The sequence below is a fragment of the Brevibacillus brevis genome (assembly GCF_900637055.1).
Taxonomy (GTDB): Bacteria; Bacillota; Bacilli; order Brevibacillales; family Brevibacillaceae; genus Brevibacillus; species Brevibacillus brevis.
Genome location: NZ_LR134338.1, coordinates 6,381,201 through 6,438,871, shown reverse-complemented (window position 1 = coordinate 6,438,871; position 57,671 = coordinate 6,381,201). Strand labels below are relative to the sequence as shown.

General features: G+C 48.2%; 42 protein-coding genes and 1 pseudogene (2 of these 43 cut by a window edge). 26 read left to right on the top strand and 17 right to left on the bottom strand.

What is annotated here, in order from left to right; translation table 11 throughout:
- The 4 genes from EL268_RS31130 to efeO all read right to left on the bottom strand — a co-directional run.
- Nucleotides 1–18: the 5' portion of a decaprenyl-phosphate phosphoribosyltransferase gene (locus EL268_RS31130; protein WP_069849938.1), read on the bottom strand. It extends 912 nt beyond the left edge of the window; 18 of the gene's 930 nt are visible here — the first part of the coding sequence; its start codon is at nt 16–18; the stop codon falls past the left edge of the window.
- A gap of 220 nt (nt 19–238) precedes the next feature.
- A complete protein-coding gene (locus tag EL268_RS31125; RefSeq protein ID WP_106657226.1) occupies nt 239–2,023 on the bottom strand; it encodes an FTR1 family iron permease in 1,785 nt (594 codons plus the stop codon).
- A 27-nt stretch (nt 2,024–2,050) separates the two neighbouring features.
- Nucleotides 2,051–3,328: an iron uptake transporter deferrochelatase/peroxidase subunit gene (gene efeB / locus EL268_RS31120; RefSeq protein WP_106657225.1), complete on the bottom strand. Its 1,278-nt coding sequence runs from the start codon at nt 3,326–3,328 to the stop codon at nt 2,051–2,053.
- 4 nt (nt 3,329–3,332) lie between these two features.
- A complete protein-coding gene (gene efeO, locus EL268_RS31115; protein ID WP_106657224.1) occupies nt 3,333–4,232 on the bottom strand; it encodes an iron uptake system protein EfeO in 900 nt (299 codons plus the stop codon).
- A 370-nt stretch (nt 4,233–4,602) separates the two neighbouring features.
- Between efeO and EL268_RS31110 the strand changes: the two genes are divergently transcribed.
- The 8 genes from EL268_RS31110 (at nt 4,603) to EL268_RS31075 (ending at nt 13,135) form a co-directional block, all read left to right on the top strand.
- Nucleotides 4,603–5,391: an HAD-IIA family hydrolase gene (locus EL268_RS31110; RefSeq protein WP_106657223.1), complete on the top strand. Its 789-nt coding sequence runs from the start codon at nt 4,603–4,605 to the stop codon at nt 5,389–5,391.
- Nucleotides 5,392–5,412: 21 nt separating this feature from the next.
- Nucleotides 5,413–7,491, top strand: a complete 2,079-nt coding sequence (locus tag EL268_RS31105) for a glycerophosphodiester phosphodiesterase family protein (protein WP_106657222.1) — start codon at nt 5,413–5,415, stop codon at nt 7,489–7,491.
- Nucleotides 7,492–7,552: 61 nt separating this feature from the next.
- Nucleotides 7,553–8,653, top strand: coding sequence for an ABC transporter ATP-binding protein (locus tag EL268_RS31100; protein ID WP_106657221.1), 1,101 nt, complete (start codon nt 7,553–7,555; stop codon nt 8,651–8,653).
- A gap of 25 nt (nt 8,654–8,678) precedes the next feature.
- Nucleotides 8,679–9,995, top strand: coding sequence for an ABC transporter substrate-binding protein (locus EL268_RS31095; protein ID WP_106657220.1), 1,317 nt, complete (start codon nt 8,679–8,681; stop codon nt 9,993–9,995).
- Between the two features lie 27 nt (nt 9,996–10,022).
- The gene (locus EL268_RS31090) at nt 10,023–10,910 is read left to right on the top strand and encodes a carbohydrate ABC transporter permease (RefSeq protein ID WP_007717821.1); all 888 of its coding nucleotides are present in this window, start codon (nt 10,023–10,025) and stop codon (nt 10,908–10,910) included.
- 13 nt (nt 10,911–10,923) lie between these two features.
- Entirely contained in the window at nt 10,924–11,727 is an 804-nt protein-coding gene (locus EL268_RS31085; protein WP_106657219.1) for a carbohydrate ABC transporter permease, read from the top strand.
- An 18-nt stretch (nt 11,728–11,745) separates the two neighbouring features.
- Complete coding sequence (locus tag EL268_RS31080; protein ID WP_106657218.1) at nt 11,746–12,567, top strand: sugar phosphate isomerase/epimerase family protein; 822 nt, start codon at nt 11,746–11,748, stop codon at nt 12,565–12,567.
- Between the two features lies 1 nt (nt 12,568).
- A complete protein-coding gene (locus EL268_RS31075) occupies nt 12,569–13,135 on the top strand; it encodes a glycerol-3-phosphate responsive antiterminator (RefSeq protein WP_106657217.1) in 567 nt (188 codons plus the stop codon).
- Nucleotides 13,136–14,160: 1,025 nt separating this feature from the next.
- Here the strand turns inward: EL268_RS31075 and EL268_RS31070 are convergent.
- The 3 genes and pseudogenes from EL268_RS31070 to EL268_RS31060 form a co-directional block, all read right to left on the bottom strand.
- Entirely contained in the window at nt 14,161–14,421 is a 261-nt protein-coding gene (locus EL268_RS31070; protein ID WP_106657214.1) for a hypothetical protein, read from the bottom strand.
- The gene (locus EL268_RS31065; RefSeq protein ID WP_232030613.1) at nt 14,421–15,011 is read right to left on the bottom strand and encodes a zincin-like metallopeptidase toxin domain-containing protein; all 591 of its coding nucleotides are present in this window, start codon (nt 15,009–15,011) and stop codon (nt 14,421–14,423) included. The genes EL268_RS31070 and EL268_RS31065 overlap by 1 nt, the downstream gene beginning before the upstream one ends.
- Before the next feature lie 258 nt (nt 15,012–15,269).
- A pseudogene (locus tag EL268_RS31060) lies at nt 15,270–15,689 on the bottom strand (DUF4280 domain-containing protein); the annotation flags it as partial.
- A 385-nt stretch (nt 15,690–16,074) separates the two neighbouring features.
- Here EL268_RS31060 and EL268_RS31055 point away from each other — a divergent pair.
- The 4 genes from EL268_RS31055 to EL268_RS31040 all read left to right on the top strand — a co-directional run bounded on the left by EL268_RS31055 (nt 16,075) and on the right by EL268_RS31040 (nt 19,884).
- Nucleotides 16,075–17,172: a nitric oxide synthase oxygenase gene (locus tag EL268_RS31055; protein ID WP_106657213.1), complete on the top strand. Its 1,098-nt coding sequence runs from the start codon at nt 16,075–16,077 to the stop codon at nt 17,170–17,172.
- 102 nt (nt 17,173–17,274) lie between these two features.
- Nucleotides 17,275–17,862, top strand: coding sequence for an RNA polymerase sigma factor (locus EL268_RS31050; protein ID WP_106657212.1), 588 nt, complete (start codon nt 17,275–17,277; stop codon nt 17,860–17,862).
- Nucleotides 17,831–18,760, top strand: a complete 930-nt coding sequence (locus tag EL268_RS31045; protein ID WP_164724547.1) for a hypothetical protein — start codon at nt 17,831–17,833, stop codon at nt 18,758–18,760. Before EL268_RS31050 ends, EL268_RS31045 begins: the two co-directional genes overlap by 32 nt.
- 161 nt (nt 18,761–18,921) lie before the next feature.
- A complete protein-coding gene (locus EL268_RS31040; protein WP_106657211.1) occupies nt 18,922–19,884 on the top strand; it encodes an iron-hydroxamate ABC transporter substrate-binding protein in 963 nt (320 codons plus the stop codon).
- A 70-nt stretch (nt 19,885–19,954) separates the two neighbouring features.
- On the opposite strand, the gene EL268_RS31035 is transcribed toward EL268_RS31040, so the two are convergent.
- Nucleotides 19,955–21,577: a family 10 glycosylhydrolase gene (locus EL268_RS31035; protein WP_106657210.1), complete on the bottom strand. Its 1,623-nt coding sequence runs from the start codon at nt 21,575–21,577 to the stop codon at nt 19,955–19,957.
- A 241-nt stretch (nt 21,578–21,818) separates the two neighbouring features.
- On the opposite strand from EL268_RS31035, the gene EL268_RS31030 reads away from it, so the two are divergent.
- On the top strand, nt 21,819–22,769 hold the full coding sequence (locus EL268_RS31030; protein WP_106657209.1) for a lipase/acyltransferase domain-containing protein: 951 nt from the start codon (nt 21,819–21,821) through the stop codon (nt 22,767–22,769).
- 54 nt (nt 22,770–22,823) lie between these two features.
- On the opposite strand, the gene EL268_RS31025 is transcribed toward EL268_RS31030, so the two are convergent.
- Both EL268_RS31025 and EL268_RS31020 read right to left on the bottom strand, forming a co-directional pair.
- A complete protein-coding gene (locus EL268_RS31025) occupies nt 22,824–27,734 on the bottom strand; it encodes a collagen binding domain-containing protein (RefSeq protein ID WP_115984396.1) in 4,911 nt (1,636 codons plus the stop codon).
- Between the two features lie 52 nt (nt 27,735–27,786).
- Nucleotides 27,787–28,404: a class D sortase gene (locus EL268_RS31020; RefSeq protein WP_106654991.1), complete on the bottom strand. Its 618-nt coding sequence runs from the start codon at nt 28,402–28,404 to the stop codon at nt 27,787–27,789.
- 414 nt (nt 28,405–28,818) lie between these two features.
- On the opposite strand from EL268_RS31020, the gene EL268_RS33800 reads away from it, so the two are divergent.
- On the top strand, nt 28,819–28,905 hold the full coding sequence (locus EL268_RS33800; RefSeq protein ID WP_082517202.1) for a putative holin-like toxin: 87 nt from the start codon (nt 28,819–28,821) through the stop codon (nt 28,903–28,905).
- 280 nt (nt 28,906–29,185) lie between these two features.
- Here EL268_RS33800 and EL268_RS31010 read toward each other — a convergent pair whose 3' ends face one another.
- The 5 genes from EL268_RS31010 to EL268_RS33040 all read right to left on the bottom strand — a co-directional run bounded on the left by EL268_RS31010 (nt 29,186) and on the right by EL268_RS33040 (nt 32,825).
- Nucleotides 29,186–29,818: a LysE family translocator gene (locus EL268_RS31010; protein ID WP_106654989.1), complete on the bottom strand. Its 633-nt coding sequence runs from the start codon at nt 29,816–29,818 to the stop codon at nt 29,186–29,188.
- A 151-nt stretch (nt 29,819–29,969) separates the two neighbouring features.
- On the bottom strand, nt 29,970–30,083 hold the full coding sequence (locus EL268_RS33575) for an SH3 domain-containing protein (protein ID WP_232030607.1): 114 nt from the start codon (nt 30,081–30,083) through the stop codon (nt 29,970–29,972).
- Nucleotides 30,071–31,729, bottom strand: coding sequence for an SH3 domain-containing protein (locus EL268_RS31005; RefSeq protein ID WP_232030185.1), 1,659 nt, complete (start codon nt 31,727–31,729; stop codon nt 30,071–30,073). The genes EL268_RS33575 and EL268_RS31005 overlap by 13 nt, the downstream gene beginning before the upstream one ends.
- Before the next feature lie 14 nt (nt 31,730–31,743).
- Entirely contained in the window at nt 31,744–32,679 is a 936-nt protein-coding gene (locus EL268_RS31000) for a hypothetical protein (RefSeq protein ID WP_106654988.1), read from the bottom strand.
- Nucleotides 32,676–32,825 carry a hypothetical protein gene (locus EL268_RS33040; RefSeq protein WP_007724683.1) on the bottom strand — a complete coding sequence of 50 codons (150 nt, stop codon included), beginning with the start codon at nt 32,823–32,825 and terminating at the stop codon, nt 32,676–32,678. Before EL268_RS33040 ends, EL268_RS31000 begins: the two co-directional genes overlap by 4 nt.
- Before the next feature lie 365 nt (nt 32,826–33,190).
- On the opposite strand from EL268_RS33040, the gene EL268_RS30995 reads away from it, so the two are divergent.
- The 8 genes from EL268_RS30995 (at nt 33,191) to EL268_RS30960 (ending at nt 47,412) form a co-directional block, all read left to right on the top strand.
- Nucleotides 33,191–34,984, top strand: coding sequence for a vWA domain-containing protein (locus tag EL268_RS30995; RefSeq protein ID WP_106654987.1), 1,794 nt, complete (start codon nt 33,191–33,193; stop codon nt 34,982–34,984).
- A 13-nt stretch (nt 34,985–34,997) separates the two neighbouring features.
- Nucleotides 34,998–38,387, top strand: a complete 3,390-nt coding sequence (locus tag EL268_RS30990; RefSeq protein WP_106654985.1) for a tubulin-like doman-containing protein — start codon at nt 34,998–35,000, stop codon at nt 38,385–38,387.
- A gap of 34 nt (nt 38,388–38,421) precedes the next feature.
- The gene (locus EL268_RS30985; RefSeq protein ID WP_106654983.1) at nt 38,422–40,770 is read left to right on the top strand and encodes a hypothetical protein; all 2,349 of its coding nucleotides are present in this window, start codon (nt 38,422–38,424) and stop codon (nt 40,768–40,770) included.
- Entirely contained in the window at nt 40,767–42,044 is a 1,278-nt protein-coding gene (locus tag EL268_RS30980; protein ID WP_106654982.1) for a vWA domain-containing protein, read from the top strand. Before EL268_RS30985 ends, EL268_RS30980 begins: the two co-directional genes overlap by 4 nt.
- Before the next feature lie 17 nt (nt 42,045–42,061).
- Nucleotides 42,062–42,697: a beta-mannanase gene (locus tag EL268_RS30975; protein ID WP_106654981.1), complete on the top strand. Its 636-nt coding sequence runs from the start codon at nt 42,062–42,064 to the stop codon at nt 42,695–42,697.
- Nucleotides 42,698–42,710: 13 nt separating this feature from the next.
- On the top strand, nt 42,711–43,976 hold the full coding sequence (locus EL268_RS30970) for a TRAFAC clade GTPase domain-containing protein (RefSeq protein WP_106654980.1): 1,266 nt from the start codon (nt 42,711–42,713) through the stop codon (nt 43,974–43,976).
- Entirely contained in the window at nt 43,976–46,474 is a 2,499-nt protein-coding gene (locus EL268_RS30965) for a GAP1-N2 domain-containing protein (protein WP_106654978.1), read from the top strand. Before EL268_RS30970 ends, EL268_RS30965 begins: the two co-directional genes overlap by 1 nt.
- Nucleotides 46,475–46,677: 203 nt before the next feature.
- The gene (locus EL268_RS30960) at nt 46,678–47,412 is read left to right on the top strand and encodes an MBL fold metallo-hydrolase (RefSeq protein ID WP_106654977.1); all 735 of its coding nucleotides are present in this window, start codon (nt 46,678–46,680) and stop codon (nt 47,410–47,412) included.
- A gap of 111 nt (nt 47,413–47,523) precedes the next feature.
- On the opposite strand, the gene EL268_RS30955 is transcribed toward EL268_RS30960, so the two are convergent.
- Nucleotides 47,524–48,150: a cupin domain-containing protein gene (locus tag EL268_RS30955; protein ID WP_106654976.1), complete on the bottom strand. Its 627-nt coding sequence runs from the start codon at nt 48,148–48,150 to the stop codon at nt 47,524–47,526.
- 129 nt (nt 48,151–48,279) lie between these two features.
- Here EL268_RS30955 and EL268_RS30950 point away from each other — a divergent pair, with 129 nt between their 5' ends.
- Nucleotides 48,280–54,195 carry an AAA family ATPase gene (locus tag EL268_RS30950; protein ID WP_106654975.1) on the top strand — a complete coding sequence of 1,972 codons (5,916 nt, stop codon included), beginning with the start codon at nt 48,280–48,282 and terminating at the stop codon, nt 54,193–54,195.
- A 50-nt stretch (nt 54,196–54,245) separates the two neighbouring features.
- On the opposite strand, the gene EL268_RS30945 is transcribed toward EL268_RS30950, so the two are convergent.
- On the bottom strand, nt 54,246–54,602 hold the full coding sequence (locus tag EL268_RS30945; protein ID WP_106654974.1) for a response regulator: 357 nt from the start codon (nt 54,600–54,602) through the stop codon (nt 54,246–54,248).
- A 310-nt stretch (nt 54,603–54,912) separates the two neighbouring features.
- Here EL268_RS30945 and EL268_RS30940 point away from each other — a divergent pair, with 310 nt between their 5' ends.
- From EL268_RS30940 to EL268_RS30930, 3 genes are all read left to right on the top strand, one after another.
- On the top strand, nt 54,913–55,677 hold the full coding sequence (locus EL268_RS30940) for a DUF4097 family beta strand repeat-containing protein (protein ID WP_106654973.1): 765 nt from the start codon (nt 54,913–54,915) through the stop codon (nt 55,675–55,677).
- Between the two features lie 252 nt (nt 55,678–55,929).
- Complete coding sequence (locus tag EL268_RS30935) at nt 55,930–56,883, top strand: ABC transporter permease (protein ID WP_106654972.1); 954 nt, start codon at nt 55,930–55,932, stop codon at nt 56,881–56,883.
- Nucleotides 56,880–57,671, top strand: the 5' portion of a protein-coding gene (locus EL268_RS30930) for an iron chelate uptake ABC transporter family permease subunit (RefSeq protein WP_106654971.1). It continues 147 nt past the right edge of the window; 792 of the gene's 939 nt are visible here — the first part of the coding sequence; it begins with the start codon at nt 56,880–56,882; its stop codon lies off the right edge, out of view. The genes EL268_RS30935 and EL268_RS30930 overlap by 4 nt, the downstream gene beginning before the upstream one ends.

Sequence of the window (57,671 nt, the reverse complement as noted above, 5' to 3'; positions counted from 1 at the left end):
ATTTGATGTTGCCCCCATATCTAACCCCTATCCTAGTATCGAATCTTGTACCCTCTAATGACGAAAAATGTAAAAAGAAGGTTACACCTGTAATATGGTAACATAACTTGTCCCATAAAAATTTAACGATAACAGAAAAAATGTGAACTTGCGATAAAGAATGATTGCCAAAAATAATATTGGTGTTACAAGAAAACGCAGCCCTCATGAAGGAGCTGCGTTTTTGGAGTTATCCCTGTTAGTTTACTCGCGGAATAGGAGTGGCTGTTTTTTTCCGCGAATACAGGAACAAATTGATGAGAACGATCACGAATATGATCAATTGCGGGATCGTCGTTTCCCAGCTCGCGTAAATGCCGAGAGTCGGTGCGTACAACAAGTAATCGCTGCTGTGTGCAGATAAGCTTCCTGTCACTTGCAAAGCGTGGATGCTGACGCCGACGAATTTAAACGCCATGTAGTAGAGCAAGAGGCTGGCTACAAAAAAGAACGGACGCACCGGAATGCGTGCACTGAGCTTGATGATGACAAAGCCAATCACAGCCAAGACGACAATCGCGCTCACGATACCGATCACCAGGTCTGTCATGGAGATCGTAGCGGCCATCCCCATATAAAAGATAATCGTTTCTGCCCCTTCGCGTGCGACAGCGAGAAAGGCAGTGAATGAGAGTGACCACAGAGCTCCTGTTGCCAAGGAAGAGCCGATAGACTTCTCGACAAACTGATTCCATGCCTGCAAATTGGACTTCTTATGCAACCAGGCACCAATCGTCACCATAAAGAAAACGGCAATCAGTCCGGTTACTCCCTCAATCGTTTCTCGCGAGTTGCCTGTGGAGAGGGTGGAGAAAACGAGACTGAGGATGACGGCAAGAATGGCGGAAACTACGATTCCGGCAATGGACCCAGACCAGATCCATTTGCGCTTGTCGGCATTGCCTGACTTGTTCAGGACAGTGAGCAGCGAGACGATGATCAAGATGGCCTCCAGTCCTTCGCGGAACAAGATGAGTCCCGCATCCCAAGCGGTGTACGAGGACGTTGTCGCAAATGGCGCAAGCTCTGTCTTCATTTCCGCAAGATGAGCCGTCGCCTTTTCCCATTGCGGGGGATTGGACAGGATGAGTGTCGGGACGGCGACCATCTTGGCTTCGATGCTGCTGTAGGTCGCTGGCGATTTGGTCATGACTACGCCTTCTACAGAGGGCCAAGAGGTGATAAAGGTCTCCATTTTGTCCGAAGCAGCGGTTGCGTTCTGATTGGCGATATCTGTTTCAACCGATGCAAGGAGTGCGAGTAGAGACGAGATGGTTGGCTGCTCGGAAGAAGGATTCGCAGCAGGCTGTTGGACTGCCTTTCCTGACAAATAATTGTCGACCGCAGTAATGAGTGCCTGTACTTTCTCTGCACTCTTTTTAGGATCGGGTGGTTCTGTATTCAAGGCAATGCGCGCACCGCTGATTTTGATTTCCATGTCCCCGTAGACTGCGGCATTTTCCGCTCGAACAAGACCCTCTGCCTTGTACCAGCCGGTGACGAAGCTGTTGTACGATTGCTTGGCTTTCGTCAGATCGCCTTCCGTGATGGCTGTCATGCTGTTTTGCAAGAGCGGCAGCAATGCCGCAATTTGCTTGTGCGCGCGCTCTTTTGGCTGACCGCCTTCTTCTTTGGACGAGACGTAACGATCTGTTGCTTTTGCCAAATTGGAGATGGCTGCTTTTGCAGTGTCAGGATTCGCCTTTGCTTGGGCAAGGGCTTGCTCTGCTTCCACGATTGCTTGCGTCAATGCTTGTGCATCTGCGGAGCTCTCTTCCGAATTGCCCTCCCAGATGCTCTTCATACTGCTGATCGCTTTAGCTGCTTCTTCCCAGTTGCTATCCCCACTGCTAATCAAGGCATCGCTGGAGAGGGCGATCATTTGTTTGAGCTGTTCTGGCACAAGCGGCGCGGCTACAGCGGAAGAGAGAGCAGATGTCCATAGCAGCAGGCAGGTACAAATGATAAACAGATAGCGTTTCAAGGTGTTCACTCCATCCCAGGTAGTTGGTTAAAAAAGCGTGTCCCCGATGTATCCGCCCTCACTTGCACCAGGGAGACAGGCGTACAGACCACTGCCTACATGGGTGATATATTCATTGAGCAGGTCGACGGATGCGAGCTTTTGTTGCATCGGAATGAATTGCTTGCGCGGATCACGATTGAAGCAAATGAACAAAAGCCCAGCATCGAGCTGACCAGTCTTGAGATCCATTCCACTCGAATAGGAGTAACCGCGCCGCAAAATTTTCACCTTGCCCTCCATATGGGCCAAGGCAACGTGGGAATCCACGGGAATCACGGGCTTTCCTTTTGCGTCCTTGCGATCCAGCTCCAGCTCGTCGAACTCATTTGCTTTGCCCAGTGGAGCACCCGTCATGCGATGGCGACCAAACGTATTCTCCTGATCGGTGAGGGAGGAGCGATCCCATACCTCGATCCGCATGCGGATTCGGCGCATGACCATGTAGCTGCCGCCTGCCATCCACGCGGGACTTTCAGCAGTGTGAGCCCAGACGACTTCATTTGCGGTAGCGGGATCGTTCACCTGCGGATTGTTCGTGCCATCCTTGAAGCCCATCAGATTGCGTGGTGTGGAGCCAGTCGGGTCGGATGCGCTGGTACGCTGGAAGCCCTCCTGCAGCCAGTGGAGGACAGCTTTGCCTCGAGCGATCCGGGCCAAGTTCCGCAGGGCATGGAAGGCGACCTGTGGATCGTTGGCACAGACCTGCACGACAATATCGCCATCTGACCATTCTTTTCGCATTTCATCGCTGTTGAAGCGAGGCAAGTCAACTAAGGGAGCTGGGCGTTTGGCTGCCAGACCAAAGCGCTCGTCAAAGAAAGAAGCGCCAAGCCCAAATGTGATTGTCAATTGCATTGGGCGCAGGCCCATGGCTTCTCCCGTGTCGACAGGAGGAAGAAGGGCGTTGTCGCTCTCCTCATCGACGTTTTTGCCGGCAGTCATGCGTGCTGCCGCCTGCGTCCAGCTTTGAAACAAGGTGCGGACATCCCCTAGCGAGGTCGTCGTCAAATCAAAAGCACCCATGCAGATAAAATCCTGCATAGGTGTAATGATCCCGGACTGATGCTTGCCATAAAAGGGAATGACCTCATCTGCACCGGTCGGAGTGGCACTTGTCTGCTCATCTTTAGAAGGAGAGGGCATAAGGTTATTGACCCCAGTCGCCCCCAACAGCAGTCCAATCCCCCCGACACCAGCCAACTTTAGAGCTTCTCGACGTGTGATTTTGTTCGCTGCGGTGTTTGCGGGATGCTTGTCATTCATCTTGTTAGCCTCCTACGATCGTACCCATTTTGGACAATGGTTCAGCCAATGCGTCGAGGGACTGACTCAGCTTTTTCACCTGGTCTTCCTTCAACTCGGTGTACAGCACATAACCGTCACCTTTACGGTATGGCGCGAGTGCTTTGTCCAAATCAGCGAAGCGAGCTTCAATTTCACTGGCAAGAGCAGCGTCTTTTGCCGTAACAGCAGGCTTCAATACTTTATAAATTTCGTGAGCGCCTTCCACGTTCGCAGCGAAATCGTACAAGTCTGTATGGGAATAGCGTTCTTCCTCACCAGTCACCTTGCTCGTCGATACTTCGTTCAAGAGCTCAACTGCACCCGTTACCAGCATAGGCACGTCGATTTCGACGCTCTCTACCTTCACGCGGAGCTGCTTCACATCTTGCAGCAGCTGATCCGCCACTTTTCCTTGGTCAGCGACCGATTTGGTTTCCCAGAGTGCTTTCTCCAATTTGTGATAGCCGCGCCATTCGTTATCAGGCACATCGCCTTCGCGGGCATCAATCCATGGGTCAAAATCGCCGAGAGATTCCGCGATAGGCTCGATTCTCTCAAAGTAAGCACGGGCTGGAGCATACTCCTTTTTCGCTTTTTCCAGATCGCCTGCTTTGACGGCGGTGGTGAAGCTTTCTGTTTCTTTTACGAATTGGTCGGTTTGGTCAACGACCCATTTTCGGTATTGATCAATAGAGGCTTGCAGCTCAGGAGAAGGAGCAGAAGCAGTGCTCGCTGTCGCAGACTGATCAGCAGCGGCAGGCTTGTCAGGCTGCGCGGCTTCTGGTTTTTTCTCTTCGGTTTGTGTTTGTGCGTTTCCACAAGCGGCGAGCAAGGAGGAACCGAGAACAACTGCGGCAAGTGGATAACTCCATTTTTGAATCATGAAAAGACATCCCTTCATCTGATATGAGTGCATAATTATATGATTATATGTTGATAATGAATATCATTATCATTTACAAAGAATTTTACTCTTTCTTAGACAGTTTGCAATCTTTTTTTGACTAACGATCACTCGTTAGTTTTGGCGTTGTTCACATAAAACCAATGGTAGCTCAACAATCCCTTAACAATGACTTGTTATGATCGAGCTATCAACCAAATAAATAACGTCTGTAAGTGGGTCGAGACGTGGAGAAAGCCCTCATACAGCAATAGATTCGAAAAAGACCGTTCGTTCGGTTTGTTTCTTTGTGCTATTGCCGTGTATGAGGGCTTTTTGTGTTTTCGAATGAAAGGAGCGAGCAAGGGATTTGCTAGATACAGATAGGTACGATGCGTATTTTTTTGATTTGGATGGAACGATTTTTCTTGGGAATGAGCTGCTTCCTGGGGTGGAAAAGACACTTGCTGCACTGAGGGAGAAGCAGAAGAAAATCATGTTTTTGACCAACACGACGGTACAGACAAGAACAGCTTGTCAGACTCGCCTTCAGAAGCTCGGATTGGCTGCCCGGCGGGAAGAAATCATGACGGCTGCCTATGCGGCGGGATTGTATCTTCAAGAGAATGCGGAGCAAGCGCGTGTCCTGATTGTAGGGGAGCCTGCCTTGGAGGAAGAGATTGCGAGCTTTCATATAAAGCAGGTGCAAGATGCGGAGGAAGCGACGCATGTATTGGTCGGAATGGACCGTGCATTTACGTATGAAAAGCTGCAACAAGCTGCTGACGCTGTGCGAAAGGGAGCCCACCTGATCGTAGCGAACCCCGATCCGGTATGTCCGGTGCCAGGGGGTGCCATTCCTGATACATGGGCGTTGGCGAGAGCGATTGAAACGGCCGGTGGAGCCTCTGTCTGGGCGATGACTGGCAAGCCGTCTCGGTACTACGCCGATCAGGTTTTTCAACAGCTTCAAGTGCAGCCAGAAAGATGCGTCATGGTAGGCGACCGTTTGGAGACAGACATTTTACTCGGGAAAAACAGCGGTATGAAAACGGCGCTGGTAATGACAGGTGTGACGACCAGTCGCGAACTGGAAGCCACAGAGATTCAGCCAGATTACATCCTTCCGACGATGGAAGCCATGGTGCAAGTCGAGTAGGAAAACGAGGAGGCAATGGAGATGGAGTTGGGAAAGAGCAGCAAAAAGTGGTTGTGGTCACTACTGGCAGCAAGTCTGGTGACAGGCAGTATGCCCGCGATGGCGCAAAGCGCGGTGAGCAAAACCTTGCTCATCACAGAAGTTGTCAATGATCCTCTTTTTGATGAAAGCACAGGCGAGTTTATCGAAATCACCAATATCTCCAACGATCCAATTGATTTGGGTGGCTACATGATCGGCGACGAGGAAAAGCGTGGAGGAAATGAAGGGATGCATGCGTTTCCGGATGGCACCATGATTGAGCCTTACCAGACGATTGTCATTTCTCGCTACGCTGACGGAATCGTGGAACGCCATGGCGTCACGCCTGATTTTGAATTGTTCGATTCCATGAAGGACGTCCCTGAGCTGTTGCCGACGGATTGGGCGACAGGCAGCATTTATTTGGCCAATGGCGGCGACCACGTCATTCTGATGGACCCTGCGTACAATGTGGTGGATTCGATGGCTTATATGGATGCGAAGGTTCCGGGAGTCACCTCTCATCCGGGAGTCGCTGGCGGACACTCGATGGAACGCCTGACGGAAAAGGATACGAATGATGCGTCCAGAGATTTTGTCGATCAGCCCAAGCCGACTCCTGGTGAGTTGTTGTTTGGACCGAATGCCCAAAAAGACAAGATTCCCGTCTCTGATCTGAAAGACGACGTGCTGATTGTCCCTGAACCTGAGACTGGAATTGTCCTTCCGCCGACGGTGATTGCCATGTACGACAAGAAGTCCGAGCTCGATGCGATTCTAGAAGCAGAAGCGTCTTCCATTTTTATTCCGGTGAAAAAATCCGGGAAGAACGGAGTCGTCACCCAGGACGGCACATCGCTGGACGAGGTACTGGAGCAGATCAAGGGCAAGGCGATCCCGGTGATTCATATCGAGGACAAGAAATTGGTAGCGGAGGTTGACCGCCTGCTCCAGAAAGAGAATCTCACTGATGTGCACATTGTGTCTTCCCGACCGGAAATCGTCCAAGCGATGCGGGAGAAAAACAATGAATACCGTGGTGCCCTCGTGCATATTGAAGGCAAGCTGAACGAAAAGAAGCAAAAGGAGCTCGTACGCTCAGCCAGGAGCAGTCGTTCCAATGTGATCGTTCTCTCGCAAACTGCGATGACGGAGGATGTCATTCGCTACTTCCGCAATCGCGGGTTGTCCGTGTGGGGAATTGATCGGGCGAACAAGAGTCAAGCGAGTGAAATGATCGAGATGGGTGTGGCGGGGGTTGTCTCACACGATCCAAAAGAGGTGCATGAGCTGCTTGCTGCATACCCAGAGAAAAGCATCACGCAATCTCCGATGGTTATGGCGCATCGAGGTATCCCTTCCTTAAAGCCGGAAAACACGATGTACGCCTTTGAAGAAGCGATGGAGCTGGGTGTGGAGATCATCGAGACAGACGTCCACAAAACAAAGGATGGCCACCTTGTCCTGATCCACGATTTTGATCTGGAGCGTACCACCAACGGGACAGGGAAGGTAAAGGATTTCACGTTGAAGGAACTGCGCGAATTGAACGCGAACAAGCTCGATCCAGCAAATCCTTCCTGGTATCAGCCTGAGATTACCGATGCTGTCATTCCTACCATGGATGTATTGCTGGAAGCGGCCAAGGGCAAAGCGGTGCTCATTCTGGAAGCAAAGGGAATTGGGTACGAAAAGGAAATGGCGAAGGCCATCAAGGAGCACGACATGGTTGAAGATGTGATTGTCAGTAGCTTCAGCTCAGAAGTATTGGAGCGTTTCGCCAAGCTCAATCCGGAATTGGGACTGGGCTTTACCTTGAGCGGGACCAAGCCAAAGGAACAGCTGGAGCAGTATGCCGAAAAGCAGGTAACAGACGCGGTTCAACTGAATGCCCAGTACTTTATCAACCATCAGATTGTCACGCCAGAGCTAATCCGATTCGCCAAGCATCGGGGAATCATTTTGACCGTGTATACCGTTAACGAGGAAGCAGATATGAAGCGGGCAACCGAGGCGGGAGTCGGGGGGATTATTACCGACTATGCACAAAAACTTTACAATACCCAAATATTACCTTAGTAAGCAATTGTTATAGTCGAGTGATACGTAAAAAACAGCGAGAGGTTCAGGGGGGAAAGTCGTGGCTGAAGTGGAATTGCGGCGCATTTCCAAGATGTATGGGGGCCAGAAGGTAGTCAATGAAGTGAGCACTCGTATTCTGCCAGGAGAATTTTTCGTGCTGGTAGGGCCTTCTGGTTGTGGGAAATCAACCACATTGCGCATGATTGCCGGGCTGGAGGAGATCAGCACGGGAGAGCTGTTGATTGGCGGCAAGCCGATGAACCAAGTCCCTCCGAGCGGGCGAAACATCTCCATGGTGTTTCAAAATTACGCACTTTATCCGCATTTGACGGTAAAAGATAATATTTTGTTTGGCTTGCAGGTTCGAAAAGTAGACAAAGCGGAGCAGGGCAAGCGGTTGGAGCGTGTAGCGGAGATGCTGGGCATCGCGCATCTTTTGCAACGCAAGCCGAAGGAATTATCCGGGGGACAACGACAGCGCGTTGCACTCGGACGGGCTATCGTCAGTCAACACCCTATCTGCCTGATGGACGAGCCTTTGTCCAATCTGGATGCCAAGCTGCGCGGGCACATGCGTACGGAAATCCGTCGTTTGCAGCAAGAGCTGGGTATCACGATGATATACGTGACGCACGATCAGGTGGAAGCGATGACGATGGCAGACCGCATGATGGTCCTGCGCGACGGAGAGGTCCAGCAAGTCGGAAAACCGCTCGACGTCTACAACCATCCAGCGAATTTGTTCGTGGCGGAGTTTACGGGGGCACCCCCGATGAATACGGTGCCTGCCATTTGGCGGGCAGGCGATCAGGCAGGGATTGAGCTGGCAGGTCAGCATGTTTTGCCGCTTCCTATGTTTCACGGTATCCCGGACCAGACCCCGGTCGTTCTCGGTCTGCGTCCGGAGTCACTGCAGCCCGCCCTTGAAGGGCAATCTGCCGAAGCTTCCTGCCAGCTCCCTGTCACCGTGCAGGGAGTAGAGATTCTCGGTTCTGAGACCATTGTGGAATTCACCGTGGGAGACAAGCTGTGGAAGGCCAAATGGAACGGGCAATGGCACTGCAAAAGAGGCGATACCATGCATGTTCGTTTTGATCCAGCTCAGGTGAACGTGTTTGATGCAGAAACCGGAAAAAATCTAGCGGTTACGACCAATTGAGAAAAGAAAAGGGAGAGGTACTGCGATGCGTAAAGTTGTCAAAAGCTTGTTTGCGGTCGTCATGAGTATGAGTCTGATCACGGGTTGCTCCAGTGGCAATTCTTCGTCCACGAACAACGCGGCTCAAGGAGCCAATTCATCAGGCAAAACAGAGCTGTCCTTCTATTATCCGGTTGCGGTTGGCGGTCCTTTGACCAAGATCGTGGACGGAATGGCAGCGGAATTTAACAAAGAAAACCCAGATATCACAGTCAAGCCAGTCTATACGGGCAGCTATCAGGATACGACGACAAAAGTACAGGCAGCTGTACAGGGCAAGACTCCTCCCGACGTAGCGGTGATGCTCTCAACTGAGCTGCATACAATGATGGACATGGATGCAATCCTTCCTTTGGATGACTTCATTGCCAAGGATGGCGGCAGCGAATACGTAAATGATTTCTTCCCGGGCTTTTTGGCGAATTCCCAAGTAGACGGCAAGACATACAGCATTCCATTCCAACGCAGCACCATCGTGCTCTATTACAACAAGGACGCGTTCAAGGAAGTCGGTCTTGATCCGGAAAAGCCGCCGACATCATGGGATGAGCTGGTTTCGTACGCTGCCAAATTGAAAAAGGACGGACGCTATGGCATCGAGATTCCTTCCTCGAGCTTCACATATTGGATGTTCCAAGCACTTGCTCTGCAAAACGGCAAGAATTTGATGTCCGAAGATGGGAAAAAAGTGTTTTTGGATACGCCAGAAAATGTAGAAGCCCTGCAATTTTGGGTAGATTTGTCCAAAAAGCATCAAGTCATGCCTGAAGGCGTCAATGAGTGGGCGACAGTACCGTCTGATTTCTTGGAAGGCAAAACGGCGATGATGTTCCACACGACAGGGAATCTGACGAACGTGAAGAAAAGCGCGAAGTTTGATTTTGGCGTAGCGTTTTTGCCAGCGAAAAAGAACTACGGCAGCCCGACAGGTGGCGGTAACTTCTACATGTTCAAAGGAACGGATGCAAAGAAACAAGAAGCAGCATGGAAGTTTATTCGCTTTATGACAGAGCCTAAGCGCGCTGCTCAGTGGAGTGTTGATACTGGTTATGTTGCGACACGCAAATCTGCTTACGAAGAAGAGACGATGAAGCAATACGTCAAGGATTTCCCGGCAGCAGCAGTGGCGCGAGACCAGCTGGAATACGGTCATGCTGAGCTGTCTACACACAATAACGGCAAAGTGACAAAGCTCTTGAACGACACGCTGCAATCCGTGATCACTGGTCAATCCCAGCCTGCAGAAGCATTGAAAAAAGCGCAGGAAGAAGCGGACAAGATGCTGGCGCCGTTCAACAAATAAATCAAGCAAGGCAATGGGGGAGCGACAATGGGGGAACTACGCGCAAAATGGAAAGTGAACATGTACGCCTGGCTCTTGCTCCTTCCCTCCCTCATCTTCCTGCTGCTGTTTACCTTCTATCCAGTTATACAAACGTTCATACTCAGTTTTCATCAAGCGGATCTGGGTTCTCCAGAGCCGTTTTTTAACGGGATAGATAATTATAAACAAATGGTGGAAGATGAAGTGTTTTGGAAGGTGCTGACCAATAATATCTGGTTTGCCATCGGAACAGTGCCTACGAGTGTGGCTCTCGCGCTGGCTATGGCTCTGTTCGCCAACAAGGCATTACGAGGGAAGAGCTTTATCCGCACGGCTTATTTTTACCCGACAGTTGTTCCGATGATTGCAGTGGCGAACATCTGGCTGTTTATTTACACACCGGAGTACGGAGCGCTTAGTCATGTGATGGAGTGGTTCGGAAAAGGCGACATGAACTGGCTCGGTGATCAGAAAAATGTGATGTGGGCGATGATCTTCATGGTCATTTGGAAGGAAGCGGGCTATTTCATGATCTTTTATTTGGCGGGATTGCAAAACATTTCACAGGAGCTATACGAATCCGCCTCCATGGAAGGGGCATCGTCGTGGACGGTTTTTCGCCGCATCACCTTTCCGCTGCTTATGCCAACGACGATGTTTGTCAGTATTATCGCCTTCACCAACTCTTTCAAGCTGGTAGATCATTTGGTGATCATGACCAAAGGCGGACCGGATAATGCCAGCAATCTCTTGCTGTACTACATATACGAGACGGCGTTTTCTTTCTGGGATCAAGGAATGGCCTCGGCATTGACGATTGTCATGGTCGTGCTGCTCTTGTTAGTCGCTGCTTTTCAGTTTTTTGGTATGGATAAAAAGATTCATTACAACTAAGGGGGGATGGCAGATGCTTCGCAAAATCACAACGGCTGGCATGTACGGCTTGGCCGTTCTCTGGCTGTTTCCTTTGCTCTGGGCGGTCTGGACTTCCTTTCGCCCGAGGGAGCTGGCGACTTCGTGGTCGTTCAGTGCAGATTTTACACTCGATAACTTTGCAAAGGTGTGGGACGCAGCGCCCTTTGACCAGTACTACATCAATACCTTTTTGATCGTGACCGGTATTTTAGTGGCACAAATCATCACGGCAACACTGGCAGCCTATGCCTTTGCGAAGCTGCAATTTTGGGGAAAGGATGTGCTGTTTGTCCTGTTCCTGGTCCAGCTCATGGTCCCGGCAGATATCTTGATTTTCCCCAACTACAACGTCCTGCGTGACTTGTCTTTGCTGGATACCAAAATCGGCATTATGCTGCCGTACTTCGCTTCTGCCTTCGGAGTCTTTCTGTTGCGACAAACCTTCAAGACAATCCCGCACGAGCTGGAGGAGGCGGCAAGGATGGAGGGCTGCTCCTGGTTCCAGATTCTGTGGCGGGTGTATGTTCCGTTAGCGAAGCCGACCTACATTGCGTTTGGGCTGGTCTCGGTCAGCTACCATTGGAACAACTTCATGTGGCCGCTGATAATTACGAATTCCGTGGAAAATCGCCCGTTAACGGTCGGTCTGGCGATTTTTGCCCAATCGTTTGAGACGGGGGCGCAGTGGGCCGAGGTAAGTGCAGCGACGGTCATGGTAATTTTTCCGTTGTTGCTGGCATTTTTGTTGTTCCAGCGGCAGTTTATCAACAGCTTCATCCACTCCGGCGTGAAATAAGAGGGAGGGTCATGAATAATGAGAGACAAAAGCTCGTTTGCCGTATCCACCTATGCGATATTCAATCAGCCTCTGCGTGATGCTATCTTTCAGCTTGTACACCATGATTGGAAGGTCATTGAGATTATGTGTGAAGAGAATCATGCCGACCTCTTGGACTGGTCCTGGGAGCAAGTGAAAGAATTGAAGCAGCTGGGAGACGAGAGAGGGATTGTCTGGTCGATTCATGCACCGATTAGCGGCTGCAATCTAGCGGCGGACGCAGGGGCAATCCGGGATCAAACAATGGACACGATGAAGCGCTGCCTGGAGATTGCCAGTTATCTCGACTGCACGCACGTCGTGATGCATCCGGGGGAAGTAGAAGATCGCCTTGCGGAGACCGAGCGTGCCAGAGGTGTGGAAAATGCGAGTCAGGCACTCCACGTGTTGACCACCGAGCTGTCCGCAGAGACTAGAACGATACTGACGGTCGAGAATGTTCCCCCTTATCCAAAAGTGCTGGGGTGGAACGTCGAGGATCTCGTGCGCATATGCCGTCATGTAAATTCCTCACGTGTGGGGATCGTGTACGACGTGGGCCATGCCCATTTGATTCGTGCGGGATATGCAATCGATGCATTGCAGGAGGTACTTCCTTATTTGTCCGCTCTTCACCTGAGTGATAACTTTGGCAAACTGGACGATCATTTGGCAGTGGGGGACGGAACGATTCCGTTTGCATCGATCCTGTCACTTTTAAAAGACAATGGATTCGCGGGTCATTGGGTTGTAGAGACAAAGCAGCTTGGCTGCGCTGAGGTAAGTGTGGAACGGCTACTGAGGGCAGGAGGCGAGTAACATGGACATGCAAACGATTTTGAAAACGAATCCGGTTATCGCGGCAACCGAACAGGATCGCTTGGGAGAGGCGATGGCATCCCGTGCTTGCGCGATCCTTTTGATGTACGGAAAGCTGACCAAGCTGATGGAGGAAGCCGAAATCATCCGTCAGTCGAGCAAGCCGATTTTTTTGCACACAGACCTCATGAATGGCTTGTCCAATGACAAAGAGGCTTTTCGTTTCTTGTCCACCTATATCCAACCAACGGGCATTGTCACTACCAAAGGACCGATGATTCGTGCGGCCAAAAAGGAAGGGATGCTGACGATCCAGCGAGTCTTTTTGATCGATTCGACCTCTCTTTCTACGACCATCAAAAACGTCTTGGAAAACCAGCCAGATGCGATTGAAATCATGCCGGGGATAGCGCCGTCTATTATTTCGTATATCAAGGAGCATTTGTCGCAGCCGATTATTTTGGGTGGGTTGATTTGGAATATGGAGCAGGTCAACGAAGCGTTGAAGGCTGGAGCAGATGCTGTTTCGTTGAGTAAGTCGGAGATGTGGAACCATATGACTGTTTAGGAGAATGGGCGGGTGTGAAAGCACCTGTCTTTTTTTTCCTAAACATATGATTGTAACAACTGTTGACATTCTATTTAAAGAGTAATCAATAGCGTGTTGTTTTTCATTGGTTCGGTTACTAAATTCACATGTTAACAGATGAATAATGGGTTCAGGGTAGACCAAGCCCACGATTATAATATTCCCATACTCATCAATACCTAGGATCAAAAGACCGTCTCCAAAATCTCTGTTAATGGTTCGCATCTCGAACATAACTGACTAACTTATATATCTATTCGGGTTACTATTAATATTTACTAAAGTATATTTGAATGTGTTGAAGGGTTTTTAGCGATGTATTCCATAGCTATTTTTTCGCTTCTTCTTCGGCTACTTCTCTTCTTACAAACACTCATTTATTGGATACCTCAAAAATTGCCGATGTACCAGTTTGCATGTCTTTGCTCACCTTTTAGGATGTGAAAGCATATCAAATACAAATTCGCGAGGTAATTTTGCATATGCTTCTTTTCCAATGTTTGATTTTCAACTCGGACATACCTATTTTTAATCCCGATTAACGGGGGGAGGAGTACAATAGGTCCATTCAGTGCTGGATACATCCGAAAGAAAAAGCTCCGTAAGGTATGACCTAAACGGAGCAATTTGGTTATTCATCGTAACTTATCAATCTTTTCCTATTAATTCATCTGCCTTATAGTCCCTTGGCTCTAATTGAATAGTTATAGATTCTGTCGGACTATGTAATCCTGCCTATTACCCAATGCCACTTCTTTAACATAATAAGATTTAGTATTATCGGTTTCATCGTGTAGAACTTTACTCTGAAGATTGCCATTCGGCTTTCCTTTAATAGCAACTATATTTCCAACCTGGGTAAAGATTGCGGTTTTAACCTCAATAGAAAACACATTCCTTCATTTCCTAAATCTAAGGTTATGTTGGTGATGATTAATTATAGAGGTTTATTCGTTACTGGACAGTTCCTACACAAGTTGAAACTTCCAATATCAAGGCAAGTTTTATTTATCACGATTAGCTAAGTGTGCTTCTATAGCTTCATCTAGACTCATTGCCTTTTCCAGATCATCGTCAACAAGTATAAGTAAAGGTCCTTCCATCAAATGCCCTTCTGAGGTTCTAACTTCAAAAGTAGCCGCCCAATATTTAGGGGAGATTTTAGATACCTCAACACTAACTAGCACCAATTTGTAGTTCTCATTCTTATCTTTATTCACATAATCCAGTGCCAACTTTTCTGCTTGTTCCCTTGATAGTTTCATTATCTAAGACCTCCATATTGCATTATATACCAGTTAGCATGAAGTTGTTCGGCTTCATTTAAAGAATTCCATCTCTTAGGACTATTGGAAAGCATGTCATAAACAAATTGCTCTGGAGCGTTGAATTGAGTTAAATCATTCATAGGTACTGGTCCATAAGTACGTGGTAGATTTGAATATGCGTCTTTTCCAATTCTCCTATAATGTAAATAATGAGACAGTTCATGCCAAACCTCATATTGTGTTGGATTACTTCTCAATACTAATTCATCAGTATTGTAGTTAAAACCTCCCCCTTTTCCAGGTGGTAGAAATTCATCTCCAACTTTTAAAGTTACCCCTCTTTTTTCAAGATAGTTTCCTAACAGCCTCAAATCTTTATCATTATAGAGTGTACCACCAAGGCGACCTGTCTCTTCTACATAATCAATTTTATCATTCGCCCTTTTTCCTTTTCTCGTCACATCGACTACATTCTTAATGTTTTTACTTCTCCCCAGCGTAAGTGCATTCAAAGCAAGGCCACCAAGTGCAATTCCATCCGCGAGATTTAATTTATCATCACGCAATGTATCCAAATCTTCTTGCATTGGCTCGATATAGCCTTCCCTTACAAACACTCCAATACCCTTTGGCAAATCCTCTGCCGCTTTCTCCAAAGCTCCTGGCAGCTCACTTGCCGCTTTTTGCATCGCAGCAGGAACGTCTCCCAGCTTCGAGATACCTTTGACGAAATGATCCCACATGCTTGGTTTTTCCTGTGGCTTCTCACAAGCTGGTCCCTGTTCAAAATTGGCATTGGGCGATCCACTATTTGCTGGCGACTGATTTCCTACCGTAACACCACCCAAATCCTGTCCGTCATCCTCAATCTTGATCTGCCCACAGTGGAAACACATATTTGTTGATTTGTTCAGCAAAGCCGGATGTTCGCCTACCATTTTATCTGGTTTGCCATCTATCCATGGCATGGTCATCACTGGCGTGCACGGCATCGGCGTGAGTACCCCGTTATTAGCTGCTGTGGCAGAGGCGACCGCGGGATTTTTCAAGCTGCTGCACTTTCCAAAGGGCATAATATTTATGTTAGGAACGAAGTCCATGATATTCATTTGCGGCTTCCCTTTTACAAAAACACCATGGCTGAATGGCATTTTTAAACGACTTAGCTGACTTCCGCTGCTGCATGATAAAATGGCACCAACAACCACATAGCTCTTTCGTTCCGCATTCGACTTCTGGACGGTGATACCTTCAATATTGGGCATAGAGTCTCCTCCTCTCTGTAAAGTTTTCGATGCAGATAAAAAATGCTCATGTTAATCGATTCGCCGAATATCCAATCTATATATAAAAAGGAAATTATACCCACTAAATGAAATATCGGGTGTAGAGCGGTCACTAACAATAGATATAAAGTTGTGAATACATAGGTATTTGGAATTGTTTCATCCAAAAACACCGGGTTCTTTACCCAAGCTGCTTATTCATCGTGCGTAGTAACCACGTCAGGCAATGATTCTTACAGATATGTGTCCATATGCCTACATGATTGGTAATCAAGCACGAGTAATTTTATAATGTAGGTAACAAAATTCTACGATGAAGAAAATAACAGCGAAGAGACACCCTTCAGCGTGAAAAGAGGGTAATATGGAACCAATTCAATTGATGGAAGCGGCAGAGCAATTTATCCGGACATGCTATCGTGAACTGGACAAGACAACGGACGAAACTGAGCAACGGCTGCAAGAAGTACGACAGCTGATTCATCAGCAGGGATACTATGAGCATACAGCCGAAGAGCTTCGTCACGGAGCAAAGATGGCCTGGCGCAACAGCAATCGATGTATTGGGCGATTCTTTTGGGAATCGTTACTTGTGATAGATGAGCGGCACGTCGAAACAGAAGAAGAGATGGCGCAGGCCATGCTCCGACACATCGACTTTGCCACCAATGACGGGAAAATTCGCCCGACCATCACTGTTTTTGCACCTGCTGTAGCAGACAGAGCTCCCATGCGCATCTGGAATGACCAACTGATTCGCTATGCGGGATATGAGACAGAGTACGGCGTACTGGGTGACCCGATTTCGCTTTCGTTGACGAAGTTATGTGAGAGCTTGGGATGGCAAGGGAAAGGCACCAACTACGACGTTTTGCCGCTTGTCGTGCAGATCGGGGATCGGACGCCACAGTTTTTTGAGATTCCACAGGAGCTGGTCTTGGAGGTGCCGATCGTGCATCCCGATTTGCCGGGCTTTGCTGATATGGAATTGCAATGGTATGGGGTTCCTATTGTTTCGAATATGCGCATGGAGATTGGCGGTATCGATTATTTGGCCGCGCCTTTTAACGGCTGGTACATGGGAACGGAGATAGGCGCGCGCAATTTCGCCGATCAAGAGCGATATAACATGCTGCCAAAGGTCGCAGAGGTCATGGGGCTCGATACGAGCAGGGAAGCGACACTGTGGAGAGACAAAGCGCTCATCGAGCTGAACGTAGCCGTCCTGCACTCCTTCAAGGAAAAAGGAGTATCGATTGTCGATCACCATACGGCGAGCCAGCAATTCAAGCGATTTGAGGAAAGAGAAGAGAAATGTGGTCGACCCGTTACTGGTGACTGGACATGGCTGGTTCCGCCGATCTCCGGAACAGCTACACACATTTTCCACAGTCTGTACGACAACTCAATCCATACGCCGAATTTCTTTTACCAGGACAAGCCGGAGCTCGGCAAAAAATAAAGGCCTTCAAATGTCGCGAATATGCTTCGCGGCATTTTTTTTGCACGCGATGTCACATACAGGGGGATATGGTGCGTTATACCAGTTGGAAGGAGGGAGAGAGTGGACACGAAACAGATAGAAGAACTCGTGAATGAGATTATTCAGGGAGCGGATGACCGCTACGCTGCCATCATGAAAAGCTACCAAACCCCCATATTTCACTACTGCTATCACATCTTGGGGAACCGATGCGAAGCGGAAGACGCCACACAGGAGGTCTTCTTCAAAGCATATCGCAACTTGAAAAAATACAGTCCAACCATTCCGTTCGCAGCTTGGCTTTATAAAATAGCCTACCACCATTGCATCGATCTCATCAGAAAAAGGAAATGGACAAAGATGTTGCCATTTTTGATGCAGGACAAAGAGTCTCAATCAGACATCGAGCGGCATATTGAAAATGTTTATTTCAGTGAGGATGTATTTCTTGCCATGCAGACACTCTCGGTAGAGGAAAGAACGCTTCTCTTGCTGCGAGGCGTGGAAGAAAAGACCTACGAGGAAATTTCCTTGATCATGAACAAAAACGCTGCGAGTCTGCGCAAAAAATTCGAGCGTACGTCAGCGAAGTTCCGATCCGCTTATTCTCCTTTAGGGAAGGGAGGGTCAGCTCACGATGAGTCCAAACAAATCGCACGAGAGTATTAAGGACCTGTTCAATGACCCGCGCATCCCGCAGGAGATTGACATTAGCCATCAAGTAATGACAAAAATCAAACGAGAGAAGGAGAGATTTTTTGTGAAATACAAGGTGAGTATTTTGGTTGCAATCGGGTTAATCGCAAGTATTTCGTCGGGGTATGCTGCTGTTCAATTCTATCAGTTGAAGAGCCCACAAGGTGAGGTGCTGTATCAAGAGAAAGATGCAAAAGAATCAGGCGCCAAAACAGTAAAAGAGCCAGATCAAGAAATGGATGCCTTTTTAAATAAACGTTGGGAAATCGAGGATAATATGGAGCCAGGAACTGCCGCAGCTGTCTACATCGTTCCTCACAATCCTCAAAAACAGATCGTGACGATGACGGCTCCATTTGATTTTAAGACTTTGGCTGATGTTCAACAGAAAGTGGGAGAGCAGATATTCTTGCCAGAAACTTTGCCAGGACACCATGCTTTTTTGGATGCCCGACTCGAGTTTGGCATCAAAAACGAATATGACAAAGCTGCCTTGTATCAGCAGGCGGAAAAAGAGAAGAAAGAATACGTCATGCAGCCGTTAGCATGGACAAATGAATTGGAGTATCTGTATACGACATATCGATCTGGAGAAAGCTATATTAATTTGAACATCACGAATTATGAGGGAGTAGAAGGAAGTACAACTTATGTAGCCAATCTGGATCAACAGAAAAAAGAGGTAGTCAAAGTAGGGCAAATCGAGGTGCTCTATACAGAGGAAGCCAAAAAAGACCGGACTGACAAGAGCATCATGTGGGTGATGGAGTATGCTGGAAAGAAGATGCAGTATGAAGTAGTCGCGACTGGGGATGTATTGACCAAAGGTAATATCAGTGAGTTTGTAAATGCCATGATGCCGAAAAAATAAAGCTACCAATGTCGCGAACATGCTTCGCGGCATTTTTTTGTGACGGATTGTAAATCGTATCTCGGAAAACGAAAAAGATGGGCAGAGCAAGCTCTTTATGCTAAAATTCACGAGAATGATTATCAATTTCAAATTTTATTGAAGGAGAGGTTCTTTTGAGAATGAGAAAATCAGGCTTAGATAAGATCATAATGGCTGCCCTTATTATGGTCATGATCAGCATGTTATCAGCCTGCGGACAGACACCAGCCAATTCAACTGCTCAACCTGCGCAGCAAAGTTCAGGTAACGAGAATAACAGCGAATATATCAGCTACGAGGCGTTTAATGGCACAGTGAGAATTCCTAAGAACCCAAAACGGGCTGTGATACTTGCGGACAGCTATGTTGGACATTTTTTGACACTGGGGATCAAGCCTATCGGTATCACGGACCATGCTATGGAAAACCCGTATTTTAAAGGGAAGCTGGATGGTATCGAAAGCGTGGGCGACGGAACATCGGTAGAAAAAGTACTGGCGATGAATCCTGATTTACTTATTGTGTTTGAAGGGGATAAGAATATCGAGCAGTTCACCAAAATAGCGCCAACGGTAGTGATTCAATACGGTAAGAAGCCAATCCGCGAAGAACTGCGGGAGTTTGGCAAAATGACAGGAAGAGAAGACAAGGCCAATGAGTGGATTGCCGAATGGGACAAGAAAATTGCTGAAGCAAAACCTAAGGTACAAGCAGCGGTAGGAGATAAAACCGTTTCGATTTTGCAGCCATACGCCAAGGGGATCTATGCGTTTGGGCACAACTTCGGAAGGGGTGGAGACATCCTTTACGGTGAATTCCAGTTGAAGGCTCCAAATGCTGTACAAAAAGAAGCGATAGATAGCAATATCGGCTATGCGGAAGTTTCGCTTGAAACATTGCCGGACTTTGCGGGAGACTACATTTTTACTAGTGCATGGTCAGATGATGTCGATCCGGAGAGTGTATACGGTACAAATGTTTGGAAGGGTCTGCCGGCAGTAAAAAATAACCAGGTTTTTCGGATTGATCAGAAAGGCTCCTTTTTTAATGACCCGATCTCCTTGGAAGCGCAACTCACGTTCATTGTAGAAAAATTAACGTAGAAGAAAAAACCCCCGAAACACATGTAGCAAGTATGCTCTGCTACGGTATTCGGGGATTTTTGCTATTTATCTAGCGGTTGTAATAGCTGCTAAGAGCTGGGAGCAGACCTAATGGATTTTTCCGCAAGTCCTTGGCACTGAAAAAAATGCTGCCCTGAACCTGAGGAACCATCGCGTTGTAATTCAACTGGTTGATAATCTCCTGGGCACTCTGCCAGCCTGCCTCAGCCGTTCCCAGCTTGTATGGCGAATGACCGATGTAGAGCTTGACGTTCGTCCCTTGTACTTCGTTTGCCCACCAGGTAACGAGCTTGTCGTATTGGGCAGGAGCGAAGGAAAAGCTCCAATAGATTTGCGGAGTCACATAATCAATCCACCCTTGTTGAATCCATGTGCGCACATCGGCAAACATGTGGTCATAAGCAGTAACGCCAGCTTTTGTATCGGAGCCGGTCGGATCGACGTTGCTATTGCGCCATACACCGAATGGACTGATCCCGAACTGAACGTGAGGCTTGACACTCTTGATGGACTGATTCAATTGTTGAACAAACTGATTGATATTATCGCGACGCCAGTCTGCTTTGGACACGATTTTTTTGCTGTTGTAAGCCTTGAAAGCTGCATCGTCTGCAAAGGCGACATTGGAAGGATAGAAATAATCATCCAGATGCACACCATCGATGTCATAGCGCTGTACGACTTCCATTACTTCATTGATAATTTGCTGACGTGCCGCAGGAACACCTGGGTTGATATACAGCTTTTTGTTGGCATTCACAATCCAGTCAGGGTGCTGCTTGATCACGTGATTCGCTGGCAATTGGTCTGTTTTTGCATCCGTAGTGGCGCGGAACGGGTTGAACCAAGCATGGAATTGCATCCCGCGTCTATGCGTTTCTTCCACCATGAATGCAAGTGGGTCGTAGCCAGGATCTTTCCCTGGAGTTCCCGTCAAAAATCTCGACCATGGAGTGAGTGTAGAAGGATACAGTGCATCTCCAGATGGACGCACTTGCACGAAAGCAGCGTTCATTCCCATGGCTTGCAGCTCATCGAGCAGCTGTATGTATTCTTGTTGTTGTTTCGCTGGGTTTCCGTAAGAACCGGAAGATGGCCAGTCCAAGTTGTAGACCGTAGATATCCACACCCCGCGCAAATCTCCGTTTGTCACGACTGGTGTGCCTGGTTCCATTCCGCCAGTTTCACTCAATACATCCTGTGGTGGCGGAGTCATAGTAGCGACGTTGCCGCTTTGCAGACGAATGGTTCTTGTTTTGTCTTCCCAGTTTACCGTAAGGCCCAATTGTTCGGAGACAAAACGCAGCGGAACCATGGTTCTTCCTTGTTTGTTCTGAACAGAAGCATCGAGTGGGACGCTGTTGTTGTTAACAAGAGCGTTCTTTTGATTAACCGTCATGGACAGCAAGGTATCTTGCTTGCTGATCGTTGCGGTTTGAGACTTTGGCTCCCAATTTACTTCGGCTCCCAGATTTTCACCGATCACTCGCATAGGGACCATCGTTACGTTTGCTTTTGGAATAATGTACGGAGCGACGTCACTTTTGATTTGTTGCCCGTCCAAATAGATGCTGATGCCAGAGGATGTCTGCGCGGCCTGCACGGATATCCCCATCGTTGGAATACATAGTACGAACATTAGCAAAAGCATAAACCACTTGCGTACCTTCATTTTTGCCAATCCTCCGACAAGTTTAGATTTGCTGTAAAACTTTAGCCAATACTTAGACGCTTTATTATATCGCTTTGTTACGCTCAAGTGGGAAGATTATTGTAACGATTCGTTCCATTTCGGCAAAGAATGACGAGACTCATCGAAGAAAGGGAACCACCCAAGCTGCTCTGGCATAGGCAAAAACATATGTTGTTTTCCTTCTGGTCATGGGACAAAAGTGTGGGAGAGGAGTGCAAGCATGAGTTATTTTCTTGCGCAAAAGGCACCGATTGTTTTTGTTCCGGGGCTGTTTGGGTCGATGAGTGATCGAATTATTCCGGGTACTGGTGACTGGGGCTTCGGGTTTGCCCGAACGGCTTACGAGCCATTTATCCGTTTGCTTGGAAAAATGGGTTACCCGCTCAATGAACAATTGTTTGTAGCCTTTTATGATTGGCGAAGGCAGATCGATATTTCAGCCGAGCGCTTTTTGCTGCCTGTCATCGAGCGAGCGAAGCAAACGACCGGTTCCCCTTATGTCAATCTCATTTGCCATAGCATGGGGGGCCTTGTTGCTAGAGCCTATGTCCAAAGTGAATTTTATCAAAATGATGTGGATCAGCTGCTCATTTTTGCGACTCCCAACGCAGGATCGCCTGTCGCCTACAGCTATTGGGCAGGAGGGAAGCTGCCGCGCTCCGTTTCTGCCAAAAGAAATGTCGTGGAGCTATACATGAATGTTTATCTGGCCTATTTGGAGCAAAGCATCCCTTTTCGTCGTATACAAGCTATTCACAGACACTTTCCCAGTCTCCTTGATCTCACCCCGTCATCAGCATATGGCGATTATTTGCTGGAGAAAAAACAGGGGGTAGAAGCCTTCGTGCCTTATGAAAAGATGGTCGTGAAAAATCAATACATGGACTACTTGAACGCAACGATGGGGATTATCGCAGCCCGCAACATTCGCGTCACGCTGGTAGCTGGCATCGGACACGAAACGATTCATTACCTGCGAACAGTCCCTTCGCTGTCTCCCGATAAATGGGTCGATGGAAGAGTAGTGAGCTCGATCAATAGTGACGCTGGGGATGGGAGTGTCATGGCAAACAGTGTATTCGCACTGGAGGGTGAGCGTTATTACGTAGAGGCGACACATCTGGAGATTTTATATAAAAGTGAACCGCTTCTTCGGCAATTGCTAGAGTAGGGGAAAAAAGAGGACCAAGCCGGGAAAATCCCTGGACTTGGTCCTTTCGATGAGCTACGCTTTCTTGTTTCTGCGATACATGATCGAAATACCGATCAAGATCGAAGCGATACCTGCAACGATTGGGAGTGGGTTAGCCTGTTCTCCAGTCTGAGGCAATACTTTGCCTGTAGATGGAGATTCGTTGCTGGTTTCCAAGACGTTGGAGTTGTTGGCAGCTCCCGAATCGTTCGGTTTGCTCGTATTTCCTGTTTGATTCAACTCCCCGGAAGTGTTGGGGTTCGTAGTGTTGTTGTTTGCATCAGGAGTGCCCAGTTGATCTGGGTTACCAGGTTGGTCTGGGTTGCCAGGTTGATCCGGGTTGCCAGGTTGGTCTGGGCTACTAGGTTGATCCGGGTTGCCAGGTTGGTCTGGGTTGCCAGGTTGGTCTGGGTTGCCAGGTTGGTCTGGATTTCCAGGTTGATCTGGTTTGCTTGGTTTATCTGGTTTGTCTGGTTTATCCGGTTTGTCTGGTTTCTCTGGCTTTTCCGGTTTAGGTTCTGGTTTAGGTTCTGGTTTAGGTTCTGGCTTCGGCTCTGGCTTCGGCTCTGGCTTCGGCTCTGGCTTCGGCTCTGGCTTCGGCTCTGGCTTCGGTTCAGGTTTTGGCTCAGGATTTCCGCCGCCACCGCCGCCACCGCCGCCACCGCCGCCTCCACCGCCTCCACCTCCACCGGAGGTCACGTCATTTTCGGCAGTAACAAGCACATGCTCGCCAACTACTTGATTCCGTTTAATCTCGAAAGCAATTGGCTTGCTGTTTATTACATAACCAGTAGGAGCCTTCGTCTCGATAAACTCGTACTTGCCAGGGTTTAGGCCTTCGACTAGAAGTTCACCGTTTGCGTCAGTTGTCAGCTTTGTCAGCTCTTGGCCGTTCTTGTCTTTGGTTACCTGACCATTTTCATCGCGGAGCGTAAATTCAGCTCCTGTGAGCTTATGATTTGGGTATCCCTTTCTTATTTTGGTCAGTTTCACAGATCCTGGGATCAATCTGTTGGTCAACGTGAGAGAGACCGTACCTTCATCTGTTACTTCGAATTTCAGTGGATCAGCCAGCTCATAATCAGCAAGCGCTTTTGTTTCCACAAGCTGGTAGAATCCTGCTTTCATGTTTTCGAGGAGAAGGATACCGTCCTTATCCGTTGTGAGTCCACTTTGCAGTACTTTCCCGTCAGCATCTTGAAGCTCAAAGGTTACGCCAGGAAGTGGCTCTTTGGTGTAATGGTCCACTTTCAGCAATTGAACGGACCCGATATTTTTGGCGTTCTTTTTCGTAAGGGTTACAATTTCTGTCTGGTTGGAGGCGATTTTGAATGAAATAGGAGTCGCATCCAGCTTGTATCCCTTTGGAGCCTTCGTTTCGACTAGCTGATAGTTTCCTTCTGCCAGATCGCCTTTGGAGACTTTTCCGTCAGAGCCGGTTGTCAGCTCCGCGATCGTTTCGAATGCTCCGCCCTTTTCAACCTGTAGATGGAAGACAGCGCCTTCCAGCGTTTTGCCAGCATTCTCCGCGTCAACTTTTGTTAACTCAAATCCTTGACGGAGTAGCTTGTTGTCGATGGTCACTTCGATTGCAACTGGAACAGCAGGGTCAGCACCTGCGGGAGCTTTTAACGTAATGTCTTTTCCGTTTCTGTACTCGTCTGCGATGACGTAGCCAACAGGAGCGGATAGTTCTTTTAACTTGTACGCTTTAAATTTGTAGCCTTTGAAGGTGGCGATGCCGTTTTCATCGGTCACGACTGTTTCCAGCAAGGTTTTCCCCGCCTTGTCGTACAGACCAAACGTGGCGCCTGCCAAAGCTTTTTTCGTATCTGCGTCTGTTTTGACGATTTTCAAATCGCCTTTACCAGGTGTGCCGGCTCCGCCACCAGCACCAGACAAGCTGACTTTGACACCTTCTTGTCCGTCTTTACCTTTACCTACAACTGTTTTCCCTGCAAAAGAGGCTTCGTTTTTGATGATCTCTCCATGATCAGCATTGATAAAGGAGCGGTACTCCAGGATGTAGGCAGTGTGCAGGTCGTTTTTGAAAGTCAGTTGAAAGGTGTTGCCGGTCACTTCTAACGTGTAGTCCTCGGATGCCACTTCTTTTCCGATAGCCAGGGCACCGGATTCAGAGACGGTTGTCGTAAAAAGTTTGAAGGAGTCTTTCATCAGAATTTGATTGCTGGACAGCGTATCGGTCAATACAGCACCTGCTGAAATGAAAGACTGGCTCGGATTGATTTTTACTGTCCATGTTGCATACTCTGAATCTGCTCCTGTACCTTGTACGCCTGTTTTGAGGACGTACTCCCCACCGTGTGTCGGTCTGACGGTCGTCTTGCCTTTATAGAGTGGAGTGCCTGTTATGTCACTATCATGCATAGTGGCATTGTTTTCGTACACTTCTCCGACAGGCAGATTAGCCAAACTGGTTGTGTACGTGATGCGATAGGCCGAGTCGATCTCTCCAAGATGCAGCTCAAAACCGTTGGTTAATGGGTCGAGTTTGATAGGAACAACAGGTCCTTCGACCACTTTCACGCCGTCTGCTCCACCTGTAAGCAGCAACTTATGCACTCGTAACGAGTCCTTCACAAAAGTTTGTTCTCCGGTATAAATATCACGGATGATCGCGTTGTTAATCTTGTGAAGGTTATAGTTCACATCGATTGTCCACGTGATTTCTTTTGTGCGGGCGTCGTATGTACCCGTTTTGTTGCCGTTATTGCTGGTGTAGTTGTCTGGTTTAACAGTGGCGGATTTCGTGATGGGGTCTTGTGCTTTGCCGTTTTCCTTCCAGTTCAGTTCAGCCTTGTTTTTGTACACGGATGGACGTTCTTTGGATGTAGGATCGAACTTCGTCAGGTACGTAATGACTAGACCTTTTGTGACTGGTTTGTGGAAGGTAATCTTGAATCCGTCTTCGTATTTTGGATTCGGAGAGATGCTGTAGTCTTTGTCAGGACCCTCTTCCAAATCGCTTGTCCAATCGTTGATTTTTACTTTGTCAGGAAGAAGAGTCAGCCCTTGACCCGCATAACTGTCGGTAATGACGACTTCATCCATCACCTGATTGTCCTCGTTTAGACTAAGTGTCCATTCGATCGTTTTATCCAGGTAGTTCACTTTTTCTTTTTTTGCGTTTTTCCAGAAGATTGCTTGAGTGATCTCTCGGGATGCATCTTTTTTGGTTCCATCATAGATCTCTACTTCATTTTTCACGAGGTAGCTGTCTTGGTGGACCCGATTTTTAGCTTTGGTTTGGTAAGTGATTTCGTAAGCAGCCGACACGTCATGATCAAACTCCAAGCGGAAGCCGATAGCCGATGGGGTTACGTTGTACCCTGTGATGGCAGCCCCGTCTTTTGTTCCGTTTCCGTTGTCACCGATGGTCATTTTATGAACGGTAAAAGAACCATCCACGAGCTCTTGATGACTGGTATCAAAACGATCCTCGAGCCATGCATCGCTTTGCTTGATCAATTTTTCATTGTAGTTGTACTGAATAGCCCAGGTGATCGTTTGTGTGTTGTAATCATAGCCAATCGCTTTTTTGTTCAAAGGCTGGCTGAATCGAACAGAGACATTCGCGGAATCGATCAAATCCTTTGGAAGGTTCGTTCCTGTGACAGTGGCTTTATTCGTGTAGGTTGTATCTGTCGTACCGGTGACGTTGGTCTTGTACGCGACGCGATAAGCACCGTCGATGTCGCCAAAGTTAATTTTGAACCCGTTTCCTTCTGTTAATTTCTCAGGAGTGAAGGTGGTTACCTCAGCCTTTGGATTAACAGAGCCATTCAACTGAACTTCTAATGGGAAGACCTTAATCGAGCTCATATCGATATCCAGACCGCTTGGAAGCTCATCCGTAAAGACAGCGCCTTTAATCGGGTTTTCACTCAGATTAAAATCGACGGTCCAGTCGAGATGACTAGGATTCATGCCCTTGTTTGCTTTTCCGTTCTTGTCGATTTCAGTGTTGTTTTTGCCTTTGAAATGGACAGAGATCGGGTCGATACCCTTGAAATTGAAATCGATCTCCTGTCTCGTGCCGCCCTCAAACTTTTTCTCATCGAATTCCCGCCACACATAGAACGTTCCGTCATTGATCTCTGTGCCGTCATTGATGGCATCACTAAAAGTGAAGGTGACAGTACCGTCTGTTGTTACTTCATAGGTGCCGTAGCCTCCGTTCAGATTTTCGGTCAAAGTCCGATCGGTCCGAAACTTGTCTGGAAGAGTGAAGGTAAAGGTGGCACCTTCCGAGTAAGGATGTCCAGCAGGGATTTGCCAGGTGAAATCAACTTGAACACGCGAGCCCTGATCGGGGCGGATGTCTTCAATGTTGTTTCCGTCTTTGTCCTTGATGACTACGCTGGTGATGATGTTGTCTTTAATGATGTTGTCTTCAGGGTCTGGAACTGGTACCGGTACCTCTGGTAGAGGAACTGGTGGTTCAACAGGTGGCGTAGTAGGAGTTCCTGTACCCGGATCGGTAGGGTTACCTGTACCCGGATCAGTAGGGTTGCCTGTGCCCGGATCAGTAGGGTTGCCTGTGCCCGGATCAGTAGGGTTGCCCGTGCCCGGATCGGTAGGAGTTCCTGTACCCGGATCGGTAGGGTTGCCTGTACCCGGATCAGTAGGGTTACCCGTGCCCGGATCGGTAGGATTGCCTGTGCCCGGATCGGTAGGATTGCCTGTGCCCGGATCGGTAGGATTGCCTGTGCCTGGATCGGTAGGATTGCCTGTGCCCGGATCGGTAGGGTTGCCTGTGCCCGGATCGGTAGGGTTACCCGTGCCCGGATCAGTAGGATTGCTCGGCTCCCCACCAACGATAACCTCACCTTGCGTTTGGGCATACGAGGTTGTCGTGAAACCGAAAAAGTTTTGGATGATGAGCAAAAGTGCCACCACAACGATCCAAGATTTCCTTTGCATATGCTCCTCCTGTACTTAAAAACTAGCTCATTCCGTCTTTCAGTAGGAAGTGTTAAGGCTGAGATGAAGTCGTTTGTTTCCATTCAGCTTGAACGATCAGTCTGTCCTTCGGATCTTTGGCTCCAACAGGGGTGCATGTGACCAAGGTGATCAATGGCTTCTTTTGATCCTCTAGAACTTCTACTTGTGTACGATCGACGACAAAGGTTTTCACGACAACGAAATGGTAGGTCGCCGTTTTTGTCTTGATCTCGATCTCATCGTTAGGTGTTAGTTCGTCCAAGCGATTGAATTGCTTACCGTGAGTAATCCCGCGATGACCTGCCAGTCCAACATTGTTCACGCCGAATTCCTTGTCTGGCTCGATCAGGCCAACACCTTTACTCAAGGCATGCTTGTCCGCGCCTTCAAAAATCATCATTTCCAGATCAATTTTGGGAATCCGAATCACGCCTCTGGCACCTTCCAACATAGCGAGCGGCTCTTGTATCTGAGGAGCTGGTGGATCCTCAGATGCAGACGTTTCTATTTGCTCGCTGACGTTGCTCAGTTGTTCGAACGCTTCGATGAGCTGCTCTTGCTTTTGTGCAGATACCGCCGTTTCCCATTGAGGATAGAAAAGGAGGAATAAGCCTGCCAAAATAAACCCAGCACTTAACAGCACTCGCACATTCTTCAACTCCCTTTTTGCACCGTTAACTCAATTCATCTTTCCCCCCTTGTCAATTTTTAGTTACACTAAACTTTTTTCGGCAAGGGCATTCTTCGTTGTACAAATCTTGCTAGTCGAGAACAACAGATTCACCCGCTGTTCCAATTGTGAAAAAATGCCTAGAGGTATCATAATCTTTCGACCTAAACAATTTCTGAACATGAAAAAAGCCAAGTGGCATAAATGCCCTTCTTGGCTCTTTGAGTCAGTCTGCTTAGTGTCCAATTATTGGTTCAAGTCTTATCTTATCAAGAAGAAGAAAGGGAATTTCCTTCTCTTTTTCCATATTTCGACGTAAAATGATAGAGTACATATAGCATGGCTCGTCAAAGGTAGTTGTTGGCTCATTCCCTTGAGAAAGGGGGTGGGATTATGGAAGTGTACCAAGCAATCAATCTCATGCTCATGTTTGGCATGTTCTTGCTTGCGTTACTTACTTTCATCAACAAAAAGAAATGACTACCTTTGACCGTTGAGGAGGTTAGGTAGTCATTCTTTGACTCTTACAATTCTGAGCCAATAGCCCTAGCGGGTTGGCTATTTGTACAGGGGCAGGGATGCGGGAACATCCTTGTCCCTTTTTATTATACGATGCTGTTACGTCCAATATAACATATTTTCATTTTTACGTTCAATCAAGAGAGAGCAAGAGATCACCTTTTATCTCCGCAGGAATATGCGATGAAGCTCGTAACAGAATCTCGATATGCGTGTGTATTTACCGGTTTTTGTTCAGCTATCAAGGATTTGCTTTCGCCCGCAACAGATTCAACCCCATCCCGATAAACACAATCCCCGTCAGCTTGTTGAGAATGACAGAGAACTTCTGATTATTGCGCAATTTTTGAGTAGCGAAGGAAGCAAACAGGGCGAGGAGACTGCACCAGATGCCACCTGTAACGGTAAAAGTAAGGCCAAGAATAAGGAAAGGGAGTGGTCCGGCTTCCGTCGCGCTAACGAATTGCGGGAGGAAGGCGATGAAAAACAGGGCGACCTTTGGATTCGTGACACTTGTCAGGATCGCTTGCAGATAGACCTTTTCACCCTTCAGCTTCTTGGAATCGGCTGCATCAAAAGCTGGTGATTCCTTCGTCGTGAGCATGCGAATGCCCAAATAGACGAGATAGGCGACCCCTAATATTTTGACGATGTTAAAAAGCACGATGGATTGAGCCAAAATGAGCGATAAGCCGAAAGCAGCCAAGAGCGTGTGAATGAGTGAGCCTGTCAAAATGCCAAGAACCGAAAGAATACCTGCCTGTTTTCCTTGCGAAATGCTGCGGGTGATGATGTACATCGTGTCTGAACCGGGTATCAGGTTCAACATGATCGCGGTCATCAGAAATGCTTCATAATGAACGATTCCAAACATCTTTCTCACTCCTTGTCTATCTATAAAATAAAAATAAATTATAGAATAATCTGATACCTGGCGCAATGTGAAAAAATGAGAAAAAGCTCCTGACGCAGATCAAGGAAGGTGTGCCATGATCGCGAGGGGAGCTCCTCATTCAGCAAACAGATTACGGCGTTGATTCGGTAGCACGTATCCAGCCTTCTTTTCCATCAGACACAATCTGGTACCAGCCATTCAGATCTGCGATGACTTGGAAGGAACCATCTGCTACCTGACCGATCTTCTCATATTCTTCACCGGGACCTGCAAAAACATCGATTTTTTAGTGGCAGGGAGAGTTTGATCCGTCTCTTGTGTCGACCCGTCAGCAGGGGAAGTCACTTCTCCTGACTCAGTTCCCTCGGTCGTTTCTTCGGAACTCTCCTCCAAGTCAGCCAGCTTTTCAATGTAAGTCAAGCCATTGTCCTCGAGCTTGAACAAAGCGATTTCGTTTTCTCCTTTTCCCACTGTATTTTTCATGATCACATGCTCGGAGTCATCTACGCTGAGTTCATCAGCTTCGACCGAAAAGCGCTTTTCGAGTGACTCTTTTGTCAAATTTGGAGACAGTGCCGCGTAGGCGTTAGCACGTTCCTTGCCCGATGCACTCACGATAATCACAGGCTTTTCTTTACTCCCGAGAGTATCGTCAATCTTAGCCTTTGCCGATTTCATGTCCACATCGAGCGACTGATCCAGATAGAGGAGCGAGTCATTTGGCATTTTCGCTGCGAAATAAAGACGCTGATCTGCCTTAGAGAGTCCAAATGCGTAAAGCTTTGCTCCCCAGCGATCTGTGCCGGAGAGCATGTCGGTGAACGTTCTGTCTGGATATCTCAATTGCAATAGGCGTACTGGATCGTATTCCAACCAGAGCTTTTCCAGATCGGACAGGAGTGTAGCCGTATCCTGGAGCGGATTCAACTGTTCGTACAATTCACGCGCTTTGGTGAACTCGAACGACTTGATGTATTGTTCTGCCTGCTTGAGCTTGCCTTCCAGATAGCGGGTGATCGAATCGAGGACAGGTGAATCACTGGACAGTACATCCTCGATTTTGCGATAGGCGGCTGCCATGTCAACGAAGGCACTCAAATCCTTCGATCGGATGACTTCCTTGATTTCAGCTAGCGCATACTTTTCCAACTGACCCACTAACCAATCTGTCTCGATACCCAGTTTTTTGTATTGGCGTATGCTGGTAGCTGTTTTGGTGATGACTTCCTCAAAAGAAGCCGAAGCGATCAATTTCCGCAGCTTCGTCTTTTCATAGTCCTGGAACAAGGCCGAGAGCTCAGCCTGCTTCTTCTCTTTGCCACCGTAGTATTCATCTGGAATGGCAAGGAGTGTTTCGATGAAAGATTCGTCCTGATAGTTTTCCTTTTCGAGATTCGATTGTGCCTGAGCCTTCGCTGTTTGCAAGGCATTCAAGTAATAATCGGAAAAGCTCTTATCCATACCCAAGTGAGCGGACAATTGCTGGAAAAACATCGCTGGTACGTCCTTTTGATTCTGGTATTTCTGTTTGACTGCTTGGTATTGTTCATAGATTGGACCGATCTCTGCGACCTTTTTCTCCGAGATGGCTGAACGCGAGTACTGGTGAAGCCCTTCCAGCTCGGTACGGATAGAAATCAGCTGGAGCATGATGGAATTCCATTCGTCATCCCCGTAGGACAGGACAGCCATATCATGCGCACGAGAAAAGGTTTCCTCGGCTTGCAGCAGGTTCTTTTGTTCATAAAACGCCTTTGCCTGTTTATATAACGTAATCTGCTTGTACCCGAATCCGAGCTTGAACAGAACAGCGATCAAACCCAAGGCAAAGAGTCCGAGGAAAATATTACGGACCCAGAGGGACCTATGATAGGGAGAGATAGGCAGCATAAAAGGCTCCTCCTTCACAGTATGCCTTTGAAATCCGGGTCAAACGCGTAATGCGTATCTACCCTGTTTTTGGTAGAATGATATAGTTGTTCCCAACCTTCATTCTTATGGGTTTGTACCATTTTTGCCAATCGCAGAAGGCGCTCGCGAGGCAAAAAATCGATAAATTCGATAATCAGATCCTGATACTCGTCCACATAAGACTTCATGCGGAGCGCTGCACCTGCCACTTGACCGATGAGCTGATCCCCGTTTTCCAGCAACAATATTTGATTTTTATAACGTCTAACATAGGTAAGCACGGATTTTTTGACAAGCGAAGGCTGGACCTTGATGACTTCGCGCACATATTCCATGAAGTCCTTGTCGTACATAGACGGGATGAGCGTTTCGAGCTCCAGCTCCATGTCTTTGCGTAGGACGTAATGATTGAGGAACATGATCTTCCGTATCTTGATCGTATCGGAATCGATGAAATGTCCGATCTCTCTCGTTTTTTCATAAGCTTCCTTGAGGTGTCCTTCTTTGACGTCGTTGCCCACTTCCTCCAAATGACGGAGGAGTGACTTCTTGAGCGTATCCTGTTCCTTCGTTAAAAAGTGTTGAAATTGTACGTCTCTTTCATAGATGCCGTATTTTTTTTGCATCACGAAAAACAGGACGAACAACACACAGCCAATCCCTCCTGCGAGAGCTAATTGCAAAAGGGTCTCCGCAGAAAGGACAGCAAGACAGACGAACAAGCCCAAGAGCAAAAAGCGTGTCTGCACATAGCGGCGCGTCACAGCGTGGGAAACCTGGCGGATCGGTGTGTAGGCTCTCCCGCAGGTCTCACAATGCGTCTCCCACAGGACATGGTACGTATGGCATCGCGTGCACGCTTGAATTCTTTCGTACGTATGAGTGGTTTTACGGGTTTTGCGAAAATGGACGCCGATTCGTTTTCTCATGGTGAATCCCTCTTCTCATTCAGTAAGGCATGAAGATGCTGATCGATTTCGGCGTTGGAGAGATTGCGCCGTTTCAGTCGCAGCAGCTTGAGGAATCGGACCGCTAGCAGCAAAAAAGCCGCAAACAACAGAAAGTAAGTTAACATAAAATTTCTCCTAACGAAGTTGTCGAAATCTGTAACAAAGAATCATGTCGTATCGTATTACGAGTAAGGGGCAATCATTCTAGTACTTTTTTATCATCTGTCTTCTATATCTTGAATCTAGTGGTAATAGTGTCATAGTCTTACTTTCTTTGCAACACTTCACAAAGGATGGTTCAAAAAGTCGCCTTTTGATCACGAAGCAGTCAAGAAAGGTTATTCGACATCGAATATGGCGTTCACCTCAGAAGTCCGGTGCTCATGTAGATAGCCTACATTCCGCTCCTCCTTCTTACGGTTCTCGCTATCTTCTCGGTGCTGAAAAGTCAACTTTTTGAACATGATTCCGAACAAGAAAAGGAGCTCTTATGAAAATAATACGATTCCGAATGTTATGTCGATACGTAGCATGTCTTGCCCTGCTCTTGGTCAGTGTCCTCTCCGTCACTCACCCAGGCTATGCGCAAACGAGCGGAAACAATATGGACGCTGTCCTGGTCGTGGACGTCAGCAACTCTATGACCCAAAGCGATAAGAACAAAGTCAGCAACGAAGCGATGAAAATGTTCGTCGACATGACGTCGATTCAAGCGAACAAAGTCGGTGTAGTCGCCTATACTGACAAGATTGAGCGGGAAAAGGCACTGCTTGAAATTAATTCCGAAGAAGACAAGAACGATATCAAAGCCTTCATCGACAGCCTGCAAAAAGGAGCCTACACCGATATCTCCGTCGGGGTAACGGAAGCCGTAAAAATCCTTGATGCGGGACGCAATCCAAACAATGCGCCGATCATCGTGTTGTTGGCAGATGGAAACAATTATTTGAACAAAGCATCAAGCCGTACCCAAGCACAGTCTGATCAAGAGCTGCAGCAAGCAGTGAAGGAGGCCAAGGACAAAGGCTATCCGATTTACACGATTGGCTTGAACGCAGACGGTCAGCTTAACCGCACGACACTACAGCAGATTGCTGCGGAGACAAATGGTAAATTTTTTGAAACGAGCACAGCGGACAAGCTCCCGCAAATCTTAAGCGAAATCTTTGCGAATCACTTGAAGCTGAAGGTTGTCCCGGTTAAAAGCTTCGTCGCAAACGGTCAAGCTCAGGAGATTCCGATCCCAATCCCAAATGGCAGCGTCATGGAAGCCAATATCTCGATCATGTCGCAAAAACAGGTGGAAGCGAAGCTGTATGACCCAGCGGGCAAGGAAGTGCCAATCCCTTCCAACCAGGTCAGAATGTCGAAGTCCAATGCGTACACGATGATCAAGCTGGTCAAGCCACAGCAGGGTGATTGGAAGCTACAGGTAAAAGGTGCCCCGAAGGATAAAATCGATATTAACCTCATCTTCAACTACGATCTGCAATTGGAGATGGAGCCAGTCACAGCCAAGAGCTTCAAGGCTGGCGATGTCGTACCGATCAAGGCTGCACTTGTTTCAAATGGACAGAAGGTAGCGAGCCCTGATCTGTACAAGCAGATGAAGGCGACACTGATTGTTAATGACAAGACGGACAATAAGACGAATGAGGTCGTCCTGAACAACACGGGCAGCGGGTTCGAAGGCAGCTTCACAATCCCGGCTGACCATACGTACGAGATAAAAATCAAGGCAGAAGACACTAGCTTTTATCGGGAGACGAAGCCGCTCCTTCTAGATGCTTCCCAAACGGCAGGTTCTGGAGCGAACAAGCCGGCCACAACTACTGATCCTGTGACCGAATCGAAACCATTTCCGTGGATGACCGTAGTAGGAGGTACCGTAGTTCTCATCCTGTTGATCGGTGCAGGCTTGTACGCACTGTCGATCTATCGCAAGGCGAACAAGGGCTTCGCGGGCCAAATCGCTATCGAGATCGTGGATGAGGATACGGGCGAAAAGTCCAACCCGCAGTACAAGAAACTGAACGCTTTCAAAGGAAAAGTGAAGCTGCACCAGCTCTTGCAGCTCGCCCCTGAGTTTGCGGAGACAGAGAAAGTCATCTTTTTACCAGGGAAAAACGATACGCTGATCATCGAAAACCGTTCGAGCTGCCGAATCGAAAAGGCGGGACGTGTACTCGATGCAAGCAAAGGCAAAGAGCTGAAGAAAAACGATCGCATCAAAATTTCGTTAACGAATGTGAACAAGTCCTTATATGTAGATTACATCGTCTAGGAGTGAGTCGATTATGAAAGCAGTTGTGAGAGAACACATTCAACAATTGGACGTATCCCTCGGCGGAGGAATCGTCAGTGACAAGATTCGCGTAGATACAATCGATAACCCGATGCTCGTCATCGGTCTTGGCGGTACAGGAATTGATGCGCTTTTGCGCCTGAAATACCAAGTGAACAGACGCTTCAAGCTGCCGGTAGACCAGCTTTCCAAGAAGCGCAAGGAAAAGCCGGACAATATTGAATTCATCGCGTTTGAAACGAATGAGCATGACCGCAACAAAAAGTACAAGGGCATCGGACTCGATCCAGTGACGGAGTTCGTACTCCTGTCCAATCCTGAGATCGGCGGTGTGTTGCAGAATCGCAGCATTCTGGAGCCGTACATCACTGACTGGCTCTCACCAGAGCTGACGATTACGGACGGAATCAGCGGAGCATCGGGTGTACGCCAGGCAGGTCGACTTCTTCTCTTTACGAAAATTACGCAGGTGGTCCAAACCATTGAGAAAAAGATCAAGATGCTGTGCGAGGGCACGAACAAAAAGCTGACCGTATTCCTTTTGAGCGGTTTGTCCGGGGGAACGGGGAGTGGTTGCTTCCTCGACATCGCCTATATCGTGCGAGGCATTTTGGAGCGCGACTTCGGCAGTGCGGGGGTAGACAAGGTGAATACGCTGGGCTACCTGTTCACGCCTGACGTCAACCTGTCGAACAAGAGCCTCAGCTCACACACACGCGACTACATCATGAAAAACGGTTATGCGGCCTTAAAAGAGCTGGACTACTGGATGAATGCGGATGAGCGCAACGAGCGTTTCCGCCAGCAATACGGCAACGTGCTCACCGTCCAATCGCCAATGCCGCCATTCAACCTGTGCCATTTGATTTCTGCGACCAATCTCGAAGGCAAAGCATTGGAGAACGCCTATGATTATTGCATGAACGTAACCGCGGAGAACATTACGAACTTCATGGCGAGCGAAGAAAAGCGCTCGGGTGAAGAGTTTGCGATCCACGACTATATCAGCAACATCCGTACGAACATCAACCAGATGCCAAAAGCGTACGCAGCCAACTACCAATACAACGTCATCGGTGCTTCCTCTGCTGTCTTGCCAATCGAAGAGATGACAACGTACCTGGCATATCGCTTGTTTAAAAAGATGGAAAAAATGTTCACGGTAGCACCGACGCAAGAGGATGCGGAGAAATTCGCCCGCAAGCTCGGAATCGACATCGACTCGATTTCCCGCAAGTTCGAAGAGCGCGTTCCTGAACCGTTGCCAGGCTATGAAAACAGCGAGCGTCTGAACTACAGCAACGTGATCACCCAGCAAGTCGTGAGCATCGACCACGAGCTGGAGCAAGGCTATCTCGCCAAAGCGCGCGAAGCGTACATCAAGTCCAAAAAGCAGATGCCAGGCGACATGATCTCTGTTTTTGGCGAAATGATCACGCGTGTATTCCTGCACCCGCAGCAAGGACCATTCTATGCGTCCCGTCTGATTCATTCGGACAAAGGCTATTGCCTGATGAAAATGATCCTCTCCTACATAGAGAGCCTCAAGGCGAATTTGGAGAGCTTCCCGCCTGAGATCGAGGGCGCTCGCGAAAACGCGAATGAAAAGCTGGGCGATGCCCGCAGTGCATTCATCTCCAAGGAGAAGAAGAAAAACAGCTACATCGAAGCGAAGATCAACGAATACCAGCTCCTGGCTGATCAGGAAAAGCTGGAGCAAATGATCGAATTCTACGAAGAGCTGCACCGTTTGTTGAATGCAGAAAACAACCGCATTTATAACGTATTTACTGAGATTTTGAACGCACTCAACCAAATTTTCGAGCAAAACGGCGACATCCTGATCAACGGCGGAGAAGAGAGCGACCGCACTGGCAACAAGACATACTACTGGAACATCGTCAGTGTGCCGGATATCTCCAAAGTCGTCAGCAACATTCTGGACCAAAAAGAGGCGGATGACCTGATCCGCGATTTTACCAGCGAGCTGCTGCGACACTCCGATCAGTGGGTCAAAGAGCAGGAGCTGGATATCGTCAGCTCGATTTCCGAATTCCTCTCGGAGAAGTTCGGTGAGGTGATCACCAAGTCGATGGAAGAATTCCTCGTGATCAAATACGGTCAGGACGAGACACTCGATCGCATCGTAGAGCGCAAGATTGCGAGCAAGCTGGATGAAGAGGCGATTCCGGTCTTCCATCTGAGCAACAATCTCGGCAATATGCACTTCCCTTCCTGGGGCTTTGTATCCGTGCCGCTGAAAGCACCATCGATCTTGAAGGGGATTAAAAACTATCAAAATACAGCGATTAGCGGATCGCGCTTTACCGTCAAAGAAAGCGAAGTCAAAAACCGCATCTTCTGGCTGAATACGAAAAACGGTGTTCCACTGTTCGCTTACACACCGTTGAAGGTCTACGAGGAAAGCTACGAACGTACAATTCTGGACAGAGAGGGTATCGGACGCCACCTCGTTCAAACGGAAAAGAACAACTGGGCGTACCTCCCATCCCCTATTCCTGAAAAATCGTGGGGAGATACGTACCAAAACGGACGGATCAAAGCGTACAACGCCAAAGTACGCGAACTGTTTGACCGTGCAGTGCGCTACGGAGTCATCCGCGAAAAAGGCAGCGACAGCAAGACCAGCAACCGCTATGAATCCATCGTGACGAAGCCGTTCTCGCTTGCTACATTCTTGGCTAAGCACCAAGCGCAAGGAGACGCGACCAAGCTGAGCCCTGGTGAAATCAAGCGTGCATTGGTTGAGCTCAAAGGCTTCATGAAAGATGGTCTGGAGCAAGAATTTACGCGTGATGTGTTCGGCAGTATCAATGAAGAGATGGCAAAAGAAAACCTGATTCGCTATCCTGAACAGATTCGCCTGATCGAACAAGAAGTGCGCAAATACGAAGAAATCGAGGCCAAAATCCAGGAGCTGGAGCAGATCGTAGGTGCCATCAAGGACGAAGAAGAGCTGGTAACCCGATTCATCGAAGCCCTTTACACAGGAACGATTTGCAAGCGCGGTGCGCTGTACGTCTACGACAAGGATGAGGAAGAAGATGCGTGGGAGCCATTCATCAACCTGATGAAGGTCAACAAGCACGTCGAATTCGCTATCTATGAAAAATTCCGCGCATTGGATCACAAGAGCATGGCAACGATCCAGCGCAAGGCTGCAAAACGCAGTGACGCGATGACCTCCGCAGAGGATACGCAACAACTGGTGGTAAAACTCGATGAAATTGCGGCGACCTTCCAAGAAACGAAAAACGATCTGGAATACGACCGCGACGAATACGTGAACGGTGAAGAGCTGTTCCAGTTCTACAAAAAGGTTTGGTCAAAAGTAAACGATATGCGCAAGACGCTGCAATAAACAATCACGATCGTTTAATAACCGAGGAGGACGCATGAGGGATTTGATTGGAGAGTTCGCGACCCAATACGTTACGGAATTGGAAAGACAACTGGATAGCGGAAACGGACAGCGAAGCATTCAAAACCCCGTACTCTTCCTCTTTCTCGGGGATAAGAGCGTAGAGGCACTGCGAGCTGTTCGTGCCCACAATGAGCGCAACTGGCAAAATGGTCACGGTGTTCTTTATGTCCATGCGTATCAGAACAAAACGTGGGAGCATCCGCAAGTAATCGGCTGCCGCTTGCCGCAGGCAGATGCCGACAAGAAAAAGATGCGTACCTCGATCCACGAGCGTTTTTTACTCGATGAAGCTGTCACCATGGAACTGAACAAGGTGATGAAGCTGGCAAGCGTGCGGGTAGCGGAAATGGGCAAGTTGTTCACTGCTTTTCAGCAAGTCAATATTGCTGTCGTGGCAAGGGCGGATGACCCTGCCACGATCCTTTTGCCAGAGCTGACGCTGCTTCTCAAGGGCTACCTCAACGAGCTGTTTAAAAACGTATCAGTTGATCTGTACGTTCTGCTACAGGAAAAGAACAACGGGGAAGCATTCGGGTTCTCGACAGCGCTCTCGGTCAGCTTTTTGGAAGAGGTCAATCGCTATCAGCGGAGCGACTACAGCTATCGGGCGAATCTCTTGGTAACAGAGGATCTTGTGAAACTGCCTGTGGAGCATGTGAACGCACCGTTATTTTCGCTGGCGTACCTATTGAGTGACAAGACAGAGCACGGCTTGTTTATCGAAGGCGGCATGCAGGAAAATTACGAGCTGATCAGCAAGCTGGTGCTTTTGAACAACAAAAAGGTAGAGTCGGAGTTCCATGAAAGCAACGACGGCTATAACAAGCTGCAATTTATGCGCAGCATCACGGTTGACCACGGGCAGACCAAGTTCGCGTCTGCTGGTCTATCCAAAGTGAAGCGACCGACTCATGCAATTGCGCTGACGGTGCTGTCCGCAGTATTTGACCGCTATTGGGAGCGACTCCAGGACGGCGAGGTTTTGCCGAAGACAAAAGCGAGAGAAAAGCTCGGATTGACTGCGCATGATTTGCAGCGAAAACTGGCTGGCATTCTCCCTGAGGATCATATTCTGGAGGAAATGACGGGGCTCATGACCTCTGGCATCAGCTACAGCGAGCTTTGCAGTATGAATATGCGCGAAGCGGAGCTGGCTTTGTTTGACGGCAGCAGCCAAGCCTTTTTTGAGGCGAATGTCGTTTCCGGGGCGCGTAAACGTCTGGAGCACATGCTGTCTCAGGAGTCCCTGGCTGATTTGATTCAGAAAGCCGTCATCGAGGATGAACGGCTTGGGCTGTATGCGGCTTACTATCTCACTGCCGAACATGCCAATGGAGCAAACCTGCTGGATGAGCTGCGCACTGGCATTCGCGAGACATCTCGACAGGTTGAAAAGATGAAAGCCGAGCTGGTCGATCTCTACCAAGAGCGGGTGGATCGGCAGGACATTCGCGTAGGAGGGTTTTTCACACGGGATAAGGAGCGTGTGCGGACCTTCATTCGCCATTTGCTGGACGCTGTTTATGGCAAAAAGCTGGAGCTGCTGGATTGGGAGATGATGCTCTCCATCCTTGTGAGCTATGAGAAACAGGCAGAGCAGATTCACCGGCAGTTAGGTGAGCAAGTCGAGCAGCTGGAAGCCTTGCATAAGCAACTGCGGGAAATCGCCCAGACGAGCGTTCGAGAAGCGACTGACTACTTGGGCAAAAACGTAGACGAATATTACGAATCTGTCGTCCATGAAACGATCCGGTCATTGGAAGCTTCACGCGGCAGTGATTTTTACATGGAACAACGGTATATTGGCAGCGGCGCTCTGCTCAGCGGGAATCGACTCGCCGGACTCGTGGAGAGGCTGTGTCAGTTTTGCCGGAACGAGATTCTCACCCGTGCGCCATTTGCTTTATCTTTTGAGGCGGAGCTGCTTGCGCGTGCCAACGTCGGGGCTGCTTACGATAACCGAACCGTGCTGACGAAGGAGGATTTGTTCCTCGATCTGGCATTGGTGCTGGAAGAGCGGGCAGCGGTTCACATCGAAGTGTTCCATTTCTTGCAAAAGCATCGTTATGAAGAGAAGTACTTCTTTGCCGATATTCACAACGACTTCGTCCAGTATGCGCTGCACAAGGATGAGAGCACACGAACTTACAAGCTGGGCTGCATCCACGAGGAACAAAAAAGCGGGATAGAAAAAATGAACCTGATGGGTGGATTCGGCATGGAAGAGTTGATGTTTTACCGCAATAACAAGAAATACCATGCTTCCTATGAGGACAGCGGGTTTGTCTTTCGCCGTGTAGAAGGAGATGAGTCGTCATGAGTCAGAGAAGGGTAAGCTTACTCATGCTAGTGTGTAGTCTGGTAGGTGGCGTGATCGGATTTTTGGTCGGGGAAGTCATGCTCGGCAAGCTGTCCGGAGAAATACCGCAATGGTTGTTAATGGGACTTTATTTTGGTCAATATGCCTTTTTCGTAGGACTGATGTGCCTCATTGCGGAAATGATCTCGCCACGACTGAATGGAATCGGCTGGAAGCAGCGCTATCTGGGCTTTTCCTGGAAAATGCTCGTGCCCAGCACGTTTTTGATGGTGGGCGTAGTGGCGTTGTTGCTTCAGCTGCTGTACGGGTCATCGTTTCAACAGGCCAGCGGGGCCAACAATATTATTATGGTTCTGGATACGTCAGGCAGCATGCAGTCGTCTGATCCGGATAACCAATTGTTCAAAGCAGCCGCCGACTTGGTGCAGCGCATGGACAGTGACATGAACATAGCGGTGGTTACGTTTCACGATCAAACGAATGTGCTGCAACCCCTCACTGAGCTGAGTAGCCAGTCTGCGAAGGATGAGGTTGTGAAGAAGCTGCTCCAATATCCGCGAACGGATGGAGGCACCCGGATCGACCTGGCACTGCAAGCGGGGCTGGACCAGCTGCAAGCCAATCAAATGGCGAACAGTACCGTCGTGCTGATGTCAGACGGCTATAGTGATCTGGATGTCCCTGCCGCACTTGCGCCCTACAAGCAAAACCAAGTGATTGTCCATACGGTAGGCATGAGCCAAATCGATGCAGACGGAACGGCGCTGCTTCAAAAGATCGCTGCTGAGACTGGCGGCAGCTACTTCAATGTCGAACACGCGGACCAAATGACAGGAATCTTTGGCCAGATTTACGATATGAGCCGAACAGACCGCAATATTGTTTCCGAGCGGACAGGAGCGACAGAAGAAAGCATGTTTTACGCCATCACCCGTGTGGTCAGTGTTCTGATCATCGGTGCTTTGCTCGGCTTGGCGCTGGGTCTGGTTTTTGACAATCGCCATCTGGCCAAAAGCTTCACGATTGGCGGGGCAGTATCAGGATTGTTAGCTGGACTTGTTTTGGAAATGGGTCTGTCGTCAATCGATTTGCTCGATATGGTGGTACGTTTGCTGGCGTGTTCTTTGCTCGCCGTCATCCTGACATTGTTCACTCTCTTTGTGCCAGCTTCCACGAGTGACGGATCGTCTTTTGCAAAGCGCAGACTGAACACCAGACAAAGCCCCCGTGCCTTGGACGCCGGGAACCAGAGCAGCAAGCGGTTTGATCTGTAAAGGGAGCATGATGAATCATGATTAATCGGGAGGAAACAACAGACACCTTCATCAAGGACGTCACCTGCCAGCATCAAGGGAGCGAATACGTGCTCAATTGGCATTGGGCGCAGGATATTCCGTGCGTGTACGTGCACAAGACGCAGTTTGGCGCCCCTTTTGACGTAAACGAGCTGGATGATCGTCAGTTCAAGCTGTACACCCGAGAGGAATACAAAGTCCACAAAGGGCTGCGGGAAAAAACAGACGGCATCGGCCGATACACATACCGCATCTTTCCTTGCCGATTGGAAAATGGCAAGCCAATTCTGCTCATGCCAGACGGCGATGCCCATGTGATCCATGTCAGCACAGGAAAGGCCAAAATCTACTACTCGTTCAAACGGGGCGGAAGCTGGTTCAGCAAGCATCAATCGTTGCAGATTCGCATTTTTTCAGAGATTCCGATCGCGCGGGACGTACTCTGCTACGTAAAAAAAGAAGGCTCTCCTCCCGCCCACAAGGATGATGGAACCCGATACAATTTCATTCGCGATCTCGAGCCCGGTGTCAATCTGATGCCGGAGATCGAGGTCAGAAAAAAAGACGTCGTCCGCCTGTTTTTTACGGACGGGAAAAAATACGGAGAAATGTACGAACTGATTCCTGAATAGGAGGGGATGCGCCATGCTGTCGTTTTTGAAAAACATGTTTGAAAAGAAGCCGCAGGTCAAGGAACGGCTTCCTTTTTACGATATTGTCTGCCCGTACTGCTTCGCCAAATACGGACCGGACGAAGTTGTCTTCCGTGCCACACATCATCGCCAGGATGACGAAGATTACGCGTTGCAGGAGGATGAGATTCTCAATGCGTATCGGGATAAATTTGGACTGGATGCCATCGACGAGCTGGAAGCGGTGATTGACCCGGAATCCATCCCGTCGGAAAACCATTTGTACGTCGATAACGTCCTCGCAGGTGTGACCGACCGGTATGGCATGGTTTCCAAGCGCAGACTGTGCCCGAAATGCCACAACGAGCTGCCGATTACGGCAGGTAAAGCGCCGAGCAACATTATTTCCATTGTCGGGGCGTCCCAGGTCGGTAAGTCCGTTTACATGACCTCATTGATTCATACCTTGCAGAACACGACTGCGAATCACTTCGATGCAGCGTGTATGCCGCTCAATGCGCAGATTAGCCGCAAGTTCCGTGAGAACTACGAGGCACCCTTGTTTGAACGCGGACAGCTGCTTGATTCCACGCAAAAAGAAAAGCGTCAGGAGCCGTTCATCTTCCAGTTCATTTTCAAGGATAGCGATAAGGCACCGTTGATCCTGGTGTTTTTCGACGTAGCAGGCGAGGGAATGGTCGACCGCGAGTATTTGGAGCTGTATGCGGCGCATGTGAAAAACTCGTCTGGCATCCTGTTCCTGGTCGATCCGCTGCAAATCAAGACAATTCGCGATCGGGTCATGCTGCAAGCAGGGGATGAGCCAGGGGAATTCACGGCAAGGTACGACGAGCCGCGTGAGGTCGTTATTACGCTGTTTGAGAACTTCATCGGCTATCAGGAGCAGAGCAAGACACATATTCCGACTGCTGTCGTGTTGACGAAGAGCGACATGCTGCATCTGATCAAGGAAGACGACGGCGAATACATCAAGTCCAACAGCAATGTTTTCCGCAATTTCGTCCATGAACAATATTTAAATACGACTGAATTCGAGAACATCGATGGGGAAATCCGCCGATTCATCGAAAAGGTGGACAGACCATTTAAAGACGCGTTGGATGTTTACTTTACGAATACGGCCTATTTCGCTGTATCTGCGCTGGGGAGCAATCCAGTCAATCAAAGGGTGAGTGGTGTCGTGACACCGATTCGCGTCGATGAACCGTTTATTTGGTTGATGCACCAGCTTGATTACATCGAGGGGAGGGAGCGGTAGTGAGCAACCGTCAGCCCATTTTGCAGCAGTACTACACCCGCGGGCGACAAGGGGTTTTCCGTTCGAACGAAGGATACGATACTGTCGCCAAAACGCCAGGGCTGGATAACCAATTCATAAAAAAGGCACTCCATCCGTTTTGCGTGTATGACGCGCCGCGACAGCTTCAAGAGCGGGCGGAAAGCAACCTGGCGCTCTTTCCGGAGGCCCTTGTCAGCTTCCAAGCCGAATCAGGAGAGATGGTTCTCGGCAGAAGTGTATTTGTCGGGGCGGACTTTACTGGGCAGCGCAATACGTTTTTCAGCCACAACTATGTCATTCCGGTAGAGCGCCGGGACGAGTTTATCAAGAACCCGGGCAAGATCTTCGGAGTGCGCACTTTTGCAGATCGCCACGACGATGCAGCGGGCAAGGAGCTTCCTGCCGTCGATGACATCCCTTCAGAAAAAGGCTTGTCGCAAGACCGAAAACAGCTGCTTGGGCAATTGGGCATCGATGAGCGTTTATTCAAACAGCTTCTTTTTGCGGTGATGTCCTCGCTCGCAGCGAAAAAGAAGGTGTTCATCAGCCTGGATGTGGATATTAGTGCCTCATCCAAGAGTGCTGCTCAAATGTTGGAGATTTTGTACAGTTGTCTGCCTTATGAGATGCGCAGACATTTTGGTTTTCTCACGTTTAGCAACGAGCCGCAGAGCAAGAAGCATATCCACGTCACGTTCGTGGAAAAAGGAAGCATACGCCCAGGCGGGGGGCACAGCGACAAAGACTTTTTGTTCGACTTCTCCCTTGGTCGCGTTCAGAACGTCGATTTGCAGGACGGAGGACACGAATACCTCGACTTTGCTTGGGAGTATGTGAATGAGCCACGGATTCTGGATGCGTTCCACGAATTTTGTGAGGAAGTGCTGGCTGGAGCAGACCATGCACTGGCCTTGAACATTCGCACGTACTATGAGCTGTGCGCACTGTATTTGATTGAAAAGGGACGAACGTCCGTGTATCAGAGCAAGCGGGCGGGCGTTTGGCAGGCGTTGAACAGCTATTTGGGACACAGTAGCTTGACGCGCAAGAAACGGCTGATCGAGCTTCAGGAAATGCTGATGCGGATCGAGGTAGAGGCGCTTTCGTCCAAACAGCTGCCTGACAGCGAGACGCTCAAGCAAATAATCGAATCCTACCGTGTCACCAGGCAGGAACGTCTGCAAATGGATTTGATCCGCTTCTTGATGGACGTGTTGATGAAGGCCAAGACCTCGAGACAGAGCAGCTACGTGGCAGAGGTGTACAAGCATTTGTCGAGCAATCGGGAGCTGTTTGGCTTCATGATGCGGACGATTTTCGGCTATCCACAATTGGTGAAGCCGCTCTTTGAGGATTATATGACCGAGCGGGTAGCCGCCGTGACCAGCTTGGATCAGATGTTAAAGGAAATCCGGTTTTGGACGGAAACAGAACCGCAAGCCATGCGCAATGTTGTTTTTATTTCTACTACGACGGAGAAAGTTCTGCGTCTATTTACGCGTGAACGTCAAAAGCTCGCTGCGGCCATTACCATCCACCAATTCTTTGAAAACATCGATGGGGCGCGCAGCTATGCCGATGAGCTGTTGGATGAGCTGGACAAGTCCTTGATGAAGCTCGTCGCGCTAGACACGCTATCCAAGGATGATTTCCAAGTGCTCATCGCCCTCTTGGAGGAGAAGCCACAGAGCTTTTTCGGAACGCTGGATATGGAGAGTCGCCACAAGCAAGAAATGCTCATGAATCTGGCGAAGCTGCATGAAGAGAGAAGCACGCCACATCCGGCAGAGTTTTTCCGAAAATGGGATCGGGAAGCGATTTCCGTGCAGCAAAGAATGATCCAGAATATGTTGAGCAAACCGCTCCAGGCTGACGAGTTCCCGCAGGTGCCGCTGGTCTTTTACCGGGAAGATCATTTTGGTCAGGAAGGCTTCCAGTTTGCAGAATTGCTGGAGTATGTTCAGCAAAATGGCGGGGAAGCCGTTACACTGTCCTTTATCCAATGGACGATGGGCCAGCGGATGTTTTTCGAAGGGAAGTATTTGCTGCCTGCATACAGAAAAGCATTGAAGGCCTTTTTCCTTGAGGAGAAAGGCAAGAGATTGCGGGATAAAGAATGGCGAAAACGGTGGTATGCGATTCGAAATGCTGATTTTCGCAAGCTTTTGGACGAGGTACGCAGCGAAACAGCCAATCCGTTTGTGAAGCTGTTTCGGCACAAAGCAACGGTGATATCCAGCGCAGTTGTCTTGCTAGGTGCCGGAGCGTGGGGAGGCTATATGGTTTGGGGAGGTACGAGTACACACGTGCAGCCACCTGAAACGAAGCCTGAACCGATCCGCCCACCGGCTGTGTTCGTACCGGTTTATCGGTTGATGGTGGACGAGCCTGACATCCAACCTGTCCGTGGCGTTCTGGGGGAGCGCAGCCAAGATGCATCCACGGGTAGTCAGCCTGTTCAGACAACTACACCCTAAGAGGATAAAAACGCCAACGCGGTCTGCTCTGGTAGGAGCGACCGCGTAATTCCGGTGTTTTTGTTGTACAAGAAGACGTCATAAAAACGCATTGACAAATATTTTTATTTGTGATATAATTAAATATTTTGTTGTTGAAATGACTCCTCACTCCGTGATAAAAAAGTAGTTGTGCGATGAAATGGTGTGAGGAGGAATAGGATATGAAAGCAAACGCAGGTGTGAAAATGATTCCGTTGCAAGGAGAGGCATTTGGCAAGCCGATGGTGATCTATCCCACCTTGCTTTGGGATGATGACCGAGCAGTTTTGGTAGATACAGGAATGCCTGGTTCATGGGAGACCATTCGTCAGGAGATGAGCCGCGCTGGCATACCACCTGAGCGTTTACAAGCGATCATTTTGACACATCAGGACCTTGATCATATCGGCAGTCTTCCAGAAATCGTTCGTGAGCTTGGCGGACAGGTTGAAATATACGCGCATGAGCTAGATCAGCCGTACATTGAAGGCACACGCCCTCTCCTCAAAGCAAACCCCCAAAGCATGGCCCCTTTACTTGCGATGTTGCCTGAAAAGGAACGCGAGCACTTGCAATGGCTTTGCGAAAATCCGCCAAAGGCAATGGTGCACAAGACACTGGCAGACACAGAGATTCTGCCGTATTGTGGGGGAATTCGCATCATTCATACTCCCGGACATACGCCGGGGCATATCAGCCTTTATGTACAAGATAGCAAGACATTGATAGCAGGCGATGCAATGGTGTACATGAACGAAGCACTACGAGGACCGATTCCGCAAACCACTCTCGATATGGAAATGGCAGTAAACTCATTAAAAAAATTCGATAACTTGGAAATTAATAGTATCATTTGTTATCATGGAGGCATGTGCCAAGACAACGTGCAAGAGCAGCTTCACGCTCTGATACGGTGAAGTAGTTACACGATCTTACACGTTAAAACAACAAATCCAGGTTGGAATATGTGGATATAAGAAGCGTGGAGGACACCGAGCTGGAGTAATCCCTATGGTGTCTTTCTCATTTTATCCTTGCAACGTCTTTTGCGCTGTTTGCTCGAATTCGGTATGAGTGACTGGTGTAGCTGGAGAGGGTTTGTAGTATTTTTCTAGTGATTTATCTGAGCCTGTCCAACGAGCTAGTGCAGCGAACACAGCGAACATGCCTTTTTGCAGGAAACGCGGAATGATTGGGAGGTAAAACTGCCCCATCTCAAAGATCGTTCCCAAGAGGAGAATATTTTTCGGGATATATTGCTTGAGAATCGGCAAGTAAAAGCTGCGCCCGTCTGTATCGAGCCCGTATCCACAGCGGACAAACGCTTCAAAAGTACCAGCCGGACGGATTTCGACATGGAAGCTGACGAATTCGTTAGAGGGATTGTGGAACCCATGAACCTTGTCTGTTGGTATGTTTAGCTTCTCTCCCGGCTTCAGGATTACTTTTTTTCCATCAATGGTTACCTCTAAATTTCCAATTACACCTTCAAAGGTTTCGACAAGTTTTGTATGATAGTGTAGAAAAATCCCGTTATCAGGTGGAAGATCGGTACGGAATAACAAATATTCGCCATTCGTTTCTTCCGTTGTCTTCAAAAAGGTAACCACTTCATGATTATGCGGGTTACTTACACTGCGACTTAGATTTGACAAAACTATACCTCCTTGAAAAATAGTAAAAAGAGATTATATTAAGACAGAATATAGATTAAATATAGATTATTTGTTCCGGGGCAACAATTAAAAAGATAGGATGTTCTACCTAAAGATGGAGTGGATAGTATGAGCGGCATGATCGTGGTTCCAGGTTATAGGGTGGCAGAGTTTCTTTCCACTCATTCAAAAATGGGAATATATCGGGGTTACAGAAATAACGACAATCTCCCTGTCTTATTCAAAGTACCGATGGAAGGACCTTCCCATAAGGAATCTCTGTGGAAACTGAAGCATGAATATCGCATTCTTCAATCATTGGAATCCCGTGCAGTGGAAACGATCATCGAACTCGTTAATCACAACCGTGAGACGGTAATGATTACGGAAGATTTCGGGGGAGTGCCGCTCTCCTTGCTGATGAAAATGAAAGGACTGTCATTGAAGGAGATGCTCTTCATTGCGGTCCGCATGGCTTCCTGCTTGAAGGAAATCCATCAGCACGGAATCATCCATAAGGATGTAAATCCCGATCATATTCTGGTTCATCCTGAAACCTATGAGGTAAAGCTTGGTAGCTTTGGCTTGGCGTCGAAATGCCACCAAGAATACCAAAGTGTGATGAATCCAAAAGAGTGGAAGGGGAACCTTCGCTACGTCTCGCCGGAGCAGACGGGGAGAATGAATCGCACCGTCGATTACCGCTCTGATATTTATTCTTTTGGTGTCACGCTCTACGAGTTATTGACTGGAAAGCTGCCCTTTTTAACTTCGGACATGCTTGAACTCATACATGCTCATATGGCGAGAAAGCCGCTCGCTCCCTCCAGTGTAAAACCATCCGTTCCAGAGATGCTATCGGACATTGTGATGAAGTGTCTGTCAAAAAATACAGAGGATCGCTACTTTAGCATGTCTGGCTTACTGGCAGACCTGCAGCGTTGCTATGACCAGCTTGAACAAAACGGTTTGATCACGCCGTTTCCGCTCGCTTTAGAAGACCGTGCTGATCACTTGCGGATTCCAGAGAGACTGTATGGACGTGAGCAGGAAATCCAGATGCTCATCGATGCATTTGAGCAAGTCACAAACGGCGCTACGAGGATGGTTCTCCTCAGTGGCTCTCCAGGCGTGGGTAAATCTGCTCTCGTGCTGGAAGCGCAAAAAGCGTTTTTGAGAGGCCGGGGACGTTTTGTATCAGGAAAGTTCGACCAATATAATCAAGCCGTACCTTATTCAGCTATCATTCAAATCTTTCAGGATTTGATCAAGCAGTTATTGGCAGGTCACGAACGTGAATTGCTCGCTTGGCGAGAGATGATACTCGACGCCATGCAAGGACTTGGTCAAGTGATCGTGGATGTCATTCCACAGCTTGAGGCAGTGATCGGCAAACAGCCTGCCATACCTGAGCTGCCTGCAGCAGAAGCAAAAAATCGCTTTCAATGGGTGATGCAACGCTTTATTCGGATTTGGGCACGACCAGACCATCCACTCGTCTTGTTTCTGGATGATTTGCAGTGGGCGGATTCTTCTTCGCTTTTCCTGATCCGAGAGTTGGTTGCAGATATGCATATTAGTCATTTTCTGTTGATTTGCGCGTATCGTGAGCATGATGGCAGTATGATGAATCCGTTGATTGCCATTTTGACCGAGACAGGCATCAAGAGCCGTATTTTGCGCCAATTCACGTTATTGCCGCTTCGCGAACACGAATTCAATGCGTTAGTAGCGGATACATTGCATAGTGATCCGGACATGACGAAGCCGCTGGTTGCGATTATCATGCAAAAAACAGCTGGGAATCCGTTTTATGTAAGAGAATTCATTAAGACGCTGTATGATCGGAACTTGTTGTGGTATGTGAGAGAAGAGAGGAACTGGCAATGGGATTTGGCCGAAATTGAGAAGCTGGGTACAACGGAAAATGTGGCCGAATTTCTTGTAGAAAAAATGAGAAGATTGCCTGATTCTACTCAGCAGCAGCTCGCTTTTGCTGCTTGTCTGGGCAACTCGTTTTTGCTTCATTTGATAGCCACGTCACGAAATCAAACGGAGTCCGAAGCCATCCAGCATATATGGCCTGCGATTGAGGAAGGTCTCATCTATCCGATCGAAGGAGCGGAATATCTGACATACGCTGCACTCGTGGAAGAAGAAGTGGCGTCTCAGATGAGGATTCGTTTCCGCTTTGTGCATGATCGAATTCAACAGGCCGCTTATTCGTTGTTAGCAGAGGCAGAACGCGGACAGATTCATGTCAAGCTGGGCAGGATAATGTGGGAAATGTCCCAAGGAAGCGAATCTGGCTTCCTGTTTGAAATTTGCGATCATATGTATCGGGGCAAAGAGATACTGGAGGATCAGGCGGAGCGCATGCATGTAGCACACTGTCATTTGCTCGCCGGACAAAAAGCGAAATCCTCTGCGGCATTTGAGTCGGCCTTGCAGTATTTCCAACGCGGCCTCGAGCTGGTGGGGGAAGAGGGCTGGCAGCGCAATCATGATCTGACCATGGAGCTGTGTGCGTTGTCTGCGGAGACGACGTACCTCTGTAACCAATTGGATGAGGCAAAACAATTGTTTGAACGCGGGATGCAGCATGCCAAAACAGACCGGGAACGAGTACGCATTTTGGAAATGGAAATTCGCATGTATACGCGACTGGCTGAATTTCCGCGTGTCATGGAGATCGCAAGCGAAGCCTTGGGGTTATTGGGCGTACCGATTCCCAAAAAGCCTGGCAAGCTCGATATCGTGAAGGAAATGTTTCATATCAAACGCCACCTCAAAGGCAGAAAAATAGATGAGCTGCTGTATTTGCCGGATGTTCCCGATGAAAATTATCAGATGGCGATGAGCATCATCAGCTACGCTGGGCCATCTGCTTACTATGTCAATCTCAATTGGTTTGCTTTAACGATTTTGCGTGCCCTTCATCTGTCACTCGTGCACGGAAACGCGGTCGCCTCGGCGAACGGTTATACCGGTTACGGGATCGTACAAGCTGCTCAATTCGGAAAGTATCGAGAGGCTTACGAATTTGGACAATTGGCTTGCCGTGTAGCAGACAGCTTCGCCGATCCGATCGCCATGACGAAGGCGTATGGCGCGTTTGCCCTACTGATCAATCACTGGTGCGAGCATGCGCGGACGAATATCCCTCTCCTGAAAAAAGCGATTCAGCTCGGCTTGGACGGTGGAGGCAACATTTATGCTGCCTACAATGCCCATGGTCTTTTGGAGGCCATGCTCTATTGCGGTGTACCAGTGGAAGAATTGGAGCAGCAAATCGAGGAATACAGCGATATGATTCAACAAATCAAGGTCGTTGATCACGATGATCGGCTCTTGTTATTGCGCCAGGCGCTGCATACTTTTACACGGTGGACGGACGATGAACGAACGGCGTTTTGCCATGATGGCTTTGACGAAGCGGCATATGTAAGCAACCTGCAAAAAGAAGGAAACAGCTACAAACGGTACATGTACCACTACTATAAATCGATGGTTCATCTCATGTACGGGAACTACCTGGAGGCTGCCGAGCTGCTGGCTGAAGCTGAGCAATGGATGGATTCAGTCAGCGGACAAGTTCTTGTCAGCCAGCAAGTTTTTATGCAAACCCTGGCATTGACGGGGCTCTATGAGAACGCTAACCGACAGGAAAAATCGAAGTATGGGAAAAAAATCAGAGCAAATATCAAAAAGATGAAGACGTGGGCAAAGGAATGCCCGGAAAATTTTCAGCACAAGTGGTTGCTGATGCATGCCGAGTGGCTGCGTGTCACAGAGAAAAAACAAGAAGCAGGTCCTTTTTATGAACAGGCGGTTCAACTCGCCAAAAAAGATGTTTTCTTGCAAAACGAGGCGCTGGCAAATGAATTGGCTGCCCGGCATTACTTGGCACTCGGGCTCGAAACGATTGCGAAGGTATACATGACTGAGGCGCACGAGGTTTACATGCTTTGGGGAGCGGTCGCCAAGGCACGAGAGATTGAGGAACGGCACCCTTATCTTTTGCAACGGGTAAGAAGCTTGGGAGCTTCCGCCGAGATTGCCACGACTGACCAGACAGCAGACCTCGTCGATTTAATGAGTGTCATCAAGGCGTCGCAAACGATTGCCAGCGAGCTCCGCCTGGAAATGCTGTTGGCGACGATGCTGCGCACGGTGATGAGCAATGCAGGTGCAGAGAAAGGAATCCTCCTGCTGAAAAAAGATGGTGACTGGCTCATCGAAGCGGCAGGCTCTGTCGATTTGGACGTGGAGATCATGCAGTCTGTCCCGTATGAGCATAGCGGGATGCTCTCTGTCGCTGTCGTGAATTACACCATTCGTACAGAAGAGATGCTGGTGCTCCACAACGCTTCAGTTGAAGGAGTCTTTTTCCGCGATACGTACATTGCGAAGCACAAGCCGAAATCAATTCTATGCTCCCCGCTATGGCAGCAAGGAAAAATGATCGGTGTCATTTATTTGGAGAACAACGAGACGACACATGTGTTCAACGAAAAACGCTCAGAGCCGCTCAGACTGATCTTCTCGCAAATTGCGATCTTTATTGAAAATGCGAGACTGTATCATCAATTGGAGCAATGGAATCAATCCTTGGAAAAGATTGTGACAGAGCGTACCAATGAGATACAGGCACTTTTGCAGGCGAATAAAAATTTGTTAAACAATGCGGGACAAGGCTTCCTTTCCTTTTCCAAAAACCTGCTGGTCCACTCCGAATACAGTCGGGAATGTCTCCGGATTTTTGGCAGAGAACTGGCTGGGGTATCGGTCGCAGAGCTACTATACCCGGATCGTCCAGAGGATGGCGTGTTTATTGTATCCCTTTTGGAAAAGTATTTTGAAGCAAAAGACCAAGGGCAAAAAGAGCTGTATCTCAGTCTATTTCCTACGGAGATCCAAATCAATCAAATTCCGTTGAAGCTGGCATGTAAGCCGATTTATGAAGATCGGCGCGATTCGCCAGAGGGCTTGATGCTGATCCTGACCGATATGAGTGAGCAGCGGGCGCTCGAATCTAAGATGGAGCGAGAATGGCAAAGGTTGAATATGGTCGTAACTGTGGCGATTAGTCTCCCGCTCTTCCAAAAGGTACTGCGAGCTTTTGACGCTTTTTTTGAGGATGGGTGGAAGCAGGTTCTGAGAGAAGAGATTGCAGAAACCGAGAAACTATTCAAATTGATCGCTCAGATTCATCAGTTTAAAGGTGACTTCAGCCAATTACATTTGATTCATACACCGCAAAAGCTGCATGATTTGGAGTCGTGGTTGATTCAATGGGCAAAGTCCGAAGAGCGCCTATCCGATGAGGGGATGCGCGCCGAGCAGTCGTTCGCAGAGGTTCAAGCTGCGATGCAACAGGATTTGTCAATCATACAGCACAAGCTCGGGATCGGGTTCCTGGATCATAACGAGCATGTGTACACCATTACAAAAGAGCGATGGGAAAGCTTCGAGCATGAGATCACCAGTCTGGTACAGGGGGAGGCTCAGCAGGAGCTGCTCCACCGCATCCGCAAGCTTCGCTACCGTCCAATAAAGGACATGTTGTCCCGGTATGAAGACTATGTAAGTGAGCTTGCCATCCGTCTGAACAAGACCATCGATCGGGTCGAATGGGACGCAGAAGAAGTATTGGTCGATCCAGAGCGATTCGAGAATTTTGCGAGGAGCCTGGTTCACGTATTCAACAATGCGATCGATCATGGAATGGAAGAAGAGCAAGAACGATTGGCATGCGGAAAAGAACGCAGCGGCAAGATTCAATGCCGCATTTGGCAAGAGGATACTTCCCTGTGCGTCACGATTCGTGATGATGGGCGGGGCGGCGATATGGAAAAACTAAAGTTGGCATTGGCTGAGCATGTCACGGTACAGGAACATGCGAGTCTCGTATCGGGCAGAGGAATTGGCCTGTCCATTGTCAAACAAGAGGTTGACCAGTTGGGAGGAACCCTTCAGGTTCATACCCAAAAAGGAGAAGGCACCCATTTTACCTTCCGAATCCCGTTGGAAGAAATTCGCTAGACCCATAGAAAAAACTGAGGCGACAGTGCCTCAGTTTTTTGTTTGATCGACTAAAGCGAATTCGTAATGGAAGCCAAAAGTCGTTCTTCATCGATCGGTTTTAGAATATAATCGCGCGCTCCAGCGTTGATTGCCTCAAAAACGAGCGGCTTTAATCCGTTGGTGCTGACCATAATGATGTTGGCGTCGGGGAAGGTGTCGATGATTTTTTTGACGGTCTCTATGCCATTCATTCCTGGCATATTGATATCCATCGTCACCACGTCGGGGAGGTGGGCCGTATACATTTGATAGGCGTCCAATCCATTCGTTGCTTCTGCAATGATTTGATGGCCCGCCCGTTCCAAAATGATTTTCATGTAATCTCGTACTACAAGGGAGTCGTCTGCTATCAGTATACGAGCCATAAAACCTCCTGTTTCGAAACGGTTAGTTATTCTTTGTAAGTGAATTGTCTACTTTTACCATAACACTGATAGGAAAAATGTAGCAATCATTTGATCATAAAAAGTACAGTCGAACATACGAAAAAACAAACGAATTCCAGCTCGTAATGTAACTGGGTGCGTTTGCTTTGTGTTCACCAATCACCAAGAAGAATATCCGTCTGCGGACTGACGAGAGAACAACCCTGTAGCCTGATTTGTCTTCTACGCTGTTTTGCTATGATGTTATAGAACTTATCTTGTAAAAATAACCAATATCGAGGGGAAACGGATGAAACAAATGAAACAGTGGATAGGAGTAGGTCTAATCGCTGTGGGAATCGGCTTGGCTGGATGCACGATCAGCGATAACGTGATCAAGATCGAAGAAGAAAAGAGACAGCTTGAATTACCTGCGGAGTCCATCGAGGCGTTGAATATTGTGACGGATTCAGGCGATTTGATTGTCAAAGGTGATGAAAAAGCAACCGTAATTCATGTAGATGCAAATATCAAATCGAAAAATGTCAAACCCGAAGATATCATCATTACACTCGAGAAGGATGGGAATACCGCAATACTACGATCCGAAACGAACACGGATATCGGTTTTAATTATGTGGATATGACGCTAACCGTAACAGTTCCTGCACAGCTCCTGATAGCCCTTACCGATGGATCAGGAGATATTGACATGACGGATCTAACAGGAAAGCTCACGATTGAGGATGACTCCGGTGATATTCGATTGACGAATACGGGCGGAGAGGTAGAGATTCGTGACCAGTCCGGTGACATCAGAATCAAGGACGCGTCAGCCCTCAAACTGATCGAAGACGATTCAGGTGATATCGCCATGGAAAATACGGGTGGAAATGTAGAGATTCACGATCAGTCCGGTGATATGGATATCAGGAAGCATAAAGGTGACATGACGATATCGGACCAGAGCGGCGATATCGTCATTGATACCGTCGAAGGAAATGTGCTGATTGAGAATGATGGGAACGGAGAGCGATCCGTTCAAAACATAAAAGGCTCGTACACATCCAAATAAATCAAGACCGTCAGGGTTTTTTCCCTGGCGGTTTTCTTGTTCTTGTCCGTATTTTGACAGGTTGAGGAAAAAATTAGCCGACTAATGAAAAAAAGCTTTCCCTTCCGATAAAGAAGTGCTAATATAACAAAGGTAGTTCTAATTGAGAATGAATCTCTTTATTAATGATAATGGTGAGAATTATTCTCTATATAATTACTCGGGTCAATACGTGACAGAACTCCAGGAAAACGTAAGAAGAGTAGGGACGCGATGAAAAAGAGATATTTGGTTGTAGCACTTATTTTGCTCTCGTTCGTTTCACTTTTTATAGGTGTCAAAAATATATCGCCATGGGATCTGTTCAATCTCACGGATGACAAAGTGCAAGTGCTGTGGATCAGCCGGATTCCGCGATTAATCAGTATCATCATCGCAGGGATAAGCATGAGTATCGTCGGCTTGATCATGCAGCAGCTGACCCGAAACAAGTTTGTTTCTCCCACGACTGCGGGGACAGAGGATTCCGTTCGCTTTGGAATTTTGATCTCTCTCTTGGTATTCGTCGATGCCGGTCCATGGGTAAAACTGCTCGTTGCTTTTGCTTTTTCTCTCTTGGGAACATTTATCTTTATGAAGATCCTTGACCGAATCAAATTCAAGGACTCCATTTTTATCCCGTTGGTGGGATTGATGTTTGGAAATATCGTCGGTTCCATTACGACGTTTTTCGCTTATAAACACGATTTGATGCAAAACATGTCTGCTTGGTTGCATGGAGATTTCTCTACCATTATGAAAGGCAGCTACGAGCTTTTGTACATAAGCATTCCGCTGGTGATTATCGCCTACTTGTACGCGAACAAGTTCACGATTGCCGGAATGGGTGAGGAGTTTGCTATCAACCTCGGGTTGAATTACAAGCAGGTCGTCAATATCGGACTGATCATCGTTGCTTGTGTGACATCGGTTGTGATTCTCACGGTAGGTGCGATTCCGTTTTTGGGGCTCATTATTCCGAATCTGGTTACGCTGTACCTGGGAGACAACCTGAAGAAAAGCTTGTCTCATACCGCTTTGCTTGGCGCGGTGTTTGTACTGGCCTGTGATATCCTGGGACGCCTCATCATCTTCCCGTACGAGATTTCCATCGGCTTGATGGTTGGGGTCATAGGCAGCGGGATATTCGTGTACTTACTCATGAGAAGAAAGGCATATGAACAATGAAAGCGAAGATAGGTGCCCTGTCGATTGTGGCCATTGCTTTAATAGCCATATTCATGACGATTAACGCCAGTGGCAACTGGGATTACGTCCTTCCTCGGCGGACCAAAGAAATCCTTGCCATCATTTTAACCGGATGCATCATCGCCTTTTCCACGATGGTCTTCCAGACAATTACGAATAACCGAATCTTGACGCCTAGCATCATCGGCCTGGATTCGCTCTATATGTTCATCCAGACGTTTGTGATCTTTGTTTTTGGTTCTGCAACCTCTTTGATGAACGCCAATGTGAACTTCCTGATTTCAACAGGGGGGATGGTACTTTTCGCAGGACTGCTTTACAAATTCCTGTTTAAAAGAGAAGGGCAAAACATCTACTTCCTGTTATTGATCGGATTGATCTTGGGCACGTTGTTTAGTAGTTTGTCCACGTTCATGCAAGTGTTGATCGATCCGAATGAGTTTTTAGTTGTACAAGACAAGATGTTCGCCAGCTTCAACAACGTAAAAACAGATTTGCTGATTATCAGCTTTTTGTTGGTCATCGCGATTGCAATTTACTTCTGGCGTTACATCAAGTATTTGGATGTGTTATCGCTCGGCCGGGATCAGGCGATCAATCTGGGGATTCCCTATGATTTTGTCATCAAGCGATTTCTCATCGTGATTGCGATCCTCGTCTCCATTGCGACAGCTTTGGTCGGACCGATTACCTTCCTCGGACTGTTGGTAGCGAATGTCGCCCATCAGTTTATGAAAACTTATCAGCATAAACATTTGCTTGTAGGC

What these genes read in the sequence shown, in the direction of transcription:
- EL268_RS30935 (WP_106654972.1), top strand. Translation starts at nt 55,930, where the DNA reads ATGAAAAAGAGATATTTGGTTGTAGCACTTATTTTGCTCTCGTTCGTT.
- EL268_RS31045 (WP_164724547.1), top strand. Translation starts at nt 17,831, where the DNA reads ATGAGTCCAAACAAATCGCACGAGAGTATTAAGGACCTGTTCAATGAC.
- EL268_RS30985 (WP_106654983.1), top strand. Translation starts at nt 38,422, where the DNA reads ATGAGGGATTTGATTGGAGAGTTCGCGACCCAATACGTTACGGAATTG.
- EL268_RS31090 (WP_007717821.1), top strand. Translation starts at nt 10,023, where the DNA reads ATGGGGGAACTACGCGCAAAATGGAAAGTGAACATGTACGCCTGGCTC.
- EL268_RS31075 (WP_106657217.1), top strand. Translation starts at nt 12,569, where the DNA reads ATGGACATGCAAACGATTTTGAAAACGAATCCGGTTATCGCGGCAACC.
- EL268_RS31030 (WP_106657209.1), top strand. Translation starts at nt 21,819, where the DNA reads ATGAGTTATTTTCTTGCGCAAAAGGCACCGATTGTTTTTGTTCCGGGG.
- EL268_RS31070 (WP_106657214.1), bottom strand. Translation starts at nt 14,421, where the DNA reads ATGAAACTATCAAGGGAACAAGCAGAAAAGTTGGCACTGGATTATGTG.
- EL268_RS31085 (WP_106657219.1), top strand. Translation starts at nt 10,924, where the DNA reads ATGCTTCGCAAAATCACAACGGCTGGCATGTACGGCTTGGCCGTTCTC.
- EL268_RS31095 (WP_106657220.1), top strand. Translation starts at nt 8,679, where the DNA reads ATGCGTAAAGTTGTCAAAAGCTTGTTTGCGGTCGTCATGAGTATGAGT.
- EL268_RS31000 (WP_106654988.1), bottom strand. Translation starts at nt 32,679, where the DNA reads ATGAGAAAACGAATCGGCGTCCATTTTCGCAAAACCCGTAAAACCACT.
- EL268_RS31005 (WP_232030185.1), bottom strand. Translation starts at nt 31,729, where the DNA reads ATGCTGCCTATCTCTCCCTATCATAGGTCCCTCTGGGTCCGTAATATT.
- EL268_RS30995 (WP_106654987.1), top strand. Translation starts at nt 33,191, where the DNA reads ATGAAAATAATACGATTCCGAATGTTATGTCGATACGTAGCATGTCTT.
- efeB (WP_106657225.1), bottom strand. Translation starts at nt 3,328, where the DNA reads ATGAATGACAAGCATCCCGCAAACACCGCAGCGAACAAAATCACACGT.
- EL268_RS31080 (WP_106657218.1), top strand. Translation starts at nt 11,746, where the DNA reads ATGAGAGACAAAAGCTCGTTTGCCGTATCCACCTATGCGATATTCAAT.
- EL268_RS30990 (WP_106654985.1), top strand. Translation starts at nt 34,998, where the DNA reads ATGAAAGCAGTTGTGAGAGAACACATTCAACAATTGGACGTATCCCTC.
- EL268_RS31025 (WP_115984396.1), bottom strand. Translation starts at nt 27,734, where the DNA reads ATGCAAAGGAAATCTTGGATCGTTGTGGTGGCACTTTTGCTCATCATC.
- efeO (WP_106657224.1), bottom strand. Translation starts at nt 4,232, where the DNA reads ATGATTCAAAAATGGAGTTATCCACTTGCCGCAGTTGTTCTCGGTTCC.
- EL268_RS31010 (WP_106654989.1), bottom strand. Translation starts at nt 29,818, where the DNA reads ATGTTTGGAATCGTTCATTATGAAGCATTTCTGATGACCGCGATCATG.
- EL268_RS31065 (WP_232030613.1), bottom strand. Translation starts at nt 15,011, where the DNA reads ATGCAAGAAGATTTGGATACATTGCGTGATGATAAATTAAATCTCGCG.
- EL268_RS30950 (WP_106654975.1), top strand. Translation starts at nt 48,280, where the DNA reads ATGAGCGGCATGATCGTGGTTCCAGGTTATAGGGTGGCAGAGTTTCTT.
- EL268_RS30975 (WP_106654981.1), top strand. Translation starts at nt 42,062, where the DNA reads ATGATTAATCGGGAGGAAACAACAGACACCTTCATCAAGGACGTCACC.
- EL268_RS30940 (WP_106654973.1), top strand. Translation starts at nt 54,913, where the DNA reads ATGAAACAAATGAAACAGTGGATAGGAGTAGGTCTAATCGCTGTGGGA.
- EL268_RS31040 (WP_106657211.1), top strand. Translation starts at nt 18,922, where the DNA reads ATGAGAAAATCAGGCTTAGATAAGATCATAATGGCTGCCCTTATTATG.
- EL268_RS31055 (WP_106657213.1), top strand. Translation starts at nt 16,075, where the DNA reads ATGGAACCAATTCAATTGATGGAAGCGGCAGAGCAATTTATCCGGACA.
- EL268_RS33800 (WP_082517202.1), top strand. Translation starts at nt 28,819, where the DNA reads ATGGAAGTGTACCAAGCAATCAATCTCATGCTCATGTTTGGCATGTTC.
- EL268_RS30980 (WP_106654982.1), top strand. Translation starts at nt 40,767, where the DNA reads ATGAGTCAGAGAAGGGTAAGCTTACTCATGCTAGTGTGTAGTCTGGTA.
- EL268_RS31035 (WP_106657210.1), bottom strand. Translation starts at nt 21,577, where the DNA reads ATGAAGGTACGCAAGTGGTTTATGCTTTTGCTAATGTTCGTACTATGT.
- EL268_RS30945 (WP_106654974.1), bottom strand. Translation starts at nt 54,602, where the DNA reads ATGGCTCGTATACTGATAGCAGACGACTCCCTTGTAGTACGAGATTAC.
- EL268_RS30970 (WP_106654980.1), top strand. Translation starts at nt 42,711, where the DNA reads ATGCTGTCGTTTTTGAAAAACATGTTTGAAAAGAAGCCGCAGGTCAAG.
- EL268_RS31105 (WP_106657222.1), top strand. Translation starts at nt 5,413, where the DNA reads ATGGAGTTGGGAAAGAGCAGCAAAAAGTGGTTGTGGTCACTACTGGCA.
- EL268_RS33040 (WP_007724683.1), bottom strand. Translation starts at nt 32,825, where the DNA reads ATGTTAACTTACTTTCTGTTGTTTGCGGCTTTTTTGCTGCTAGCGGTC.
- EL268_RS30960 (WP_106654977.1), top strand. Translation starts at nt 46,678, where the DNA reads ATGAAAGCAAACGCAGGTGTGAAAATGATTCCGTTGCAAGGAGAGGCA.